Here is a 57,671-nt window from a genome sequence, read left to right on the forward strand (position 1 = left end):
AAATATAAAAACTTCCACCCAGAGCACTGGCGGGTACCTTATTGCCTATTGACTGGTTAATGGCTCATATGTGTTAGAGCAGGGCCAGCTCAAGAGTTGACCATGTTAAAATAACTACATAAAGAGCAATGAAGATTCTCGGTATATTAAGCTCTATATGCGTAAGCGGTTTATACACATTGTCATTTTCACCGCTCTCAAGATGAACCCACTCTGCATCGAATGGCTTTAGTTCAAGCTCAGCTTCCATGTCATGGATTACTTTAAATTTGGCCGTATTTAAACCTTTATATGAAAGGATAAGTCTATACCAGAAGTAACACATGGCGATGCCTGCAGCGCACACAAAAAGTGACCAGGGCTTAGCCAAATGCTCAAGACTTATTGCTTTTAACAAACCTGCCAAGGCTATAAGGAAAGAATTGATTGATAGAAAAAATGTATTTGCCTTTAGCCTTCTTTCACTCACTCTATCTGCAAGCTCAACATACAGTTTATAAAGCTCTATACCCCGTGAATCCATTATCTCCCGCCACCGATAAGTATTTTTAAATTATCCCATGTCCAGTTATAGAGCTTATCATTGGACGTTGCGGCCTTCGGTCTTGTGCAAGTTTTACTGGCCCTTCCTTTTAATAAGTAGTATGGCACGCCGACTTCTTTCGCTATATTTATTTCAGCGGATACGCCTGTAGCCGTATGTGTTTTTTCACCACAAATTACGGCGACTTGATCCACTCGTTTCATCTTGCTCTTAACCTTGGCTTTCCAGTCACCAGTCATGTGCTCCTTTACAGACCAGTCTTCAATTTCGAATGGTGAATCGCTATTTTTTGCTTGGCCCGCAAGTAAGGTTTTTAGATCAGAATCATTATCATAATCGAAACTAACAAACACTTTGGTTTTTGCCATTTTCTCTTCCTTAACTTCACTTCCTATTAATGCCCCAGCCAACGCTGAGACTGCTCCTACTACCGGCCCACCAATGGCAAGGCCTGTTAAGCCTGCTGAAATAGCTCCGGGAATCCCCTTATGCTCGTGTTCTGCTTGGTCAAAGTGCGTACCACAGTAATTGCTTTTGTCTGCAGCTCGTTTTTTGCACCTATCTCCGCTTCTATTTCTACCCCTACAACGCCTCATGTTTGCTTAATATTCCTTTATTACTCCGTAAGGGCTCTAACGCCTCAATAACCGGTAGACAAACTGTAGCGAAGCGAAGGTTTGGCTGTCCGGCGCCGCAGGCGCGTAGTTAATTGACTTGTTAAAAGTTGGCTTAATCAACACTCCAAAATATTTCAACAAACGTACACCCACCGTTTTTTAGTTTAAACTTTAGTACCATAGTTGAGAAGCAGTCATCATCGTCTACTGAATAGTAAATAGGCTGCCCTTCGTAGCATGTAGCTTCAGAAACATCTGATAATGCCACTTGGTAATTATTTAAGCCGCTATCGCATTCGAACTCCCCAATAGCCTTATTAAAGAATGCTGATACTTCAGCCTTACTTGCAGGTTCTTTTATCTCGAAGGAATCAATGATCCAGTACCTAGCACCACCTTGATCCCAATAGGAATTTGATACTCTGCAAAACTCTTCTAAAAGATCAATAGTAGTTTGGCTCAACATGTACTTTTAACGCCGCGCTTTGCGGCTGTTTTGGAGCGCAGCGGAAAAAAGACCGACAACAGCGCCTTGTTATGTCTAGAACTCAAATTCAGACTCTGTAGTTTGATTTACGCTATTTTCTACTAAGTGGACAAGTTCACTGGCTTTAAAGGCTAGATCTCTTATGGAATCTTCAGAAAGATCAACTCTATTACCGTCTTTATCAAGACCTGCTCTGTGAACACAATGATGCCTGATATTGACAGCCTCAAAAAGCCAAGCAATATCTCCGAAGTCAGAATTTAGCACTTCTTTAAACATTGGCTTCACTTTTCCTAAATCATGAAATATCAAATCCCTTAGGTAGTTAGCTACAGTGAGCTGAAGGTTTTCATGCTTTTCATATATTTCTTTCAGGGTGAACTTCATTTTTGAAAAAACAGGGTCGGTTTCGACTAGTTTTCTTATTAGCTCATCAGAGTTGGTCACTTTATGGATAAACGTCGAGGCTAAATATGATTCAACAGCCGAAACAATATGCCCATGAAGCATAACTAGCAGGCTAAACTTGGCCTCGTTGCTTGCCCTAACATCCAGAAGTTCTCTAACACTTTGAATTTGTGTATCAAATTTTCCTACTTGAGATTGAGTATATATATACCATTCAAGTTCATCCTGCATGCGCCACTCTTCTTCTCGGCGACTTTCTTCCTCGCAGTAGCTTTCATAAGCCTGTACCGCTTCTTCCCATTCTTCAGATCCTTCTTCACCCGCATCATCACCGTAGTTTTCTTCTATCCACTCATACATCGGCTCCAGAGCTTCCTGCTCCATCATCCATGCTTTTGCTCTACCCATTATTCATTCCTGATTTGATGCTAGATGCGATTAAGACATAACGCCTTTATAAACGGCGCGCGCTTTTTGCGCGTCCAGTGGAGGCCGTTTTTTGGCCGTAACGATGTTTGATAAACTTGTTATGTTTTTTCACTGTGTTTGATAACTAATTCCAAAAAAGCAGTTGGCTTCACTATATTTAGGCCATACTTCTGCTTTATTGCCTTCGAATGCTTATATAATCCAACATCGGATGTCACGAAGCAGCCACCATATTTCTGTGCTTCGAACACATGAAAGCAGTCTGCCTCTCGTTTTTTGAGGCTACCATTACCAACAATAATTTCTTCAATTTCTTTGAGTGTCTCTTTTTCCTCATTGGTGAGATTCAACTGCACCGTTTGGTGTGACTTTGGCTCTATTTCCTGAATCCAATCAGGTGTCTTTGGGTTGCGAATCTCACGAACTACGGAATGCATCAACATAACTTTCTTCTTGTTCTTTCCAAGGATTTCCCTAGCCCTTTTGGATGCTTTCTGTTCATCAATGCTCCCGCCGTCAAAAGCGCATGAGTCAAAGAATATGAAATCATCATATGGATTGAAATTCATTATCTACGCCTGAAACATAACAGCTAAATAAACAGACCGGTAGAATTACAACCAAAAAGCGGACGCGTCTTATTAATTTGGGGATTTCAGAAATAATAGGATGGTGTCCGTTTTAATACCTGTCTGCATTCCTTTGTTTGTTGCCCTAATTTATTGTTTTATCAGTACTTTTACAAGTATTAGAAAAATCATACCGAATTAACGAGACCTGGCGCTTAAGTCATTATTTATTGGCTATAAAATTGCTTTTTCTCTTGTGTGGCGAATTAAGAGAATGCGGCTAATTCTCGTATGTAGTTGATTCACTTAGAGCTTTGTAGGTGTTAATTGTTAATTCCCCAATTAATAGGAAGCTTGGCCTATAGCGATCGTAAAATTAAACTGTATAAATATACAGTATTATCAACTTAAAGCGTGAAATAATTATGCGTCGGTCTAAGTTTATTGAAGAAGTAAGAAGCGTAATGCGCTTGAGGCAGTTAGCGCTTGCTACCGAAAAGAACTATATCTATTGGATTCGCTCATTTATTCGACATCAGGGGTATCGTGATGCTGGGCAAATTCACCCTCATGGGGTTGATCAATTTCTTAGCCATTTAGCAACGCATAAGGAGGTTTCTCCGAATACCCAAAATCAGGCCTTGTGTGCGCTAGCCTTTCTTTTTCAACATGTATTGAAACGCGAGCTTAAAGGTATTAATGCTGTAAGAGCCCGGCAACAGCAGCGGATACCTGTCGTGCTTACTATGCGTGAGGCTCAAACAATACTTAATCATTTAAGCTTCCCTTTTTGCACAATGATAAAACTCGCTTGGGGCGCGGGCTTGCGTAAGGCAGAGTTTTTAAATCTGCGTATTAAAGATGTTGATTTTGACAATCACTGTTTAACTATTCGCCAGGGCAAAGGCGGGAAAGATAGAGTTACCGTTTTGCCAAATGGCGCTGTTGAGGAAATACTACAGTTAATTGAACTGGCTGAAACCTTTTACCAAGACGATATCAAACAAGGCTTCGGTGAGGTAAGCATGCCCTACGCCTTAGCCAAGAAGTTTCCCAATGAGGCTAACGCTTTGCATTGGCGCTATTTGTTTTCGGCCAGTAAACGAGGTATCGATCCAATTAGTGGGCGGGAAAAACGTCATCATATTCACCCTTCCGGGCTCGAGAAAAAGCTCAGGCAAGCGGTGCGTAATAGTGGCATTCGCAAAAAGGTTACCGTGCACACTTTTCGGCATACCTTCGCTACGCAGCTATTGCAAAATGGTTATGATATAAGAACGGTACAGGAGTTATTGGGCCATACAGATTTGAAAACCACACAGATTTATACCCATGTTTTACAGCGCGGTGGGAACGCGGTAATAAGCCCTTTAGATGCGGCCACTTTAAATTAGTAATTGTCTTAGCAGCTTGTATTTTACTTTGTGTTTAGTCACCTGCACTTTACTGGGCAATAAAGTGCAGGCTAGTTGCTATTCTACGTTTAGTGCTTTGCTGCGTAGTCTTCTACTTGCTGCCACACACGTAGCATATTACCGCCTAAGATCTTGCGGATATCTTCTTCGCTATAGCCACGGTTTATTAAGCCTTGCACCAAGGCCGGGTAGCTGGCCACATCTTTTAGGTTTTCTGGTAATGAATCGCCAACACCATCGTAATCAGAGCCAACGCCTAGGTAATCTATACCCACCAATTTAACCGCGTAATCAAAATGATCTAACACTTGATCCAGGCTTGCATAAGGGTATGGGTTTTCTTTCTTAAATTGCTTTTTAAAGGCTTCAATATCGGCTTCGCTTGCCTTTGGGTTGGCAGCTTTATATTTGGCTAGGGCATCTTTTTGCTTGCCGCCGTATTTAGTGGCTTCTTCGTGAATAAAAGCCGAGCCGAAGTTAATTTGAATAACGCCGCCGTTCTTTTTCAATGCCAGCAGCATTTTGTCATCCATATTGCGCTCCCAGCCTGGGGTAAAATGACGCAATGAGGAGTGCGAGGCAATCACAGGGGCTTTTGTTACCGCCATCACATCATAAAAAGCCTGATCAGATACATGGGAGATATCCACAATCATGCCGATATTGTTCATTTCGGTAATCAGCTTTTTACCAAAGTTGCTCAAGCCTTGGTGAGGCTTTTCTTCTGAATAGGATGAGTCGCTAATATGGTTGCTCTTAGCGTGGGCCAGGGTTATATAGCGGATACCGCGTTTGAAGAAGTAATTTAGGTTCTCTATTCTCCCTTCGAGAGGCGTGCCATTTTCCATACCCAAAGGCAGTGAGATTTTCCCGCTCTTTTGGTTATCCAGCATTTCTTGGCTGCTATACGCCAAGGCAAATTTAGTAGGCGCGCGCCCTACCATGGCCTCTACTCGATCGATTAAACGGTCTGCCAAGGCAATACTGCCACCTTTTTGCTCGTATTCGGCTGGAATATAGATCGACATAAAGGCAGCATCTAAGCCGCCCATCACAGCACGAGGATAATCGAAATCACCATCTTCGGTAGCCTTGGTCACATCGGCGTAGCTATCTTCTATGCGGTATGGCACATCGATGTGAGTATCAACAATAAGAGCCTCTTTGGCGAGCTGCTTAGCTCGATCACTAATATCAATGCCGGCCTGCGCAGTAAGATGCAAGCCCAAGCTGGCGCTAAAAAACAATGCAAGTGCGGTTTTTTTAAGCTTTGGGTAATTCACCATGAATAGCTCTCTTAATTGATGATTAATCTATTTTATTGAAATCAAAGGCGATATTACGAAGTTCGGGGCAAATAAGCAAAACCGCCTAGGTCGCCTAAATTAACCATTACTAAGTGTTATGGTAAATAAACCGGATCGACTTACACTTAAGCAGGGTGTTTTATACGACAAGCACCATAAACGGCGACACACAAGCTATAACCACCAACATCTCGACAAGCATATGGAATGCCGGTTGTTCCACACAAAAGCTAAGGCCTACTCAATTATTCGTCCACTGCTGTGGCTTTTGCTTAGCTACAGCCTGGCTTATGCTCCACTGCTAGCCAGCGAAAGCCTCTTCGATATTGCTGATCCGGTAGTATTCCCGGTGGATACACAGAAAAACACCCTGCTTATTACCTCAATGACTCGGTCATCCAGTGGCTTATTATGGGCCGCCTCACATTTTCACGGCTTACACCAATACGACGGTTATGAATTTCGGGATGTTAGCTATCAAGACAATGAAGGCAATGCGCTCGCCAAACAAGCCTTCAGCTCTGTAGTCGCCGCGGCTAATGGCATTGTGTGGGCGGCTTCGGCCAGTAATGGTTTGTACCGCCTTTGTGAATCAGAGCAGAGTTTTCAACACTTTAGCCATAACCCCAATGACACAAACAGCATTCCAGGCAATTCGATTTACACATTACTGCTAGATGGCGAGCAAGGCCTTTGGATTTCGAGCGATAGAGGCTTAGAATATTTAAGTTTCCATAACAAGAAATTCCAAACCGTAATACTGGCCAATTTAAGCGGCTCTATTCGCAGTTTAAGCTATGATTTTAAAGGCCACTTGTTACTTGGTTCTGATCAAGGCCTGTTTCGTATTTCGCCACCTAACAATCGAATCTTTCTAAAGCCTTTGCAAGGGGAAAAGCTGCTTGATGGTGTTCAAGTCAGCACCGTCAAAGCCGATCAACAATCCCAACTCTGGGTAGGCAGTACTACATCGGGTTTGTATTTAATTAACGCCAAAGGCCAGGCCAAAAACATCGCCGCAATTGGCCGGGTTACCTCAGTAGAGCTGGTTGATAACGAAGTATGGGTGCTAAGCTTAAAAAATCACCGCAACATTCAAATATTCGATAGAGAAACCGCTAAATTAAAAAGAATTTTAGCACACGATCCGTTTCGCCCTGGCGGATTATCTGACGGAACCTTGTGGAGCTTATACCACGATAAAGAGGGTATTGTTTGGCTTGGCGGCTTAAGCCTTCAACTGATCCCCCCTGCCCGCCGCTATTCTCGCAACATACTTTATTCGCCAATAAAACCAGAACCTGGATTTAAAGCCGATCTATCGGGAATTGTAGAGTTGGACAATGGAAACTTTTGGGTAAGCAGTCGTAGCGAGGGAGTTGATGTTTTTAGCCCAAAATCCGGCTTTGTTCAAAGCCTTGCACTAAATAATAACGAACCCAGTTTACCCAGTAAGCATATTGTCGAACTTGGTAAAGAGCCCAATGGTGATATTTGGCTGCTGAGCGCGGGCTCCGGAACATGGCGTTATCGGCAAGTGTTAAACGATAATGGCAGTGCCACATGGAAAAAAGAGCGCTGCCTTCTCGAGGGGCATGCGAATTCATTAAGCTCTGCTACCAATATCCACCCCTTAAATAAAGAGTTAACATTTTTAGTCGTTCGTCACGGCGCCGAGCGCGGCACTTATCGCTACAACAAAAAGAGTACTAATAGCTGTGAATTCAACAAAATCGCAGCCCTTGAAGGCATCAGTCCACGGTCCATCGTCAGCTATGACGATCAAAATAGCCTCTTACTGTTTGGAAACAAAATTTATATATTTGATAGCAACAATAGTAAACTCAGCGTGCTTAATTTAGAAATTGAAGCACATAAAAACGCTATCCTTCCTACCTTGGTTAAGGGTTACCGCACATCATCCGGCAAACTGTTTTTCAGTACCGCCGATACCACCTACCAACTAAAAGCCATTAAACAGACTTCGCTCATTATCAGCGAAGTGCTTACTGGCCGTAATGAAAACTGGTTATTCGATGAGGATATCGCTGGCAATCTTTGGGGCTTTGGTGCCTATTGGTTAAAAGATGCTAAGCAGGCGCAGCTGTTCGATAAGGGCAACGGCAATATAACCGGCGCAGGCGCTTCGATTAAGTTCTGGCACAGCCCTAATGACGATTTTATTTTTCTAACCCAGCAAGGCATGCAACTGCTAAGGCCAAGCGCATTTAGCTTGGATCAATCAGAGCTCGCTCTTATCGTTAATAAAGTACGTATTGATGGCAAAGCTGTGCAAGGACAAACTCAAAACATTGCTTTACAAGCCGATCAGCACAGTTTTAGTGTCAGTTTTTCAGCGTTGGAATACGTTCGCCCCCTGCAGATAAAATATCGCTATCGCCTAGATGGCTACAACAATAACTGGATAGAGACCGACGCCAAAGCTCGTCATGCAAGCTACACCAATTTGTCGCCAGGCCAATATACTTTTCGCCTACAAGCTAGCCAGCCGGCGGCCGCTTGGCCCAACAAAGAGCTTACAGTGCAAGTTAATATCTTGCCCGCCTGGTATGAAACCGACTGGTTTCGCCTAATCGCTGTATTACTGGTAAGCGCTCTACTTTATATTATTTATCTTTGCCGCCTGCGGTATTACCGCCATAAAAAGATCGAGCTAGAAAAATTGGTGAACGCCCGCACAGCCGACCTTGCTCAATCAATGCAGCAGTTAAAAGATACCCAAGAGCAACTGCTTAATAGCGAAAAACAAGCAGCCCTGGGTCGTCTTGTCGCTGGGGTAGCCCACCAAATAAACACACCTCTGGGCGTCGTAAAAATGGCTGCATCTATGGTCGCTGATCTGGCCAGGCAAAGTTTTAAACGTGTAGATGCCGCAACTATCGACCAGCAGAGTTTGGATCACGAGCACCGGCGGCTACGCAGTAGCACTACTTTATTAGACAGTAACTTGCAGCGCTTATCTGCCTTGGTTGAAAGCTTTAAAAAGATCTCGGTAGATGAAGCCGACTGGAAACTGACCGAGTTTAATGTGGCCGAAACCATTGCCGGCATACCGGCTTCACTGCATGATCAGATAGAAGAAAACCATATTCAGCTCTATGTATCCATCGACCCAAATCTTGATATCTACAGCTACCCTGAGCTATTACATTATATTGTTTGCGAGCTACTTAAAAATGCCGTCACCCATGCTTATGATGGCGTCGATCATGGTCAGGCCATCGTCAGTTTAAAAATAAAGCTTTGTGAACGCCATGCTAAGCAGCAAGCTGAGCAACTATTGCTTATCCAGGTCGATGATAATGGCCAGGGCATAGGCGAAGCACTTAGGGATAAGTTATTTGACCCATTCACCGCCGCCAAGCCAACAAACCTAGGTCTAGGGCTACACATTTTGGTCAATTTGATTAACAAGGTGTTACATGGTGAGCTAAGTGTTTATCACAACCCCCATGGAGGCTGCAGTTTTAAGGTTAGCTATCCCTTATCCACTAAGTAATAAGCGGCTTAACAATAAGCTACGGGGAAAAAATAAAGCAAAAAAATGGGGGCAAAAAGCCCCCCTAAGATCTCTAGCCGAGTGATAAACCGGTTTCGAGCGTGTCGAATTCTCTTGTCGTTAGTAACGCCTTAGTTAAGCGCCATTACATCCATTTCTAATTGAGTTAATACTCGCTCAGAGGTATTACCTCGCATGGCAGCCAATAAGCCCTTACGAGCCAAGGTACCAATTAATACAATATCGGCGTCCAATTCTTTGGCGGCCTCAGAAATCACATCTTCTGGAGCACCTTGTCGAATATGAACGTGATCCGAATCCATTCCCAACTTACGTAGCAAGCTACCGCGATCTGGAATATTCATCGTATCGGTATAGGCGTTTACTACATGTAAATCGGCACCATACAATTCAGCGGACCATTTACCGCGTGAAACAATCTTATCGTTCAGCTCTTGGTAACGCTCGTCTTTGGCTTGCGCATTGATCGCGGCCAAAACCGTCTTACGGTGGTACTCAGCGCCTGGGCGCACGATCAAAACCGGGCACTTGGCGTTACGCAATAAAGCCCATTTCGAATCACTGAAGCGAATACCTTTTTCGCTATCACCGTAATCTGGAATCACGATCATGTCGGTCTGGAAGTGTTTACCAGAAGACAACAAGGCTTTTTGCCAATCGTGTGCCCAACAAATCTCTGCGGTGTACTCTAAACCTTCTTTTTCCATACGCTTAGCTAGCGCAGAAAAGTTAGCAACATCGCTGTACATATCTGGGTTGCGATGACTGGTGTCTACCGAATGACCATCCACACCAATAAAAATGTGAATTTCAGGTGCGCTGTCACGCATCTTTGCCGTAATGATGGCACGCTCTAATGCAGGGTGCTCATCACGCGTTGGATCAATAACAACCAGTAAGTTTTCTTTTGTACTCATAATGTAAGTGCCTTCTTTTATATACTCGACTAAAGTGGTTACTAATATAGTCCAGAATCTAAAACTTACTTATGATTTAACTCAACTGTTTGCTCTATCCTTGGCAAGCAACTCATTCATCGCAATCCGTTCGAAACATGCTACTGAAATCGCACCAATAGAACTTGATCTCTATCAATTACGATCCCCTTATATAAAGCGTCAAATACCTACAAACACTATGGCATTGATCCACATCAACATCTGCTGCATAAGGCATGGATAAACTGCAACTATCGTAAACTTGGGATACTTGCCACCGTGAACAATCCAAATACCCAGGCCCATCAATGCTTTGATTTAGCGGCCCAGCAGCATCCGCATTTATTGCGCAGCGCCAGCTATAACTACCCCCACCGCATGGCCTATGAGCCGCTTGAGGATCAAAACTTGCTGCAACAAGGGCAGCGCCTAAGCATTTCTCCTCTGGCCCTTTGGATTAACCTGCCCGCTAGGCAGTTCGATACACCGCTAGGGCGGCCTTTCTTCGATGCACTGATCAATGAGATCAATGTACGCAAGGAGCTTTTTGGCCGGCGCCCCGTTACTCAGCTGTTATTGCGCCACCCCTTTATGCATTATCAGGGTGCTGATATCACTGAGCTAATGCATATATTGGCCAGCAGTTTTCGCTTGAGCCACCGCGATAACTCACCGATAGAATATTGCGCGGAGCTTAGCCTTGCAGAAGCCAACCCAGCCAATATGGCGCTACTTAAAGGACTGGGCTTCAATGAATTTATCCTGAGCTTACCGCCATCACTAAGTAAAGATGAGCAGCAAGTACTGGCTGATATTTGGCAGCAGGCCAAAGAGTTCGGCCCCGACAGCTTAGCGATAAGACTGCCTTACGGTTATCCAAGCCAAGATCTGCACAGCATGCGTGCGCTGCTCGACAAGGTGCTGGAGCTGAGAGCTGATCGAGTTTTGTTAACGCCCTCAAGCGAATTAGACCGTTGGGACCTGGCCGACCAAATAAGCGAGCACGGCAGCCACAGTGCCAGCCAATTTACACTGATATATAACGCCATGCGCCACGCCGGCTACCGGGCAATTGGCAACGATTGTTTTGTAAATGGCAAAGATTCATTGGCCATTGCCCAGAACCAGAACCGCCTGCGCCGCACGGCCATTGCCTACAATTCAGTTAATTCCTCGGATCTACTTGGCTTTGGCCCCGCAGCTAGCAGCCAACTAGGCAGCCGTTACGAATGCAATAGCAGCCAACTGGCTCAATACAGCAAGAAGCTAGAGCAAAGCCAGCTCGCCATCGATAAGGTGCTGCAGCTCAGCCCTAAAGCCAAAGCCTGCAGAGTCGTGGCCGATCAACTATTGTGCTACCACCGCCTTGATATCCACTATATTGAAAACCGCTATGACTTAGCCCTGTCATCTTTGGCAGACAATATCAGTTGGGAGCTCAATGCAGAGGCCAATATGGAGCTGATGCGAATACATAATGGATTGTTACAGTTAACAGACGATGGCGTTTTAAGATTGCTCTTTATCGCCGATACCTTCTTGTCTGGACTGCTAAAATCAGAGTTTAGGGAATAAACTAAAATCAAATTGGAATAAAAAACCCAAAAGCGCTCAAATATTAAACACATAGACTATAGAAGCCCTAGTAATACCAGAGATAAGTAGTAAAATTAAGGGCTCACTAATATGCTTTTTGAGCGATAATCTAGCCAGCAGTGAATGTAATGACATCAAATATCATCAGCAAAACAACACGTTGCCACCATAACCCCCAGGTTTCCTGTGGTGACTGTCGTCTGAATAGTATCTGCCTGCCGATTAGCGTGCATGTAGACGAGCTAGATAGATTAGACGAAATCATCCAGCGTGGGCGCCCGCTGCATAAAGGTGATTATCTATATCACGCCAATGACCCGTTTACCTCGGTATATGCGGTACGCTCGGGCACCATTAAATCGATTCGTATTACCAATGACGGTGAAGAACAGGTTACCGGCTTCCATCTACCTGGAGAAATTCTAGGGATGGACGGCATTGCACAAAACGTGCACACCAATTCTGCCATTGCCTTAGAAACCACAGCCGTCTGTGAAATTCCCTTTGCTCGCATGGAAGAGCTAAGCATCAAAATCCCAAGCTTGCAGCGTCATTTCTTCCAGTTAATGAGCCAAGAGATTACCGCGGATCAGCAGCTGATTACCTTGTTGAGTAAAAACAGTGCCGAAGAACGTGTAGCCTCCATGCTATTAAGCATCTCAACTCGTAATCACCGCCGCCAGCTTTCGGCGACGCTTTTCCGTTTGGCTATGTCACGTGCGGATATGGGCAACTACTTAGGCCTGACGGTTGAAACTGTCAGCCGTGTTTTAAGTCGCTTCCAGAAGCAAGATATCTTAGCGGTTGATAAAAAAGAGATCGAAATTTTAGATATGAATGCGCTGAAGCGAGCCGCTAAAACAGAAACCTGTTAAACGTATTTTTAATTTTTAACAGTCAAAAAAAAGCCCGCCATTTGGCGGGCTTTTTGTGTTCTTAGAACTTATAACCAATCATTACAGAGTAAACCATTGGATCGATATCTACATCAGTAGTAATTCGAGTACCAGCTGGCAGGCTTAACGCATTGTCAGAGTTCTTAACCGTCAAAGTAGCTTCGGTGTCGATATCAATATAACGAACTGAGGCGTTCAACAATAGGTTATCGCCTAGGTCTAGATCGAAACCTACTTGAGCAGCCAAACCCCAAGAGTCATCAAGATCAACATCAAGATCGCCAGTCACCGCTTCCAAGTTAGAGCCGCCCTCTTCATCAAAGAAGATGGTGTAGTTCAAACCAAGACCAACATATGGCTTGAAAGCACTGTCAGAGTTGAAGTAGTAAACCGCAGATACAGTTGGTGGTAGTTGTTTGGTATCCGCTACAGAGCCAATGCCTGCGCCATTCAAGAAAGAGCCTTCACCAGACGCATCATGAGAGAATGGAGTTGCCGCTAGAACTTCAACACCCCATGCTTTATCTAGCATGTAAGTGAAAGTTAAACCCAACTGAGTGTCGTTATCTACATCAACACCAGAATCGGCGCCCAAAGAGTTGCCACCCGCATAAACCTGAGTGCTATCGCCATCTGGAGCAACAGTGGTTACACCAGCGCGAACAATAAAGTCACCCGCTTCATAAGCGTGTGCTTGAGTGCCAACAACACAGGCTGCGATTGCAGCAGCTAAAGTCAATGGTTTTAGGGTAGCTTTCATAATTACTCTCTCTTCCTCGACAAGGGCGCTTTGTTTGTGCACCCGTTTACTTGTTGAGGCTATTGAACAATATTGAGCTTCCCAAAGACTTGATCCAGATTAACAAAAAACTGCTTTTGACAGTTTTTTGAAAAAAAGCCTACTTTTGTAGGCTTTTGATTCATCGCTAACTGTAAAAAACTTGTTCTAGATCAAGTCGAGAATTTTGAAAGTGCTGTTTTTATTCAGCTTTTAGGCTGCTGCTTGTTGGCGCCGCAATGGCAGGAGAGCTGTTTTTCACCTCGTCAGGGACAAAGCGTAAGGCCAAAGAATTAATACAATAACGCTTACCGGTTGGTGCCGGGCCATCATTAAAGACATGCCCAAGGTGCTCACCACATTTGCTGAGAATTTCGGTGCGCTTCATGCCCCAGCTGTAATCGGTCTTCAGTACGATATTGTCTTTATTGGCTTCCCAAAAGCTTGGCCAGCCGGTGCCAGAATCGTATTTGTGTTCAGATCGGAAAACCGGGATTTGGCATGCCGCACTGACAAAAGTACCTGTTTTACCTTTGCCCATCTCTTCATTAGTGAAGCGTCTTTCAGTATCGGCTTCCCAAAGAATTTTATATTGCTCACGCGGCAAAATCTTTTTCCATACCGATTTAGGTACTTGGGTCAAATCCTCACCCTTATCAATAAGCTGTTGCAGGGCGGGCGCTTGTTCAGCGCTTTTAACAGCCATCGGCGCTTGATCGCCATTAGCCTCATTGCAAGCAATAAGTGCGCTGGCCATCAAGGGCAGTAGTAAAGCAAAAGAAGTATGTTTCATGGTATAGCCTCCCTATTTCTATAGGCTTAGCCTACCAAAGGGCAAGCGCTGCTGTTTTTCAAAAGCTGGACAATATCTTCACAAATGTATCGCAGGGCTTAAATACCTAAGCGGCGATTTGCTAGTGCTGGCAATGCGGCGCGAACCTCTACGAGCTGCTGGCGCTGCAACTCTATTAGCAATGCACCCTCTCCGCGATCTAAGCTGGCTAAAGGCTCTCCCCAAGGATTAATAGCGCAACTATGCCCCCAGGTAGAACGTCGCTTACTGTGCTCACCGCCTTGCGCTGCGCCAGCGACAAAGCACTGATTTTCTACGGCGCGGGCTTTTAGCAATAAATCCCAATGTGCCCGCCCGGTGGCATAGGTAAATGCCGCCGGGACCAAGACCAACTCACAGCCTTGCTCCGCCAGGCAACGAAAATACTCTGGAAAGCGTAAGTCGTAACAAATCGCTAAGCCGATTTTGCCCCAAGGGCTATCAAAACACTGCGGCTTTAACCCAGGAGCAAAGGTATCAGATTCTCGATATTGGCCTTGGGCATCGTTAACATTGGCATCAAATAAATGCACTTTATCGTAGCGTGCAATCTCTTGGCCTGTTGAATCGTAAACGAAGCAAGCGGCGTAAACCCTCGCTTGTTCAGCACTTAAAGCCGGCGCATTAGCGTATTCATTAGCCGCTGTACATGGAATAGAACCGCCTACCAAATAGACACTGTAACGAGCCGCCATCTCAGCTAGAAAGCTACGTAATGGCCCCCCGCTATTTGCCTCAGCCTGCCCCGCTGCCAACTGATCGCCGCCGCCAAAGATGGCAAACATTTCTGGCAGTACCACAAGCTCTGCACCCTGCTCAGCACAAGCGCAAATTTGTCGCTCTGCCGCTGCCAGGTTTTGCTCTAGGGGTTTGACCGAGACCATTTGTACCAAACCAAGCTTGAGGCTTTGCCAGTTGCTATTAGGCATAATTATTTTGGCTCTTCTGTAGCGGGTATTTGTTCTTGCGCTTCTTGCTGAGGTTTTTGTTGAGGCTCTTTCTGAGATGAGCGCTGAGGCTCTTGTTGAGGTGAGCGCTGTGGCTCTTGTTGAGGTAATAGCTGAGCTTCAATTTGCGCTTCCTTGTGCCCCACCTCTTCGGCAACCTTCTCCCCGGCATCTTTAGCCGCTTTTGAATCAAATAAGCGTTCAAACTCCATCTTTGGGTCATCCCAGCTACCGGTCATGGAATAACTGACGCTGGCCACTTTATCCACTTGATTAGAGAACAACTTGCTGGCCACATAAACTCCTACCGCAGCCGGCCAGTTTACTAGCAGGCCGGTAGCAAGTGCGACATTGTTCCCCACCGGCAAGGTAGCCACCAAGCTGGTGTCGAGGCTCTCTTCTTCCCAGTCAATTTTGCCAGCAAACTGTAAGCGACTTGTTGGCCCTTTAACGATAATCGGCTCTTGAATCAGCAGCTCTTGCTGCTGGAAATCGATATGACCATTAACCGAATCAAACACCATGCCTTCTTTGTATAAGTCAGCAAAATCAAGGCGTAAGCGGCGCACCCAGGTATCGAAATTCAAAACACTTAACAAGCGCAATACTGCATTACCACCGGCCCCGGCCGATTGGAAGAAACGGCCATTTTGAATACCAAGATCTAAGCTGCCGGCGATAAGGCGTGAATCGAAATCCATTGGGCTACCGGGCCAATTCATGGCCAATCGAAACTCTGCCGACTCGGATTCTAAAATGCTTGGCATTTGCCATTGCTGGCTTAGGGTATTAATGTCTTTAAATTGAATTCTGGCCAGCAATTCACTATTGGAAATATAACCACCCGACCAGTTTAAGCTCGCACCAGGGTCTGCAGCCGCCATGGCATCGGCCCCCTCTACTTGCTCTATATCACCAGAGACTTTGATATCCCCTAGCTCACCAAAAATACGATCAACGAGTAAACCGCGCTCTTCGCCGGCTTGAATTTGAAAACGCCAACCACCTAGCGCCCTAGCGCCATAACGTAAATTTTCAATGTGCACCTGAGTGTGGGGAAAACCGCTGAAATCCCAATTATTGGAATCATCCGCTATTAATTGCAGAGGCTCCTCTTGGGCTGTTGAGTCTGCCGATTCTTCACTGTCAGCAAGCTCAGGCAAATTTAGGTGAGCGATGCGGACATCCAATGGACGCTGACTATCGAAGTATTCGATACTACCGGTCAACATCTCACTTTTGGCGTTCAGTAAAAGTCCCTGTTGGGTTTGGCCAGCCTGTAACTCAATATTAGGAATGTTAAAGCCGGCTAAATTTAGCGCTTTAACTTTGATCTCTAAATCAACAGGAATGGCTTCTTGTTCTGGTAATTGATTGCCGGCTTGGTTTGGCACTCGCAGCTCTGCATAGCGAGTTTGCGCCGCGCGATAATCATCAACAATGCTCAGCCAGGGCTCGATATCTAGCGTTTGCAATTCACCGCTGATCAAACCCTGTCCGGCACGGGTCTGTGGTAGCACTCCATTTAAGCCCAGGGCCAAACTTTCGCCATCAAGGTGTTTACGTATCGATAAAACCAGCGAGTCGGAATTTACCGAAGTGGAATTCTCTTCGCCATCAGTAACATCCCTAGCCAATGCGTACTGTAAATGAAGCTGCTCATGTACCTTATTAGCTATCAGCTCTTCTTTGCCTTGTATAGGAATAGTGATGTTAGTTTGGCGCGCTTGCTCTGCGGCTTTACCATAAGGCGCAGGCAAGTTTATCGCGATGCCTTGCAGTGATGTCGCCAGCTCCAATTGATTAGGGCTTTGCTGCTCTGCCCCCCTCACAAAGGTACTCGGCAAGCTAAGCTTACCTTTTACTGCCGTTTTGCCCTCGGCCATTAGCAAGCCGGGAATATTCATCCATTGTGCTAACGGCTCGATCGCGAGCTGACTGTCAAAACTTAGAGCAGTATTTTGTGCAGTGCTTTCTAATTTGGCCTCAATGCTTTGTCCCCATAAGCTTGCCTGCAAATTATTACCGTGCAGTCCGCGTTTTAAATCGTATTTAAGTTTGGCATTGAGCTTTTCAAAATGCAGAGCCAGCTCGGGGATATACAGCTCGGCATTGTTTAAATTGGCATTAATATCATATTTAGCGCCGCGGTTTTCACTCAGAGACAAAGGGATCTGCAAATCAACATCGCCCGTTAAAGGGCCATGCAGCTCCCAGAATTGAAAGTCCTCAGCTTGGCTACTGGCAATTGGGCTATTTAACAGAAAATCGAAACCCTGCTGACCTTGGCCTTTAAAGCGGGCCTTCACATTAATACGATCGCCCTGCGCCTCAGGGTTATCTTCCAAATCAACCTGGATACCACTTAAAGTCAAGCCCATACTTTGCCCAGAATCGGCAGTAGCATGTAAAAAACGCCCGTCGACTTCTAGCCTCGTATCAACCTCACTCAAACGTGGCCAACCTTCCATATAGTTTAGCGACACATCTGCCAAATCGAGAGCCAACTGTGTGGTATAGGTTTTATCGAGCGATGCCTTTAAACCACCGCGATAGATAAAGGCGCCATTACGCAACTCACCCTCACCTTTTGCATCCACTAAAAATTTTTTGAGAGAATCGGCAACAACGGTTGGAAGGTATTTAGGGTAGTTACTGACTTTGTCATTACGCAAACCAATAAATAGGGTTAGATCACTGGGAACAGTATCAGCGAACCAAGGCGTAAACAGCTGCATGGCACCAAGAACCTGGGTTTCCCCTTGTTGCATACTGAGCTGGCCGCTATTTACGTAGATGCTATTTGCATCGCGATCCAGCACCCACTGCACCTGCCCCTTCATGGTTTCAAAGCGCTGAGCATCGTCATAGACGGTTGTGTAGTGCATAGAAAAGCCATTTTGCGAATCAATATCGACAAAGCCGCGCTTAGCGCTGGTTTCTACATAGCCATCCACGCCACTTACCGCAGGCGCCCCCTGCCAGGCACCAGCCGATATTTGCTCGATGTTCGCCTGTAGCAGGAAATCCTTGGCGATGTCTTTACCCAAGCGCAAATAAACATTGTTGAGATGGCCTGCTGGATTAAGGCTCGCTAAGACATCCTGTAGTTCGCCTTCAGGAATCCAATTATGCTTTACCGCTAGGCGATACCAATAACCGATATCAATTCTGGAGCTGCGCAATGCAAGCGGAGTAGAGTCGCCGAATTCCAAACCAATATTTAAAGGCTCAGGCAATTCAAAATCCGAAAACTTGCCATGCACATTTTGCAAAGATAGCTGCCATTGACCAGTGCTATTCATTAGGCCAGAGATATCCATTTTGGCCACTTCAGGTAATGGCGATCGGCCACCATCGGACTGCAAGCTACCGCGCATTTCCATAAAGCTGCCCGGCAATTTCACGGTCCAAAGTTTGCCGGTAAGCGCAACGTCTTGCAGCTGTTCACGCTGTGGAAATTGCTCCCAAGCTGCACCGCTAAACTGCTCAGCAAGCTCAGATATTTTTACGTGGTTTAATTCTAAATAAGAGCTGGCTAAAAATGTCTCTCGGTCTCGTGGGTCACCTTCACCTTCAAAAACAAATTTCATCAGTGGGCGGCCAGCGCTATTAAGCTGCGCCTTTAAGCGGTGAAAGCTCTGGGTATTCTCCATTACCGCTTCCGGCAGCTGCCAGGTGCTGCTTTCACCCTGCAGGGGATGAAACTCAATTTTAACCGCCGATAGCTCAACACGCCCGCGCAGCAGCAGTAATTCCAGTGGGCTTAAAGTTTCAGCTTCAGGGGCGTCTTTTTCGCTCGGTACCACACCTCGCAAATAGATTTGGCCATCATTAAATTGCTGAAGCGCCACGGTCACATCATCGACGCGAAAATCTGACCAGGCCAAGCGCCAATTAAAAAGAGAACGTAACAAATCAAATTGGGTATAGACCGAATCTACCGCTAACACTTGTTCGTTGCGTTTATTGCGCAACGTTAAGCCTTCCACGGTAATCTCAGGGCGCATGCCTAACCAGCGCCCTTCGATATTGGCAATACTGACTTGCACGCCTAGCTGCTCACCCAGTACATCGGCTATATCATCGCGATGATCGTTGATCATGGGCAATAGGAAGCGCCCAGCTTGGACTAGTAAAGCCAAGCTGATCACGATTGCCGCACATAAACCCCAAAAGCGGCGGGCGAAACTACGGGTCCAGGATGTTTTCAAACGTTAAACCAAAATAATATCGTACTGTTCCTGGTGATAAATGGCCTCTACCTTGAACTTAATCGTTCGACCAATAAATTCTTCCAGGTCCGCTACATTGGACGACTCTTCATCAAGAAGTCGATCAATCACCAGCTGCGAAGCCAAGACCACAATCTCTTCGGTATTGTAGGCTCGCACTTCACGTAAGATTTCACGGAAAATTTCATAGCAGACCGTCTCTGGTGACTTTAAGGTGCCACGCCCCTCACAAACCGGGCAAGGCACACATAAGCTTTGGCCGAGAGATTCACGGGTGCGCTTGCGGGTCATTTCCACAAGTCCAAGCTCTGACACACCAGTTAAGCTGGTTTTGGTGTTATCACGCTCTAACATTTTTTCTAGGGTACGCAAAACTTGGCGCTGATGCTCCGAATCATGCATATCGATAAAGTCGATTATGATGATGCCACCAAGATTTCGCAGGCGCAGTTGGCGAGCAATTGCTGTTGCTGCTTCAAGATTGGTTTTAAAGATGGTTTCTTCTAAATTTCGATGACCAACAAAAGCTCCGGTATTCACATCGATAGTCACCATGGCTTCGGTCTGCTCGATGATTAAATAACCACCCGACTTTAGCGGAACCTTTTCACCCAGCGCACGCTGAATCTCTTCTTCGACACTGTAAAGATCAAACAGTGGACGTTCGCCGGGATAGTGTTCGATTTTTTCAAATATCTCGGGCGCATAGTCTTCGGCAAATTCGCGCATCTTGCCGTAGACTTCACGGGAATCAATTCTTAGTTTTTCCAGATCGGGTTTAACCAAATCTCGTAAGGTGCGCATAAATAGCGGTAAATCTTCATGTACAACCGCCGGTGCCTTTTGTTCTTTAATTTTTTTGCTAAGATCTTTCCAAAGACGATAAAGGAAAATAATATCGGCAGCGATTTCTTCTTTGTTCACACCTTCTGCAACGGTGCGAACAATAAAGCCACCCTCTTCTTCCTTGCGAATATCGGCGTCGACTTCCTGCACTAAGTTCTTTAGGCGATCACGCTCAGCATCATCTTCAATTCGAGTAGATATTCCAGTGTGGCGGGTGAACGGCATATAGACCAAGAAGCGCGCCGATACAGAAAGGTGAGTCGTTAAGCGCGCACCTTTGCTACTAATGGGATCTTTGGTTACTTGCACGATAAGCTCTTGGCCTTCACGCACAAGCGAGCGAATATCGGCCACTTCCGCACCGCGCTCTTCCATTCCATCTTCATCTAATGGCGCAATATCGGCCGCGTGGATAAAGCCTGCTCGCTCTAATCCAATCTCTACAAAGGCGGCCTGCATGCCAGGTAAAACTCGCACGACCTTGCCTTTATAAATATTACCGACATAACCTTTTGCCTGGGTACGTTCGATATGCACTTCTTGCACAAAGCCGTTTTCAACCAAGGCTACTCGGGTTTCTGTGGGTGATACATTGACCAGTAATTCTTCGCTCACAGCGCTTCCTTATACTTTAAATTCCGGGGTAATTTTTAATAATCGCAGTTAGGCTACCCGGACCCTCTTCTTGATACTGCTTACTTTATTACAGCCTAAGTTTTATTCGCTAGCAGCTTGCCAGATATGCACACCCGCTTGCTGTAATAAATTGGCGGTTTCGCTCAGTGGCAAACCCACCACATTGCTGTAACTGCCTTGAATGCTTTCTACAAAGACTGCCCCTAGACCCTGTATGGCATAGCTGCCGGCTTTGTCTTGGGGCTCACCACTTTCCCAGTAGCGTAAAATTTCAGCCTCGCTTAATTGGCGAAAGCTCACTTGGGTTTTGACCTCAACATAGTCACATTTATCCCCCCAGAGCACGCAAACACCGGTTACTACCGTATGACTACGCCCGGACATGCGCTTTAACATGGCTAGGGAGTCTGCGCGATCTTTCGGTTTGACCAATATTTCGCCATCTAGGTCGCCAATCGTATCAGCGGCTAAAATCACGCTGCTGGCATTTTCCTCTCGGCCGAGTCCAGCTTGCACCGCTCGCGCTTTGGCAATGGCCATGCGGCGCAAATAATCTAAGCTTGCCTCTTTTGCCAAGGGGGTTTCATCAATATCGGCACTTTGGCGGCGAAATGGCACGCCAATTTGCTGCAGTAACTCTGCGCGCCTGGGCGATTGAGATGCCAAAATGAGAGAATTCCCAGCCATTATCCGTAGGCCCTTAAAATGCCGCTAAATAGAGCTGAAGTATAACAGCCAGGGGGCTAAAACGCTTAGCCTTAACAATTCTGAAAACTCTTTATTTATTAGGGAGGTACGGGGCTAATTATCTGGGTTTCAGTTATTGTTTAAGGTAGTGCAGGTCTGACCGTTTTTAGCCCTGATAGCTCTTGTCCTGGAACACGCTCAAACCATCCAAGGGCGCTCGACTTCGCAGCGTCCATGCTGCTCTACGGTTCCTGGCCAAGAGCTATCAGGGCTAAAACCTGCAATAGTGGTTTCATTTAGATCAGCAATCTCTGTAAAAACGACCATAAAGCAAGCTCAAACAATGGTTTCGCACGGCCCGAACATTCAACTTACAGCCCAACCCACAAACTATCCTTAGGGTTTAACAACTAATGCCCGAATAGCAATATCCATATCACTTTACTGAAATAGGCTGGCCTTAGTAGAGAGCAACCCACGACTTACTCTTTGCTCACACTAGCCTCACCAAAGCGCTGTTAAAAGTCTTGATTTCAAAAGATTTAGAACCACGTTGTAGATTTTAGCCCTTGCTATGACTGGCCAGGAACCGTGGAGCAGCATGGACGCTGCGAAGTCGAGCGCCCTCGGATGGTTTAAGCGTGTTCCAGGACAGTCATAGCAAGGGCTGAAATCGGCCCGACTTAACAGCTACCCAATGGAACAAATACACTGTTCAACATTGGCCAAAAAGATCTTGAGAGGCGAGCAAAGAAAAACCAACTCAAACCCCAAGCCGCATCACCCAACATAGGCGATCCAAGCCATGGCTTAACAAAGGCCAGATAAACGCAGAGATTAAAGCAGGCGCCCAGAAGTAGGCGAATAGCGCTTCGCGCCCTAACAACATCGAAACCCAGTACAAAAATAATTCATGCATCGCCACCAGCGCAAAGATCCACATCATCTGCTGAATGGTGCCATAGGTCCGCAAACGGTGAATACTTAACTGGGTGATATAAATAGTGACCACCAAAGCCAACGCATGCTGCCCCAGCAAACTGCCCTGCACCACATCTTGCACCAAGCCCAACACAAAGGCCATGCCCACCCCCAGTAATTGAGGAAAGCGCAATACCCAATAAATCACCAGCAAGCACATCAACTCTGGACGCAACCAGCGCCAATCAAGAGGCAATGGATACACCATCAATACTAGAGCAACAAGAAAACTAAAACCAATTAGCCAACTATTATTGAGCTTGCCACCCTCCATTAAGGGCGATCCTCATTACGCTGGCCGCTAAAGGCTAACAAGACATGACGACTGCGATTAAGCTGGGCTTTTGGTCGCGCAATCACTGTCGCGAAAGATTTACCAGGGTCATGCAGAATGGAAACAACATCAGCAACGGGGTAGCCCACCGGGAAACGTTGCCCCAAACCAGAACTCACCAAAAGGTCGCCCACTTTGACATCAACCGTGTTGGATACATGGCGAAGCTTAAGCTCGTAAAGATCACCAGTGCCTTCCGCAACAGCACGAACACCGTTGCGATTAATTTGCACAGAAAGCGCATGGCTAGCATCAGTGATCAAAAGCACACGGCTAAAATAGGGGTTTACCTCAATCACCTGCCCCATTAAACCGTAAGCATCCAATAAAGGCTGGCCAACGAAAACGCCCTGCTCACTCCCCTTATTGACCACCACAACCTGCTCAGTAGGGTCTGGCGATACACCGATTAGCTCAGCGATTAATACACGGTCTTGCACCAACTCTGCAGAGTTCATCAATTGACGCAGGCGAGCATTATCGGCGGCCAAGGTAGCGTACTGCTGTAATTTACGCTGTAAAATTAAACGCTCGCCCTTTAGAGAACGATTCTCTTCCAACAACTCTTCACGGGATACCAGCGAATCATCCAGCCAATTACTGAAGCGATTCGGTAAATCGGTAATCCAATAAAAACCCAAAGCAAAGCCATCAAGCTTTTCTTTGACAGGTTCAATAGAGGGGCTAAAAAAGCGACTGGCAATAATGAGAGCGACGGCGATTAGCGCCAGCACAAATGCACGCAATGCCTTGGATGGGCCTTTGTTAAATAGTGGTTTTATGGCCGTGGTCCTATCCTAAACGCCCAACAATGAAATCTTTCGGGCAACGATCAAACAGGGCGCAGCGGCCCTAAACCAAAAAGCCCGACACCTTAGCGTCGGGCTACTGTTACCGCTAGCTTAGCTAGACAGCAAATCAATATTGCGGCTATCCATCAGCTCCATGGCTTTACCGCCACCGCGAGCAACGCAAGTAAGAGGATCTTCAGCCACAATCACCGGTAGGCCAGTTTCCTCGGCCAACAAGCGATCCAAATCACGCAACAATGCACCACCACCGGTGAGTACAATACCGCTTTCAGCAATATCAGAAGCCAATTCAGGCGGCGATTGCTCAAGAGCCGATTTCACCGACTGCACAATACCCGCAAGGGTCTCTTGCAGGGCCTCTAAAATCTCATCGCTATTCAAAGTGAAGCTACGCGGCACACCTTCGGCCAAGTTACGACCACGAACGTCGATTTCGCGCACTTCGCTACCGGCGTAAGCACAACCCACTTCTTGTTTGATACGCTCAGCAGTCGCATCACCAATAACGCTGCCGTAGTTGCGACGCACATAATTGACGATAGCCTCATCGAAGCGGTCACCACCAACACGCACAGAATCAGAGTAAACCACACCGTTCAAAGAGATAATGGCAATCTCAGTGGTACCACCACCGATATCCACAACCATTGAACCGCTGGCTTCTTCTACCTTTAAGCCCGCACCTATGGCCGCAGCCATTGGCTCTTCTATTAGGCGAACTTCACGGGCACCAGCACCGAGCGCCGATTCACGAATGGCTCGTTTCTCAACCTCGGTAGATAAACAAGGCACGCAAACCAAAACGCGCGGGCTTGGTTGAAACCAGTTATTCTCATGGACCTTCTTAATAAAGTGCTGAAGCATTTTCTCAGTCACTTGGAAGTCGGCGATAACACCGTCTTTTAATGGGCGGATAGCGGTAATATTGCCAGGTGTACGACCCAACATACGCTTTGCTTCAACCCCAACAGCCTCTACGATCTTTTGTCCATTGTGCTGACGGATGGCCACTACTGAAGGCTCATCCAATACTATTCCCCGCTCTCGCACATAGATGAGGGTATTCGCTGTTCCCAAATCGATGGATAAATCGTTGGAAAACATTCCGCGAAGGCCTTTTAACATGGGCTGTCTACACCTTTTATAGTCTTTAATTTTTTACATTATTAGCAGATTGAGTCTGCTTGCAGCCAGTAGTTCCCAGTCTTACGCTAAGACTGCCAAACGGCTCACAAAGCGCTGGGCTTTTGTGGGTCACTAGCCACTCAAATATTCTGTTTCACGCACTAACTTCAGATATTTCAAATACCGTAATGCGGGCTAAAAAAGAGCCTTATCTAGGCGCTCCCCAGAGTGATTTTGAACTTGCTCAAAGCCTGCAAATAAACCACCCAGCCAAGCACTTAATTTAGCCGTCATTTTCGTGCCAATCTTAGGCGAAGATAGACGACGCCCACGATTGCCGCACTCTATCAATGGTCGCAGTCCAGAGCAAGGAACAATTGGCCTATAGCGCCTTTTTCTCTGCAAGAAGACAGAAATTGAGCATTTTTTCGCCCCGAATTCCAGGATATTCCACTCAATGTATTAGTCCCCTAACGCCACCTTATATCAGGACTTAGAAATTCACCGGAGAAATTAACAAGCAAGGCTCGGTATATCGACGCTAATCTGGCACAATAGGGGGTTTTGCGGGGTCAGCCTTGGCATTCCCAAAGCCAACCCCATATAGCGTATTCATTGCCCAATATTTGGAGTCCTTACGTGGATCAATCAGATATCGCCAAACTGGCCAACTTGGCCCGTTTGGACATTAACGAAACGACGGCCAGCGAAGTCGCCGAAAGCATCAACGGCATCCTAGGCTTGGTCGATCAGCTGCAAAATGCCAACACCGACGGCATTGCTCCGATGGCTCACCCCCAGGACGCCATGCAGCGCCTGCGCAAAGACGAAGTGAGCGAAGAGAATGTGCGCGAGCAATTCCAAGCCATCGCGCCCGAAGCCGAAGAAGGCTTATACCTAGTACCTAAGGTAATCGATTAATTAGCAGCCGCTTTCAGATTAGGATTCACTATGCATCAACTGACCATTCGCGAGCTGGCTCGGGGCCTACGCGACAAATCATTCAGCAGTGTCGAGCTTACCCAGCATTATTTGGATCGTATCCAAAAACTCGACCCCGCCTATAACAGCTATATCACCGTTACCGCAGACCAAGCTCTGGCTCAGGCCAAAGACGCCGACGCGCGCATTGCCCAAGGTGATGATTCGCTATTGTGCGGCGTGCCAATGGCCCACAAAGATATATTTTGCACCGACGGCATTAAGACCTCTTGTGGCTCAAAAATGTTGGATAACTTTGTGCCGCCTTATAACGCCACCGTGGTTGAAAACTTCAACCGCTTGGGCGCGGTAAGCCTAGGCAAAACCAATATGGATGAGTTCGCCATGGGCTCAACCAATGAATCCAGCTTTTATGGCGCGGTTAAAAACCCATGGGATACCAGCCGTGTACCGGGTGGCTCCTCTGGTGGTTCGGCAGCAGCGGTCGCCGCTTTATTAACTCCAGCGGCTACTGCAACAGATACCGGCGGCTCAATTCGCCAGCCTGCGTCTCTATGCGGTGTAACCGGCCTTAAGCCAACTTACGGTCGCGTATCACGCTGGGGCATGATCGCCTTTGCTTCAAGTCTTGATCAAGGCGGCCCAATCGCTCGTAATGCTGAAGACTGCGCCATCATGATGCAGGCCATGGCCAGCTTCGACAGCAAAGATTCCACCAGCATGGATCACCCTATCGAAGACTACAGTGCACTATTGGACAAACCACTCGCAGGCTTGCGTATTGGTGTACCCAAAGAATATTTCGGCGAAGGCTTAAACCCACAAGTCGCCGAGAAAATTCAGGCCGCTATCAAACAGTTTGAAGCTATGGGCGCCACCATTAAAGATATCACCCTGCCCCATAATTCCTTAGCAGTACCGGCCTACTACGTGATTGCACCGGCTGAGTGTTCAGCTAACCTTTCACGTTTTGATGGCGTACGTTATGGCCACCGCTGTGAAAACCCAGCCGATTTAATGGATCTGTATAAGCGCTCACGCAGCGAAGGTTTTGGTGAAGAAGTTAAGCGCCGTATTTTGGTGGGTACCTATGCCCTATCGGCCGGCTACTACGATGCTTACTACAGCAAGGCGCAAAAAGTTCGTCGCTTAATTAAGCAAGACTTTATGAACGCCTTTGAAGAAGTGGATGTAATCATGGGCCCAACGGCGACTTCTACCGCCTATGAACTGGGCAGCTTAAACAAAGACCCAGTGTCCATGTACCTAGAAGATATTTACACCACGGCAACCAACCTCGCGGGCTTGCCGGGCATTTCAATTCCATGTGGTTTTGTCGACGGCTTACCCGTTGGTTTACAGGTAACCGCCAACTACTGGCGCGAAGGTCAATTGCTGAACTTGGCCCACCAGTACCAGCAAGAAACCGACCACCACCGCCAAACCGCCCCGAACGTGGCTTAAGGAGTTGACATAATGCAATGGGAAACAGTGATTGGCCTAGAAGTGCATGTGCAGCTGGCCACTAAAACCAAAATCTTTTCTGGTGCCAGCACCGCCTTTGGTGCCGAGCCTAACACCCAGGCCTGTGCCATTGATTTGGCCATGCCAGGTACTTTACCAGTCGTTAACGAGCAGGCTTATCGCTACGCCATTATGTTTGGCTTGGCGATTGATGCTGAAATTGGCAAGCGTTCTTTTTTCGAGCGTAAAAACTATTTTTACCCTGATTTGCCCAAAGGCTATCAAACCACTCAGTTAGAGCAGCCGATCGTTGGTGCTGGTCAGGTGGAATTAAATTTAAGCGAAGATCGCACTAAAACCGTTCGTATTCACCACGCGCACTTAGAGGAAGATGCGGGTAAATCTTTGCATGAAGATTTCCATGGTATGAGTGGTATCGACTTGAACCGCGCCGGCACTCCTTTGATTGAAATTGTATCCGAGCCGGATATGAGCAACGCCGAAGAGGCCGTGGCCTTTGCCAAGAAGCTGCACTCTATTGTGACTTCATTGGGCATTTGTGATGGTGAAATGTCGCAAGGTTCTATGCGCTTTGACGTCAACGTTTCGGTACGCCCGAAAGGTCAGGAAGAACTTGGCACCCGCACCGAAACCAAAAACCTCAACTCTTTCAAATTTATGGAAGAAGCCATTTTGCTGGAAGTTGAACGTCAAATTGATGTGCTGGAAAACGGCGGTGAAATCGTTCAGGAAACTCGTTTATATAACGGCGACACCAAAGTGGCTCGCTCTATGCGCAGCAAAGAAGAAGCTAACGATTACCGCTACTTCCCATGCCCAGATTTGCTACCGGTTGAATTGGATGACGACTACATTGATGCCATTCGCAATGATATGCCAGAGCTACCAGAAGCTCGCTGCGAACGTTTTAAAGCCGAATACCAGCTATCCGATTACGACGCCGATATTTTGAGTGGCGATATGGCTATGGCGGCCTACTTTGAAGCGGCCACCAAAGCCTGCGGCGATGCTAAGCTTGTCGCCAACTGGGTCATGGGCGACTTGGCCGGCAAGCTGAATACTGAAGAGCTGAGCATTGGCCAAAGTAAAGTGAATGCCGAGCAGCTAGCCGGTGTAATCAGCCGTATTAAAGACGATACGATCTCCAGCAAAATTGCTAAAGATGTCTTCGAAGCAATTTGGAATGGCGAAGGCGATAGCGCCGATGCGGTGATTGAAGCGAAAGGCTTAAAGCAGGTTTCTGATACCGGTGCACTTGAGCAAATGGCAGACGAAGTCATTGCCAATAGCCCAAAGCAGGTGGATAACTACCGTAATGCCGATGCTGACAAGCGCCCGAAAATGCTGGGTTATTTTGTTGGGCAAATCATGAAAGCTTCCAAAGGCCAAGCCAACCCGAAAGCGATTAATGAAATTTTATTAAAGAAACTGGACGAGCTACTTTAAGCCCGTCCTAATTACGGGGCTACCACGGCCTCGTAATCACCGCCGTGTCGATAATTGAAATTGAGAGCAATAGCCATGAGCTTAAAAAAAGACAAACAAAAAGTACTGGGCGAAGTCTTTGATGATGCCCGCATTCGTACCTTCCTAGACTTTGAGGCCCCTGCTGGCATCAATGCCGATTTTCATTTGCTAGAGAAAGCCTATCGCGGCATGAAAGCCGAGAATTTCTCTACATTTTTAGATATGTTTATTGCCGATGGTCGCGATATCAATGCCGCCAATAACGATGGCGAGAGTCTATTACAGCTCATTGCTGATCATAAGCAAGCCGCTCAGTACGCTAGCAGCCTCAAGGCACACGGCGCGCAATAAACACCTCTGTTTGCCGGCTTTCATCGTCTAAGTTGAACTAGTGAATTAAGGATTTGAGCCCTATGAACTCACCCGTAGCTGCTACAGCCGGTATCAACAATGTACAAAGCGGCGCCAATTACCTATTAAATGGCGCCCGCTTAATGCTGCACCCCAAACTCAGAATCTTTGTACTGATTCCTATATTGGTCAATATTGTCATCTTTATGCTGACCACCGCGGCACTGTTTGCGCAGTTTACTGCTGCCACTCAATGGCTGACGGACTTTCTGCCCGATTGGTTAAGCTTTTTAGCCAATATATTAGTGGGTATTGCCGTTGTTATGGTCTTATTGATTTACGGTTACAGCTTTAGCCTACTCACCAATATTATCGCCGCGCCGTTTTATGGTGTCCTAGCTGAGAAAGTGGAAGAGTTGGTAACCGGCGAATCCATTGAAGGTGAGCCACTATCACAAATGATTCCCCGTACCATCTGGCGGGAAATGGGCAAGCTCTGGTATTTCATCACCCGCGGCCTTGCGGTCATGCTATGTCTGCTAGCCTTATCCTTTATTCCACTGCTGAATTTATTGGTGCCAATACTGAGCTTCGCTTGGGCCATCTGGACCATTTCAGTTCAGTATGTGGATTACCCTGCTGATAACCACAAGGTAAGCTTTAAGGATTTACGCGCAAGGCTTTGGAAAAATAAATACAGCACTTATGGCTTGGGCGGCCTAGGAACACTAGGCGCAATGATCCCACTATTAAATATTATCGTACTGCCTGCGGCGGTATGCGGTGGCACCTTATACTGGCTAAAAGAACTACGTGAAAACCCAATGGCTGAGCTACCAGATTTAAGCAAGCTTTAAAAATAGACCCTAGTTATACAGTGACTAAGCTTGCTGTATAACTAAAATAATTACATCGGGTAACTTGTCACCCCTCAGCTTTGACTATACTGAGCTTAATATCCTTACTATTAAGCTCTTATGTTAAAGCGCATCTTCCTTTTACTTGTAGCCCTTTCCAACTACGTTTTTGCCGAGAGCAATAAGGTAAAACCTGAGATCCTTTGGCTACAATTCGACTTCCCGCCCTATGAAATCGCCTCCGGCAACGATAAAAACCAAGGGCAGATCGACCGTATACGTAGCCTAATCATCGATAGACTACCGCAGTACAGGCACCAAAAACCAACGCTGGTTAATCAAGCAAGAATGGACAGACTAATGCTCCAGAACAACAGCTGTCATATGGGCATGCTAAAACCCAAAAACCCAAAGCCCCACCTCATCTACTCAAAGCCACATATGACAGGAACACCGCATCACATTATTGCCAGCGAAAAGTCCAAAGACCGCTTTTACCGCAACAATGAAGCCATTTCGTTACGCGAATTGCTTAAGGAAGGTGAATTATTGCTCAGCGTCCCTTCTCGCTCAATGGGAAACGTGCTCAACGGCATTTTCAGTGAATACCAACAAGCAATCTCTATCCGCGAAAGCTCGAATGTCGGTGTCGACTTTTTTACCCTTATCGATAAAGGGCGCATTGATTACACCATTGAATACCCGCCCTCTATTACTCGCTGGAATCAAAACCACCCAGACAACAAGCTGATTGCCATTCCTATCCAAGAGCTTAGCGCATACTATCCCATCGGATACGCCGCCTGCAGCAACTCGGCACTGGGAAAAAAAGTAATCCGTGATATCAACCATAGCTTTGAAAACTTACTGCAAAGCACAGACTACATAAAAAATTACTTACTGTACTTATACCCTAAAAACCTACACCCCCAATTGCAGCAGCAATATGAAAACAGTGTTTTCATACACTATGATTTCACTCGTACTCCAGCTACGAATCAACCGAGACATTCTCTTGCAAAGTGAGCGAGTGCTGAACTAAGCCATACTTTTGTAAATACCGCTCAATACTGCCAAAGGTCGCCATTTTAGGGCGCCCTTTATGATCCTTTGTCACAATCTCCTTACGTAACATCGCAGCTAAAGATATTTTTAAGCTGCTCATGCGCAACTTTTGGGGCTCAAAGTAGGCCCTTGTATTGGCCTTTAACTGATCAAGGTCCGTCGTTTGATAAATGGCTGCATTGAGCAAATCCAAGGTGTACTCGGTGCAATTTTGATATTGCTGAGTTAGCGGATTAGAAATCAGGGAATATTTAGGATTGTGTAAGCGTTTATTTGCACCGCTATCGATTAAATCAATAAGGCGAGACTGCACTTCTTCGCGAGGAATCACTATACCGGCCTTTAATTCTTGTGCCCCCCAAAAGAAATCCACCGGATAATCTGTCAGCAAGTAACTACGCTCTGGCTGAGCCGGCACTTGATACAAATTATGAATCGCATAACCCTTCGCCTCCTCACCATTGGCAAGCTTTATATTTGAGTAGATCGCCACTGCGGTATGGGTGTAACGCACGCCTTTAGGCAGCTCGCCTTCTGGGCGCCCAAGCCTTGCAATAATGAAAGCTCGTGCGCCTCGAGCCGCGGCATATTTTTCTACCTGCTTAGCAAATTGAGCAATTCTCTTAGGCTCATATTTAGCAACCACATCCGCCTGGCTCCCGGCCACAGTATAAGAAGAGCAAAACACGATAAATAACAGCGGCAAAAACATACGATAAAACGCCATACACCACCTCTTTACTTCACTAAAACCGATTTTTATTAATTGGATCGCTGAACAGCTTGATTCGGAGCCGGCCCAACTGTGACGGTGGTTTCGCTCACTTCAAGCGCGGCTTTGCTTTTGATCTTTTTAGACTTAGGACTATGGGGTTTATAAGAAAGAGATTTCGCCGATTCAGTTAATACGCTACCAGCGGCCACGCTAGCACTCCCAACAATTGCCACTGGTGCTGCAACAGCTGTAGAGGCCACCTTTACACCAGCATGCAAGCCATGCCCTAGCGCCATTACGCTATGCTTACTGGCCTGCCCGCTATGATTCACAGACTCACTCGCACAAGCGGCAACAGGTGAAGCGATTAAAGCAACCATTAAAAGAGTATTGATCAGTTTCATATTTACCTCGTTTTTTGCAACAGATAACGAGGCAGAAACTAACGATTGAAGTAATCTTTGTAAATTCGAAAAGCCAGTGTATCAGCTGACGACACAGATGGTGGCAATAAGCGATACTTTTACGCAATAGTTACAGCCTGCTATAAATATCAGCCCGGTAGCGCTCCATAAAGGTATCTGGCTTAGACAAAGGCGTAAAACCCAATTTTTTATACAGACCGTGGGCATTTGATGTGGCCAAGGTAAACCGACGAACTTGCTTTAAAGATGGATGCTCGATGACCCTCTCAAGTAAAGCCGCCGCCAAGCCTTGCCCTCGATAATCTGGCCAGACAATCACATCAACCAAATTTGCGAAGGTCGCCATATCGCTAATTACTCGGCAAAAAGCAATCTGCTCGCCGTTTTCAAAAGCGGCAAAGCACAAAGAGTTATCAATGGCGGTATGAACCGTTTCTAGGGGAATCCCTTTTGCCCAACTACTTTCCATACATAAAAAGCTATGGATCTTACTTACGTCTAAACGCGATTTATCTTGGCTAAATTCAATGTCCATAAACGGGAGGCTTAGAGCACCGGCATGCTACCAATGCTCTATTTTTGATTAGGAATTAAATATCTTTCCAGGGTTCATAATGTTATCCGGGTCAAACACGGTCTTAATGCCCTGCATCAGCGCAACATCAGCCTCACTGCGGGTATATTGAATGTAGTCGCGCTTCACCAAGCCAACACCGTGCTCTGCCGAAATAGAACCTTGGTACTTCTCAACAATTTCAAAAACTTGCTTATTAACGGCTTGGCACTTTTCAAAAAACTCTTCTTTTGCCATATTTTCTGGCTTAAGAATATTGAGGTGCAAGTTACCATCACCAATATGACCCCACCATACCAAGGTGAAATCCGGATAAGCCTGACTGACCACCGCATCTATATCTTCTAAGAAGCCTGGCACTTGCGAGGTGGTGACCGAGATATCATTTTTATAAGGTGTAAACGGCGCACAGCACTCGCCCAGGTTTTCTCGCAAGGCCCATAGATTTTCTGCCTGACTTTCGCTCTGAGAAATAACACCATCGAGTACCCAGCCCTGCTCCATACAGTATTCAAATACTTCCATGGCGGTCTCGGCATCTTGCTCGGATTGATTTTCGTATTCAATCAGCACATAAAAGGGCGTTTGTGATTCAAATGGGCGCTGCAAGCCGTGGGCTGTGGTGAGCTTGCAACCAGATTCAGAAAAGAACTCAAAAGCGGTTAAAGGCATGCGATTTTGAAACGCGCGCAAGATCTCCATAATGGCGGACATCTCAGATACGCCCAGCACTAGGACCGAAAGATCTTTCGGTGGCTGAGTTAGACGCATGGTGGCTTCTACAATAAGACCAAGGGTGCCTTCAGAGCCTGCGAACAAATGGCGCAGATCATAGCCGGTATTGTTTTTTAGCAAGTTTTTATTCAGATCGATCAGCTCACCAGTACCGGTAACAACCTTCATACCGGCAACCCAATCACGAGTCATACCGTATTTAATCACCTTAATACCACCGGCGTTGGTGGCAATATTACCAGCGATTTGACTAGAGCCCGCTGAGGCAAAATCCACCGGATAATACAAACCCTGCTCTTCAGCAAAATCTTGTAACTGTTGAGTAATAACACCTGGCTGACAAACCACAGTGCGGTCAACGGCATTAAAATCTGACATTTGATTCATATAATCAAAAGACACAACAATTTCACCCCGGCTCGCAACGGCACCGCCGCTTAGTCCGGTACGACCACCAGAAGGCACCAAGGCGATTTTTTCATCGCGTGCGAAACGCACCAATTGCTGGACCTGCTCGATAGACTTAGGAAACACGATCGCTAGAGGATTCACCCGGTAAAGCTTCGTCCAATCACAGCCATGCCCCTGTAAAGACTCTTCATCAATACGAACCTTATCGGCATCGATAAATACCTGTAATTGCTCGGCCACCTGCTGACGACGCTGATCACTGGGTTCAGTTACAAATTCTGAATTTGGCGTGCTGGACATAAAAAACTCGCTGCTATGGTTTTTGGCTCTGCCCTATGTTGCTAATGATTACTTCAGGCAGTGTATTGCTTGCTATTTAACTTGGGTCTTGCTGCCCAAGGGGGCGATATTCTCCCTTTACCAGCGACACATGGCAAGCTTTCTTAGCGCCCTCAAGACACACACATAACTCAGCGTTATTGGCACAATAATAACCATGTGTCACCTTAGATAACATAACACTTACCTGCGAGCCTAGCTTGGTGCTATGGTGCAGCTAAGGCTCATTCATAGAGCTATTTCTGCAGAAAGTTTAGGCAAATGATAAAAAAATCAACCACTTAAAAAGCCTAACAACAAGCTGTGTTCGACCATTCGATCACAACAAACAAATGGATTTTTAGAGCCTAATGCTAAAAATCTTAGGGTGAAATATAAAACCTCTCGGGCTTCAAGAATTGAGCCTGTGCACCCTAGGGCGCTTATTTTAATAAGCCGCTGGCTCTCCTGCTCGTAGAAGATATGGATACTTAGGGTGAAAATACTGTTATTAGTGGTCTTGCTTGGCGGTCTCAAGTCAGCTGAGGCCCGGCATGATCAAGCAACACACGTCACGGCTTTGTGGCTGAACTCTATGCACAGTCTAAAGTGCTCTGCATTCAATGGCCTGGCGCCTATCAAGCAAGAAGAGCAAGCGGTCTCGGATATTCAAATCCACGCCTCATTTAGCATGTTAATGCTATCGGCCATAGTACTGGCCATTGCCTTGATTCGTGAACGTCGTCATAAGCATCGCTTGCAAGAGCTGGCCCATATCGATCATTTGACCTCGCTGTATAATCGGCGCTACCTCTACCGTTTAGGCAAACGCTTGCTCAACAGAAGTAATAAGGGAGCCAATAGCTTTGCCGCCATCATGCTGGATGTGGATCACTTCAAACAAATAAATGATGAGTATGGCCACAGCACGGGCGACCAAGTGCTGACGCAAATAGCTAGAGCCTGTATTGACGAGTGTCGCCCCAGTGACATTGTAGGGCGCTTTGGCGGTGAAGAGTTTCTGTTACTGCTGCCAAATACCCAGCTAAGTGAGGCTCTTATTGTTGCAGAGCGGATTCGCGTCAAAATTACCGATATCAATATCGACAGCAACAACCCGAGCCCGCAAGGCGCTATAATCTCGGCCAGTTTAGGGGTATGCTGCAGCAACCAAGAGACCTATTTAGACTTTGACGAGCTGATCAAACGCGCCGATGAAGCCATGTACCGGGCCAAAGCCGCAGGACGAAACCGAGTACAGTCGCTGTCACATTAAGCTAGCAATTAAAAACATGCGATATTTCCTTGAATACCTAGAAAAAACCAGTACAGTCTGTCGTCTAAAGCAAAGTCGTTATTTAATGATGAGCACCCCATAAATTACAGCGGGTTTAAGGCCCTATCGACCGATAAGACAAGCCGCTGTATTGAATAATAAAATGGATACTACAGTGACCAAGCTTCTGCCCCCTCGCCCGCAACGCCGCCTCAAAGTGTATGCGCTAAGCTCACTTTTGTGTTTGGGGATAAGCGTTAACAGCTCAGCCGATCAACTTTTGAACGGTATTGCCAGCTATAACAAGTTAGGCAAAGAACGTTTTCTTGCAGGTTTATATCTAGGCTCAACAGGCAATGATCCGGCGGCGATCTTGAACTCCACTGAGCCACAAAAGATGGAAATGCGAGTTACCGCCAAACGCCTCTCTTCACGCAGCCTAGCAAAGCTATGGATTGAGAGTATGGCAATCAACAATCCGCCCTCAGTGCTAACTGAGCAAGCCAACGCCATGGTGGCCTTTTCAAAGCTGATTAAGCGGACTTTACGCACCGGCGATCACCTTATCATCCACCGCAAAAGCAGCGGTACCACCGAAATTAGCCTGAACGGCATTAAATTGGGTGAAATTGAACAGCAAGGCTTCTTTAAAACCCTGCTTAACAGCTGGTTAGGCTCGGTACCTTTTTCAAGCAGCTTTAAATCGCAGCTACTGGTGAGCGGCAATGTTAACGAAGATCTCAATGCCCGCTTCGTTTCACTGAATCCTGATCCGGAGCGCACGGTTCAGTTGGCACAATCTGTTCAGGCCAATAACACTGCAGCATCTACGCCTGCCGCCGCAGTTAGCACTCAGCAAACCAGTGCTAACATTGCTCAAAGCAGCAACACGCCAGAGCCCGAAACACCCGAGCCAAGAGCCGCACAAGATAGCGCTCCGAGCCTTACTCCAGCAGCCGAAGCCGTTATTGCCCAACCGCAAATTGAAAAACCTAATATTCAGCTTGGCACTGGCAGCCCAGAAGAAGAGCAACCCGAGCCAGAGCCTGCACCAGCCGCTCAAGAGCAAGCCATTATTAGCGCCGATGACCTAGATGAAGAAGAGCTAGACGGTGAGGAAGATATTGCCGCAGAGCTAACCGCCGAAGCGCTACTCAATCGTCAGCTGTATCATTCAAAGCTCGTTAAGTGGGCCTACCAACACGTTAAATACCCCAAACGCGCCATCGTTCGTGAGCAGCAAGGTAGCGTACAAGTTGAGCTGGTGATTGATCGCAACGGCGATGTGCGAGACCTTCAGCTGATTGAGCCTTCTAAATACGCTACCTTAAACCGCGCGTCACAAAAGGCTATTGAAGCGGCATCCCCCTTCCCACCGATGCCAGAAACAATGAGCCAAGAAGAATTCCGCTTCACTTTACCCATAGTTTATCGTCTACCGGATTAAACTAGCGGCACGCGCTTAAGCGCTATGATTTAATAGGGCCTGTAGTGAACCTCCAGGCCCTTTTTTATGCTCGACCAACTAAAACAAGATTTCGCCAGCTTAGGCCATGACTTTGCCCGCCCTGTGAAAGCAACACCGCTGGCGGGAAGCGAAGTTCGACACATCAATTGGGCATTGGTAGAGCAGCTAGGCCTGCGCGATTGGATAAAAACACCCGCCAAGCTTCAGCTCATCGCCTCGGCTAACTGCCAAGGCCTAGCGATGAAATATTCGGGCCATCAATTTGGCGTCTTTAATCCGCAACTGGGCGATGGGCGCGGATTGCTATTAGGCGAGTGGCAAGACCCCGAGGGCGAACTTTGGGACTGGCACCTGAAAGGGGCTGGCCAAACACCCTTCTCTCGCTTTGGCGATGGTCGCGCCGTATGGCGCTCCAGTCTAAGAGAACATTTTATTGGTGAAAGCCTTAGTGCACTGGGAATATCCAGCACCCGCAGCTTGTGTCTTGCCAGTAGCCAAGACACGGTAATGCGTGAAGCCCCAGAGCAGGCAGCCACGGTAATTCGCGTGGCTAAAAGTCATATTCGCTTTGGCTCCTTCGAAGAATTCTTCTACCAACGTAAATATCCGCAACTGCAAGAACTGGCCGACTACTGCCTGCATCGCTATCTGCCCAACGCTGCAGCTGGGGATTACCAAGCTTTACTGGATATGGCTGTTACCAATACCGCTAGAATGATCGCACTTTGGCAATCCTTTGGTTTTAATCACGGCGTTATGAATACCGATAATATGTCGATTATTGGAGAAACCTTCGATTTTGGTCCCTATGCCTTTCTCGATGATTACGACCCCCAATTTATTTGTAATCATTCAGATCACCACGGTCGCTACAGCTTTGAACAGCAACCCAATATCGGGCTTTGGAATCTTAACGCGCTGGCACATGCGCTCTCGATCCTAATGGATCAAGGTCAACTCAAAGAGAGCCTCATGGCTTACCAAAAACAGTTGGCCAATCATTATCAAGAGAGTTTGAATCGGCGCCTGGGTTTGAATTCTGTGCAAGAAGCCGATGTTGCTCTCGCTCAGCATTGGTTGCAGCTATTGCGTGAGCACAAACTGGATTACAACTTAAGCTTTCGCGCACTCGCCTCGTGGCTGAGAGATGGACAGTGGCCGGGGCAATTTGATGTACTAAGAAGTAACAACACAGCAGAGCAATGGCTAAGTAGCTATCAAGAACGAATTAGGCAGCAGTGCCCCAGCGAAACCGCTCAAAAAATGGACAGCTACAATCCATTGTATTTACCCAGAACTCACCACTTGCAAGCCGTCATTGAAGCATCTCAAAATGGCAACGACGGCCCAATGGAAAAGCTGTTTCAATGCATCCAGCAACCCTTCAAGCGACATAAAGACGATCTTGGATTTGACCGTTCACCTCAAGAGGCCGACAAAGGCCTATGTTTGAGTTGTTCCAGCTGAACGGTATTTCCTAGCCAAAGCAGCAACTCAAGCGCTTTCTAAGCAAAATTATTCCTCATTTTCTCTTAAGTAGCGGATGAAATGGCCGATACCAAGGCTATACGCTGCAATCCTTTTGAAAAGAGCCCGCTTTTGCACCTGCCTTTTCTGAGGACTGGACTACACTTAAACACGAGCTACCGTTTATGCCCAGCAAAGCCAATACTATGTCACAGGTTATAAAAATGGATGTAAAAACTCAGATTTTGACGCCCCTGCTCGAAACTCTGATCAAAGAGGAAAACATTGAAGTGCCGATGTTGCCAGAGGTGGCAAATAAGGCCGTGACCCTTGCCCAAGACCCAGAGTCTGATGCCAATCAAATGGCCCAGCTAATCACTGGTGATCAATCTTTGGCTGGCCACGTAATGCGCATTGCGAATTCGGCAGCGTATACTCCTAATGCCTCTCTCGTGTCATTGCAGCAAGCCATCGCCCGTTTAGGTATGGGCTTGATCGGTGAAATTGCCGTCGCCGCTTCTATCGGCACTAAAATGTTTCACACTCCAGGTTTCGAACAACACATCGCCTATATTTGGCAACACGCACTCGCATCAGCACTGTGGGCCAAAGAGATCTCACGCACCTGCCGTCGCAATGTAGAAACCAGCTTTCTATGTGCCTTACTGCACTCGATTGGTCGCCCTGTTGCCGTGCAAACCATTTTGGATTTAAGCCAAAAGAAAGGTTTGCAAATGCAAGAAGACGAAGTGCTCAAGGTCGAAGAAGCTTACCATCAAAAGATTGCTATTCAGGTCTTGGATACTTGGGGTATGCCCGGCTTAATCAAAGAAGTGGTCGAATATTTCTATGATTATCAGGCAGCACCAAGCGCGACAGGTCAAATCGCCAACGTCAAAGCCGCTGCGGCATTCGCCACACATATGCTTAAACCCGACGATATGAGCCGGGGCCAACTCTTCGAACTCGAAGTGCTGGGTGATCTGAATCTATACAACGATGAGATTGAAGAGCTGCTGGATAAAACAGATCTTGTTAAATCCAGTATGGAGGAGATGTCAAAATGAGTAATGCCTACGACTATGACATGCTGGTCGTGGGTAGCGGCCCAGCAGGACAGAAAGCCGCCATTCAAGCTGCCAAGGCAGGCAAACGTGTTGCTCTGATCGAGCGAGACAATCTTTTCGGCGGTGCCTGTGTGCACCGCGGTACCATTCCTTCAAAAACTCTACGCGAAAACGCCCTGCGGGTAAGCCACATGCGACAAAATGCAGCCCTGGCTGATTTTGAGCTTACCGAAGATATCGAAATGTCCACTTTGATCACGCGATTAAACGATGTCTTAGTGGCACATGATATGTATATGTCACGCCAGATTGATCGCAATGGTATTGATCGCATTAAAGGCCGTGCCAGTTTCATCAATAATGAAACTATGCGCATTGATCGGGTCCAAGCTGAGCCCTTAACCGTGACTTGTAAAACGGTGGTCTTAGCCACGGGTTCCTACCCAAGAAACCCGCCCAATATGCCAATCGACCATGAAAATGTGCTCGATAGCGATTCGATTTTATCTCTACTTTATTTGCCGAAAAGCTTAACCGTATTAGGCGGCGGTGTTATCGCAAGTGAATACGCATCCATCTTTCAAGCGCTGGGCGTAAAAGTCACCATGATCGATAAATATCCAAAACCATTGGGATTTCTTGATCATGATCTTTGCGATACCTTTGTAAAAGTATTCGAAGAAATGGGCGGCACCTGGATCGGCGACTGCGAAGTTGAACATGTCAGCTGGGACGGTATTTCAGAGGTCACCACTGAGTGCAGTGACGGCACCATCGTACGCAGCCAAAAGCTACTTTGTGCTGCCGGCCGTATCGCCAATGTTAAGAATTTGAATATCGACAAGGCAGGCTTGAGTTTAAATGAGCGCGGTCTAATCACCGTCGATGAAGATATGCGCACATCTGTGCCCAATATTTTTGCAGCCGGCGATATTATCGGCCCACCTTCTCTAGCCTCTTCTTCTATGGAACAAGGCCGTCGAGCAGCAAGCCGTGCTATGGATATCGACGTTAGCAATATGAACGATATGATCCCTTCAGGTATCTATGCAATCCCTGAATTATCAGCTGTTGGCCTTAATGAAGCCCAGGCCATTAAAAAATACGGCGGATCGGTTGTTGGCAAGGCGAATTTCGATGAAATCGCACGTGGACAAATCTCTGGCAACACCCATGGTATGCTCAAGCTAATCTGCGACGATAAAGGCGAGAAAATTGTCGGCACTATGATTGTTGGTGAGGGCGCAACCGAGCTTGTTCACATTGGCATGATGGCCATCATGAATGAGATGGAAGTTGATGCGATGGTAGACAGTATTTTTAACTTCCCGACACTGGCCGAGGCCTATCGAGTCGCTGCACTGGATGCCATATCACAACGGCCTTAGTTGTAAGTTCACAGTGATCTAAAAATAATGACTTAGATCGCTGTGCAACCTTCTCCCTCTTTCTCTCCCCTTTTTCTCCCCTCTTCACAAGGCATTTCCTTACTCCCTGTTTACCCCATCAAAGCAGTATTAAAATTCAGCTTGATCAAAAACACCCAGAATTAAAGCCCGATTTTAAGAAGAAATTTAGCTTGGCCTGCTACTGGCGCCACCGGCAAGAAGATCTACACTGAAAATATAACGTATAATTTAGGTGTGGAATATGTCTGAGTGGGACACAAAAAACTTTAAAGCTATGTTATTCATTGCGGTTTTCGCCGTTTGCTTTTTGCCTTTCTTGGCGTCCACCCTAGGGGTTGATTTCGCAACCCCTGGCATTCAATCTCAGGACAGTGATTTGGCCGACATTGAAAAAAGCTTCCTCGCCTTACGAGGTGGGCTAGTTCACGCTCTATTAGAGTGGAGCGCCGTCACTATTGCCTTGCTGGTGATGATCATTAGCTTATTGCATTACTACTTTCACAGGGATATCACGATTCCTATCATCGGCACAGCACTACTTTGCGCAGGCTTTACCGATGCATTTCATACGCTGGCTGCCATGAGAATTATTGAAGCCAAAGCCGAAAATAGCGACTTTATTCCGTTCACCTGGGCTCTATCTCGCATGTTCAACGGTGCGATCATTTTGGTAGGCAGTATTTTATGTATTTGGTTACTCAGCCTGAAAAGTCCTAAGGAAGATCAACATTGGAAGCACGGGGCATTTCTCAGCCTAATCATTTTGATTTTTATATTGATCGCTTACTTTGTGGTGAACTCGGCAGCAATGAGCTCCGATTTGCCCAAAACCACCTTTAGCGAGGGGCTTATCAGCCGCCCATTTGATGTGCTGCCACTTCTACTATTCTCTATCAGCGGTATTTTGTTCTGGAGTTGGCATAATGCCAAGGAGACCGTATTTCGATACGCCTTAATTCTCAGCGTCATTCCCAATATTGCCACACAACTGCATATGGCTTTTGGCTCAGAGCAACTTTTTGATAATCACTTTAATATTGCCCATAGCTTAAAGGTTCTAAGCTATTTCATTGTACTCATCGGTATCGCCATAGATGCTATTGTAATCTTCAAGGATTCCAAATAGCCGTTAACATCCTTAAACTAAGCGACTAAAAACAAGAAAACTAGCTAGCTTCTGCTAGCTCTTGGTTCTCCACCTCGAAGTGAAAAGACGTTCCAACGCCCACTGTACTTTGGCAACTAATATCGCCATTCATTTTAGAAACCGTATTATAAACAATGGAAAGGCCAAGTCCGGTACCGCCAGAATTTTGAGCGGTTGTGTAAAACGGTGTAAATATCTGTGACAGCTCATCCTCTCCCATGCCGCGACCATCATCACTGAAAGTAAACTTAACTTTATCCCGATCAGCCGTTTCAACATCCAAAACAACCGTGCCCGACTCTTTATCTTTAAAGGCATGATTTATGGTGTTCAACAGTAGATTGGTAATAATAGAGTACAAGCCCCCTAAATCACTTTTCAAAGTAATGTCTTCAGGGCAGTTTAAGGTAATATCGACATGATTTTCTTTCAGCTGGTGATTAAAAGAGGTGATGATATCCCAAAGCGCCGCATGCAAATCAAATTCTCTAACCTCATTTCTATTTTGCTCTACAGCCACCTCCTTAAAGCTTGCTACTAAATTAGCGCTACGCTCTAAGTTTCGCCTTAATAAGCTGCTTAAATTATCACAGCGAGCAATGTATTTTTGCAGATCATCAAGAGACAAACTTTCTTGCTCTAACTTATCTTTAACCTTGTCGGTGTTTTCTTTTAAGGTTGAATTAGCGGTTATGCACACACCTATAGGAGTGTTGAGCTCATGTGCCACACCTGCCACCAGCTGCCCTAAAGCAGCCATTTTGGCCGACTCAACAAGCTCCCCTTGAATAGAACGCAGCTCTTCAAAAAGATCATTAAAGGCCCTTGCCATTTTATTCAACTCTTGATGCCGGCAATCCTTGTCGATCCTATGGGAAAGGTCGAAATTCTCTCTTATCTCCTCAATTCTTCGACATAGATAATCAATAGGATTAGTAAGGTGTGAAGCAAAAAGATAGGCGACTAGACTTGCAATAATAGTAGAAAAGATCAGCGATATTGGAATAAAGGACATGATAAAGACATTGTCGGACTTGGCTGCTGCTGTCGAAACATCCACTCGATCCACAACCGAGAAATACATATCATCAATTTGAAGATTAAGCTGTTCTGAGACTTCAAATGCTTGCCTTACACGGCTGTTGCCCAGCAATAGTAAATCCTGAATATAAAAGTCAGTCGCCTCCACCATATAACTGTAATAGTCATCGATATTCGCCTTCGTTTCTCTAGCGAAATCTGGGTAGCGATCCTGCAAACCAATTAGGCTCTGTTCAATAGCTTGTCGACGTAGCTCAGATTCATCCTTTGATTCGGAAAGATAAGTTCTGGAATAGTTGCTTAGCCAAAATTTTAATTCTTCTACCTGAAAACGAAACTCAGATATTTCTCTGATTTCCTCATTAGATACCAGCAAACTGTCAAGCTGACCAGAACTCGACATTATTCGAAAATAAATTAAGCTTACCGTAGTCACCATTATCAAGATAAGTAGTGACACCAAGGCGTAAACTTTACTTTTTAAACTTACACCACCTTCTAGACCTGTCATATCTGCCACTCATCTCCAATATTCCCGCAATGTTATCTGCGGCTTTCAATCGCTCATCCCTGTCTTATACTCTAGTTAACAGCAGAGCTTTTCGCTGCATTAAAAACGAAAACTGGCACGACTATGAACATTATAAAAACTGTCTCGACAACCATCCTTGTTCTGTTATTAAGTGGCAGTAATATCAGCCATGCGAATGAATACAATTCCGAGCAAAAGGCGGCCATGGCCAAGGAATTTGCTGATTTATTTATGGCATTTAAGGTAAGCATTTTTAAGCTGCAGGGACATATCAACAATCCTGACATTGGCGACAAAGGCTTGACCGGCGCAAAGATGGTTGAGTATGCCAAAAGAGAATACAAAGAACTAACCGGTAAAGAGTTTGTTCTATCTAGCAACCCAGATTTACTGTCAGCGCAATTAGATTTGTTTCAAGCAAGCAATAGCATCATGCAAAAAATGGCGCCGGTGATAAACCGTAAAGGTCTAGGTTTTAAAGGCTTTATCACAGCTATTTTTGTTCGCATGGTGGCTAAAGAGTTCTCCAGTCGGTCGTCACGCTGGAATTTCAAATTCACCGCACCAAATGATTTGTTACGAAGCCAGGCTAATGCCGCCGACAATTGGGAAAGCCTGGTATTCAGTGATAAGTTCCGACAAGCGAGCTGGAAAGCAGAAGATAATTACAGCGAGCATACCGCTGCAGGCTACCGCTGGATGATGCCTATTTACCATACTTCGGTATGTTTAAGCTGTCATGGTGGGCCCAAAGGCAGTCGTGATATTACTGGCGCCATAAAAGAAGGCGCCAAGCTAGGGGATTTGGCTGGAGCATTTAGCATTGTATTTTCGGATATAAAAACGCCCTAAATGGTTCCTCACAACACATTCATGTTTTGCTGTTAGCATCTAACCAGCTCAAAATCTTAGGCCACAAGGCATCTCGACTTTGCTTTTGAAACAAGCCATTGTGGCCGAGCCTTTTAAGGCCATGGGCCTCTGGCTTTAACATATCAACAGTACTATTACTGTTGCTGAAAAAATCTACCAGGTAACGAATATTATTTTCTGGCGCCAATTCATCATCGCTGAAACCTATGCTCCATAATGGGCACTCTATTGCCTCATAGCCACTACGCTCTAAGCCGTAAGCGGCGCTTAGTAAATAATCTTCACCTCGCATCCACTGTGCCCAGCGGGCGATACAGCGGCTTGGTATACGTATATTGCCAAGCCCTAAAGCGGCTATCGGAAAAGGCTCATTCAGCCGTGCCAAAACAGGAACCAGGACAAAGCTCAACAACCATATTTTAAAACGCGCTGTCCCCTGCCAGCGTTTCCAATAAGGTGCGGATGCCGCCACCAATGTGATCGAGCTCAGCTTCGTCGCTGAAGGTGCTAAGCCAAGCAGCTGACCACCAATACTGTGACCAATAAAATGTACCGGTCGTCCGCTCGCTAAGGCTTCTTGTATAACAGCCTCAATATCCAAAATACCCCAATGCTCAGTGCTAACATTGGCGCTTAGCGATTCGCTTTGCTCACCGGTTCCACGATAATCAAAGCTCAAACATTCATAGCCATGCTCACAAAGATATTCGGCAAAGCGTCGATAAAAATTATGGGACACCCCCAGCGCACTGCCGATTATTACCACTGCTTTCGCAGCGTCAGAACCCCTTGACGGATAGTGACGATAAGCTAACGGGTAGCCATCATTACAGTGCAAAATCTTGCCAACATATAGTGAAGTGCTTTGCTCGGCCATTGTGTTTATCTCTTTTGTTGGTTTTGCTTTGATTTTGTTTTTTGTTTTTTGTTTTTTGTTGCGACAAATTTCAGCCACAAAAAAGGCGACACATTTGTCGCCTTTTTTTATCGCCTTGCAATCTACTCTTACAAACGCTCAATCGCAATCGCAGTTGCTTCACCACCACCGATACACAAGCTGGCAACGCCTTTGCTCTTACCGTAGGTTTCCAAAGCTGCCAATAGCGTAACTACGATACGAGCACCCGAAGTACCTAATGGGTGACCCAGTGCTGTAGCACCACCGTGAACATTCACTTTGCCGTGATCCAAGTCCAGCTCTTTCATGGCCGCCATGGCAACAACCGCAAAGGCTTCGTTAATTTCAAACAAATCAACATCGTCTTTCGACCAGCCGGCTTTTTCTAGCAACTTCTTCATGGCGCCAACAGGAGCCGTGGTGAACCACTCTGGCTCATGGGCATTTTGAGTGTGCGCGCGAATAGCGGCTAGTGGCTTTAAGCCACGCTTTTCGGCTTCTGATTGACGCATAAGAACCAAAGCAGCTGCACCATCAGAAATAGAGCTGGCATTTGCCGCGGTTACGGTGCCGTCTTTTGCGAAAGCTGGGCGCAGAGTTGGGATCTTCTCTGGCTTGGCATTACCTGGCTGTTCATCGATCTCAACAACACTTTCGCTGCGACGAGTTTTCACAGTAACCGGGGTAATCTCACGGCTAAACTTACCTTCGGCAATCGCGGCATTAGCGCGACGCAAAGATTCGATCGCGTAAGCGTCTTGTTCTTCACGACTGAAGGTGTATTTACCCGCACAGGCTTCAGCGAATTCACCCATCAAGTTACCCTGATAAGCATCACGCAAACCATCAAGGAACATATGATCCTTAACTTCGCCATCACCTAAGCGATAACCAGAACGTGCCTGGGGCAGAATATATGGCGCATTACTCATGCTTTCCATACCACCGGCTACCACGATATCGGCATCACCTAATGCGATTGCATCGTGGGCCATCATTAGGGTTTTCATACCCGAACCACATACCTTGTTAACGGTAGTACACGGCACGTGATTAGGAACACCAGCACCTAAAGAGGCTTGACGCGCAGGCGCCTGGCCCAAACCGGCGGGTAGTACACAGCCCATTAATACTTCACTAACATCGCCCGCTTCAACTTTAGCGTCTGCTAAAGCACCGGCAATGGCTTTGGCACCTAGTTCTGGAGCACTCATAGCGCTGAGAGAACCCTGCATGCCACCCATTGGGGTGCGTGACATACCTACAATTACAACTGGATCTGACATTATTGACTCCAACTCTGTTAAGCATTGCCCTGAGTATCTATGTTTCAGGCAATGTCGATGCATCCTAGGTGCAGGCTATGATTTCTGATTGTTAATGCCGGCTACCTAGGCTGACAGAATGGCCGCATAAGGGCCCCTAATCCGTACTAGGGTTGGCAAGGCAGCTACGTTTTCTCAAAAAAGACTAATACGAAGCTCGCCAAACCTGCTTTACGTTAACGTAAAGGAGCTGGGATTATAGCGAAGCCTTGGCTCGTGCACTACCGCCCAAGAGGACATCTAGGCCAACAAAACACCCATAATGGCTAATATTCAGTCAAATTCAGTAGTAATAAAGCTGTAATTTCACCTACCTAGAGAGCAGTGCTAGACTCTAGCCCAAAGCACTGCCTTTGGCCTAAATTGCCCCCTTATACGACTTAGCTCGTCTAATAAGCATACGGCAAGCCCATAGGCGCCATAAGATTTACTAGCCATTTATTTATAAAGGGACCCAATATGGATATCTCAACCATCATCTTTTTAGTTGTTATTGCCGGCCTAATTTTTTATGTAATTGGCATCTATAACAATCTTGTCAGCTATAAGAATCGCTATGAAAACGGCTTTTCTCAGATTGAGGTTCAACTCAAGCGCCGCTATGACCTAATCCCTAACCTAGTGGAAACCGCCAAGGCTTATATGAAGCACGAAAGCGAAACCCTAGAAGCGGTCATCAAAGCCCGTAACGAAGCCATGGGTGGCTTGCAAGCGGCATCGGCCAACCCAGGTGATCTTGCTGCCATGGGTAACCTAGCAGGTGCCGAAGGCGCACTAAGTGGCGCACTGGGCAAATTAAGCGTCGTGATGGAAGCCTACCCAGACCTAAAAGCTAACGAAAACATGATGCAGGTTTCTGAAGAGTTAACCAGCACCGAAAACAAAGTAGCCTTTGCTCGCCAAGCCTTTAACGATGCAGTAACCACTTACAATACCTACAAGCAAACTTTTCCACCGGTATTGTTGGCGGCCACTTTTGGCCACGGCCCAGATGCCAGCTTATTAGAATTTGAAGACAGTGCTGAAATTCAAGCAGCTCCGAAGGTTTCTTTTTAAGGATTTCTTTCTAAGCACTTCTTTTTTCTAGGCCGCTATCGCGGCCTAAACTTAGCCCCTCTTTCTTTCACCAGAGAAAAGCAAACGAGCAATGAACTTTTTTGAACATCAAGATCGCGCCCGTCGCAACACCAAAAAGCTGGTGTTTTTACTGCTATTGGCCGTATTCAGCCTAATAGCCATTACCATAGTGATGGTGCTATTTCTGCTCAACTACGGTCATTTACAAGGTGAAGAAAGCATAGTTCAACATATGCTAAATACCGCCGATGTCGAGCTAATGATTAGCATTGCACTTGGCGTCCTAGCGGTAGTGAGCTTAGGTAGCCTTTATAAGCTGAGCCAATTAAGTTCCGGCGGCAAGGTAGTCGCCGAAGCAATGGGTGGGCGCTTACTTAACATTCAAACTCGCGATGCGGATGAACGCCGAATCCTCAACGTGGTGGAAGAAATGGCGCTCGCCGGTGGCACCGCTGTACCACCGGTTTATCTAATTGAAGATAACAGCATCAATGCCTTCGCCGCTGGCTATAAAGGGCAAGATGCGGTTATTGGTATTACTCGCGGCTGCATAAAATTATTAAACCGTGAAGAGCTACAAGGCGTAATCGCCCACGAGTTCAGCCATATTTTACACGGTGATATGCGTTTAAATATTCGCCTAGTCGGTATACTGCATGGCATTTTATTGCTTGGCATTGCAGGCTACTATCTTATGCGCAGCGCCGCCTTTAGCGGTGGCGATCGACGCAATAACGGCATGCCTTTGTTAGCCCTTGGCTTGGGCTTAATGGTCATTGGCTACTCGGGTACTTTTTTCGGCAATTTAATTAAATCAGCGGTTAGCCGCCAACGTGAATACCTCGCTGATTCCTCTGCAGTGCAGTACACCCGTAACCCTTTTGGTATTTCGGGCGCGCTGAAAAAAATTGCCGCACATAGCCAGGGCTCTATGCTTCAGAATGAACACGCACCTGAGTTTAGCCATATGTTTTTTGGCCAGGGCGTAAAGATGGCCTTTGGCAGCATGATGGCGACTCACCCACCACTGGAAGAGCGCATCCGCCGTATTGAGCCCAATTGGGATGGCAGCTTACCCACGTTAAATTACGGCTATAGTAGCCAGCAAGAAGACACAGCCAGCAGTGAGCGCGAAGATAAGCGCAAGGCCATGCTTGGCGCCGCCGTAGCAGTTGGCGCGGTGATTAACGAACAAGGACGCCCAAGCGCTCAGGCTGCTCAAAGTAAAGCGCAAGACAATAGCATTCAACAAGCCAGCGCCATGGATTGCATCGGCGTACTTTCAGAAGAACATGTAGAAGCGGCACAAACTACGTTAGCGGAAATTCCAGATTCTATTCGCGAAGCGGCCCATGAGCCTTTTTCGGCGCGCGCTTTGGTTTACGGTTTATTGTTAGATGCCAATGAGCAGGTACAAGCAACCCAATTAAAGCAGCTAAAAGAAAAAGCTCATCCGGCAAGCTTTAAAGCCTTAGAGAAAATTCTAGCGGAATTACCAAGACTCGATCGTAAATTACACCTGCCTATTCTTGATCTGTGTTTACCTGCACTCAAGCAGCAATCGCCTCAACAATATCAAATCTTTAAGCGCAATATGATTATTTTGATTCGCGCCGATAAGCATGTGGATATTTTTGAGTGGGCCCTGTATCGCATTGTTTGCCATGGCTTAGAGCCCCAGCGCGATATTTTAAGCCGCTATAAACTCAAGCAAACTCAGGCCGCCGGCCAATTACTATTAAGCGTTATGGCACGCGCTGGCCATGAAGATGAAAACGAAGCGCTGCGCGCCTATGCTGCTGCCGCTAAAGAGCTGGATATTGCAGCCGTTGGACTATTGCCTGAAAGCCAGATTAACCTACAAATGCTGGATAAAGCGCTTGAGCAGTTAAATCTTTTGCGCCCACTGGATAAACCACGCCTATTAAAGGCCATGGCCGCCAGTATTAATCATGACGGCGAAGTCACCGCCACCGAGGCAGAACTGTTCCGAGCCATTGCTGACAGTTTAGATTGCCCAATTCCGCCACTCTTACACGGCCAGAAACTGGTTTAAGGCTATTAACTAGGGGCGCTAAGCAAGGGCCGCAGTAAAGGCTAGCAGCAAAAACAATAATAAGGATCAGCGTGTGAAGAACTATATTTTATCGATAGACCAAGGCACGACATCGTCTCGTGCCATTGTCTTTAGCAGCCAGGGCGAAGCTATCGCCACCGGTCAAGAAGAGTTCACCCAGCACTACCCCAATAATGGCTGGGTGGAGCACAATGCCGATGATATTTGGCAAAGCACCTTACGTAGCTGCCATGCAGCCATTCTAAATGCGGGCATCAGCAGCGATGAGATTTTAGGTATCGGCATTACCAATCAACGCGAGACAACGATTATTTGGGATCGCGCTACTGGCGAGCCTATTGCCAATGCCATCGTCTGGCAAGATCGCCGCACTAGTGATTATTGCCAGCAGCTTCGCAGCCAAGGCCATGAGCAAAGCATCCAAGAAAAAACCGGCTTATTGCTAGATCCTTATTTCTCGGCCAGTAAAATTCGCTGGCTGCTAGACAGTATTCCTGGTGCACGTGCTAAAGCCGAAGCCGGCGAGCTAGCCTTTGGTACCGTCGATAGCTTTTTATTGTGGAAGCTCAGTAATGGCCAAGAGCATGCCACCGATGCGACTAATGCCTCACGCACCATGCTGTTTAATATTCACCAACAATGCTGGGATGAAGAGCTGTTAAAGCTGTTTGATATCCCCCCTAGCCTGTTACCCGAAGTAAAAGATTGCGCCGCCAATTATGGCCACAGCGCCAGCGAACTGTTCGGGCAAGCGCTACCGATATTGGGCATTGCTGGCGACCAACAAGCCGCCTTAATTGGCCAAGCTTGTTTTAAAGCTGGCATGGCAAAAAGCACCTACGGCACCGGCTGCTTTTTCATGCTCAATACTGGCGAGCAAGCTTTAAATTCCAGTAACCGCCTTTTGACCACCGTCGCCTACCGCTTACAAGGCAAAACCCATTACGCTTTGGAAGGCAGCATTTTTATTGCCGGTGCGGCCATTCAGTGGCTACGTGATGGCTTGCATTTGATTAGCGATGCCGCCGAAACCGAGGCACTGGCCAAGCAAACCGACAGCGATCACGGCGTATATTTAGTGCCCGCTTTTACCGGCCTAGGTGCGCCCTACTGGGACCCAGAAGCACGCGGTGCCTTATTTGGCTTGACCCGCGACACTGGCATTAAAGAGCTGGTAACCGCCGGCTTAGAATCGGTGTGCTACCAAACCAAAGATTTACAAAAAGCCATGGAAGCCGATGGCCAAAGGCCGGTTAATATTCGCGTCGATGGTGGCATGACCAAAAATAATTGGGTGCTGCAAAAGCTGGCAGATATCTTGGGCGCAACCATCGATCGCCCAAGCTGTGTTGAAACCACTGCCTTAGGTGCTGCCTACCTTGTCGCCCTGCAAGCTGGTGTTTTAGAATCTACCGAAAACATCGCTAACTTATGGCAATTGGATAAGCGCTTTGAAGCCCAGCAGAGCAAACATGAGCGCGACCGCCGCTATCAAGGCTGGCAAGATGCCGTAAGCCGCGTTCGCAGCCAGTAATTTCTTACATCAATTCAAAAGTGCGCTCTCAATATAGAGAGCGCATATCTTTTTTGATCACCCCCGCCACAACAACTTCCGTCAGCTTAGCTTTTAAACCAGTACCACTGATATGTTCATTAAAGGCTTTTGCAAAACTTCGTAGCTGTGGTTTAGGAATGCCCTCGCGGTATAATTTTGCTTTTAGCGCTTCGAGGTCTGCACTATAAACCCATTCAAATGTACAGTATCTGAGCAGTAAACCAAGCTTCGCGGGCTTAGAATTCACACTGCTGTTTTGCAACAAGCTAGGTGCTGTAGAAATTTCAGCGGCTGCACTAACCCTCAGCAAGCGATCGCTACCTGGAATGATAATCAGCAGCTGGATATAGGGGTTACTTAATACATTACGCAAACTGACCGCCACCTTATTGCCCGGCCGCTCGGGTATAAACAAGGTACTATCATCCAAACGTTGAATAAAACCGGGCTTATCACCACGAGGCGACAACTCAAGCTTAGCTTGGGCGCAAGATGTTTTTAAAAGCGCATAACTGGCGCGATCTAAGCATTCACCCATCGAAAGCTCCTGCCTTTTCTTTACAGAAACTGGGTCAACCGTCGCTAGCTGCGGCCAAAGCTCGGCCCTTACCGCCGCCCTTGCGCAATGTAAATAGAGATAATCGACATCCAACACATAGCGGCCACCGTGTCTATGGGCATCCCCATTGATGCGTAAGCCATGGCCCATACCAGCGATTAAAAAATAAAGGCTCAACCGTAGTGGCTCACCACAAAGCCCATAACTTTCATCTACACTAATCGCTATTTGCTTATTGCTCAGCAGCTCAAGTTTATTGGCTGCGATAATATTGATCCCGTTATCACCACCCCCAAGAATATTGTCATCCTGCGAAATATATTTGGGCGAATAAGCCAGCACCAACAAACTGCTGTGCTCAATAATTTCTAAGCTCACGGCATCCAACTCGGTTTTTATTCGCTTATCCATCACAGATGGATAGTTTGGAATAATTTTTCTAAGCTGGGTTTCGCTATTTATGACATATTGTTCAAACACGAGCTACCTCCACAAACAGACATTGTTAACACTAATGTTTTGCTTATCGCAGATTAAACCCCGAGCCCTCAAGCCGCTATTGCGATTGGTTGCAGGACAGTGGCATTTGGTGTCACCATTACTGTTCAAGCTTTATGATGAATATTTATGACCTCAGCCAAACATGATCCAAGCCCCTGCATCACAGCATCAGCCATTGCTGTGATTGATTTGGCCAATCAGTTAATACAGCGAGCAAGCCTAAAACCAGAGCAGTTAAGCGAGCTTGGGTCAGACTTTATGGCGGTATATAAACAGTGGCAGCAGCAAGAGAATATTCAAGAAAAGCGCCTAGACGAGCGCATAATCAAACAGCTATGGCAATGGGCCGAGCAAAATAGCGAGCAGGCCAATCTTGGCCTTGCTATTGGTAGTAAGGTTAACCCAGCGGCTAAAGGCATTCTTGCTAATTGGCTGGCCCAGTGTGAAAACCTGGCCGATGCCTTCGAGGTTTTTAGTCAGCATATTTATTTACTCAACCCCAACGAACTGTGGCAAAAAGAAAACACCAAATATGGCATTAAACTTAGCTGCAAGTTTTTAGATACCGGCTACCCCTCAATAGCCATCGACCGAAGCCTTGCCGCGATGATGGCTTGGGGCAGCTATTACACAGGCTCAGCGTTGAAGTTACAAAAGCTCACCCTGCAACGGCCAAAACCTACAAGCCAATCCAGCTGCGATGCTTATCTCCGCTTATTTGGGCCCAATATCGTTTTTTCCCAAACTGAAAACGCACTGTATCTTGATGAATCCACTTTTCAGCAGAAGATCCACAGCGCCAATCCTTATCTTAAAACACTGATTGCTAAGCAGGCCGAACAGCTGGCCATCACAAAAACCGAGCACAGCTGGAAACAAGCACTGCAAATATTATTGCAAGGGGATCTTCAAGAGCTCAGTCATATCGAGCGAGTCTGCCAAAAACTGCAACTAAGTCGCTCTTCCCTTTATCGCCGTTTAAAAGAAGAATCTTGCAGTTTTAGTGAGTTACTAGAAGAAGAACGTATAAATCGCCTTAAGCAATTAAGCCAAACTGAACTTAGCCCAAGCGATATTAGCGCCCTACTGGGTTTTAGCGATATCACTTCTTACTATCGTTTTAGGCGAAAACATGTACTGAAGTAACGCCAGGTCGGCGCAATAAGAAGCCAAAGACTTGCGCCAAAAACCTTGTAGGCACAAAAAAGGGCGGTGTTAGCCGCCCTCTAAATAACCATTTATCACTGAAATCAGTCAGCGTATACCGGGCCTACACCCATACTCCACAAGATTACCGAGCCAACACGTACCATTACCAGCATCACCAAGCCCACTGTGACCACCGAGGAGGCGTACATAAAGGCACGATCCTTATCGATATTCATCAAGATCGGGATACCTTCATAGACTAGGTAAACCGCATAGGCGCCTGCCAGAATGTGAACCACCGAGTAGATCACCGGATCAGGGTATAAGCCCACGATGCCCGCTAAAAATACCGGGGTGGTAATGTAAACCGCTAGAGCGGTGCCTTCGTAGTGACGGCGATCAGCATCATCTGATACACCATAGGTTTTCGACATCCAATTAATAAACTCGCCCAACACTAGAACCCCAGCGAGCATAGCGACGTAGGTTAGAACACATAACCAGAGGGCGCTCTCGGTGGTAAGCTTAACGGCACTCCCATCACCGATGCTCCAACCAACCTGAGTGACACCATAAAACATGGATACACATGGAATAAGTGCCAAAATAGGCACGTGACTGAGAAATACCTGTGCAAATGAGTGACGTTCATTACGAATGGCTTTCCATTCGCTATCCGGGTGAAGCAGAATACCAAGAGTATGTTCCAAGATGGCCATACAGCACTCCTTAATGTTTCTATTATTCTTGTAGGGCTCGATTAAGAGTATTAAAGACTTCTGGCTCAGACACAAATAGGGAATTGAAATTAAAAACCCCCCCAATATTATCTTTAATTATTATGGGAATAGATTGCATGAATGCGCTATGGTTAATTAATGGGGGTTTTCGCTTGCACCCCACCATGAAATTGGATTGAATAAAACTATAGAAATTAACCGTTAAGTTTGAGTGCTTCTACTCTACAGAAGTCAAAAACTTGGGTCTAGCAAAGGGCATAACCATGCAAGATATCTTCAGCGATAACTCCAAAACCATCGGCAATACCCCCTTGGTTCGCTTAAATCGCATTACTGATAAAGAAGTGTACGTAAAACTCGAATCTCGTAACCCAGCCGCTTCTGTTAAGTGCCGTATAGGCTCCAGCATGATCTGGGCGGCCGAAGAAGCCGGTATTTTAAAGCCCAATACCATGGTGGTAGAACCAACCAGCGGTAATACTGGTATTGCGCTGGCCTTTGTTTGCGCAGCGAGAGGCTATTCTCTAACGCTTACCATGCCAGATACTATGAGCCTAGAGCGCCGCAAGCTCATCAAAGCCCTGGGCGCCAATCTTGTGCTTACCCCAGGTGCTGAAGGTATGAAAGGTGCTATCGCCAAGGCCGAAGAGATCTGCCGGAACGATCCAGACAACACCTGGATGCCCCAGCAGTTTGAAAACCCAGCCAACCCCTTAATCCATGAGAAGACCACCGGCCCTGAGATCTGGAAAGATACCTACGGCAAAGTGGATATTCTCTGTGCTGGCGTAGGTACTGGTGGCACCATCAGCGGCATTAGTCGCTACATCAAAAAGACAGCGGGCAAAGCCATTACCACTGTCGCCGTTGAACCTGAAAGCTCACCGGTGATTAGCCAAACCATGGCGGGCCAAGATCCAACCCCTTCCCCCCATAAAATTCAGGGAATCGGAGCGGGCTTTATTCCTGGTAATTTGGATATCTCTTTAATTGATGAAGTGGAAACCGTTAGCAATGAAGAAGCTATGGCTAACGCCCATCGACTGATGAAAGAAGAAGGGATATTGGCGGGCATTTCTTGTGGTGCGGCATTGACTGCGGCCCTTCGCCAAGCCGAAAAACCAGAAAATATCGGCAAAGTTATTGTGGCTATTTTGCCTGATTCTGGAGAACGTTATTTATCCAGCCCGCTGTTTGATGGCGAGTTTGCCGAACAAGAATTAGAACAGTAATTTTTTGGCGCCCGAGTCCATGCTTGGGCGCTGTTTGCCTCATCTATAGTAGCCCCTGCCTTATTTAGACCTCACATAAAAAAGGGGCATTCTCTTCGCAATTCTGGCTACGCAATTATTTCTCTTCAACTATACTGAAAACATCATTTAGCGCTATAGAAATCGTTAACTAGGCCGACTAAATTGTTAACGCATTATTGCGTGATCAACCAACGGAAGGTGGTCACTTGGGGTTTAATTAGCAAGGAAGGGTGTAGCAGCAGAGAATAACAATGAAGAAAATTCTAATTATCGAAGATAGCCACACCGTTATGAAAGTGTTGCGCTACTTCGTCAATTTAGAATCCGATTTTATTGGCCTTTATGCGAAAAGTTATAGCGAGGCCAAAGATATTGTCGAGCGTGAGGGCGATCAAATTTTCGCTGCATTAGTAGACCTGCACCTACCCGATGCTGAAGACGGTGAGGTAGTTGACTACACACTCGAAAACAAAATTCCCACTATAGTGCTAACCTCCAGCTTTGATGAAGAACGAAGAAAACACCTATTTAGTAAGGGTATTATCGACTATGTTACTAAAGAAGGGCGTTTCTCCTACCGCTATGCCATTGGTTTATTAAACCGCATTTGGCGAAATCAACAAGTTAAAGTTCTGGTAGCAGAAGATTCATCAACTTCTCGCCGCTACATCAGCGACTTACTAAAACTCTATTTATTTGAAGTCTATACTGCGGTCGATGGCCAAGATGCTATCGATATTTTAATGCAGCAGACCGACATAAAAATGTTAATCACCGATTATCATATGCCCAATATGGATGGCGTGCAGCTGGTCCGCAATCTACGCAATAAGTATGAGAAGTCCGATTTGGTCATTATTGGCTTATCGGGTGAAGGTGAAGAAGCCCTATCGGCTAAATTTATTAAAAACGGCGCGAACGATTTCTTGCATAAGCCTTTTAATCGTGAAGAGTTTCAGTGCCGAGTCATGCACAATATCGAAGCCATGGAGCACTTAGAGCAAGCCCGCAATATTGCCAACCGCGACTTCCTGACTGGTGCCTATAACCGACGTTACTTTTTTACCAATGCCAGTTGCGTACACAAGCAAGCTAAGGCCGAAAATACCCCCCTTGCCGTTGCTGTATTAGACATTGATTTTTTCAAAAAAATTAACGACAGCTACGGCCATGATGTGGGCGATGGTGTTTTAAAATTTTTCTCTAAAGCGCTTAATGAAGCCCTTGAACGTTTTATTGTAGCCCGCGCCGGTGGCGAAGAATTTTTCGTGTTAATGCCTGGCTTAAACAACCAACAAGCTTGCACCTTGATGGATAAAGTACGGGAAATTATTTCCCATAGCCCTATCGAAATTGACAACAATACCCTCACCATCAGCTTCAGTACGGGCATCTCCAATATCTATATGGATAGCATCGATGCCCAGCTAAAAGTGGCCGATGAAGCGCTTTATAAAGCCAAAGAATCGGGGCGTAACTGCGTGATAGGCGACAGTATCGAGCAACAAGCTATAGCTGCAGACGGTTAGCCGCCGCCCTACTGCGCAGATGCATTCCATCCGAGCTTCTGCGCGCGTCACCTAACGGCATTCACCAACACCTTTTAAGCACTGTGACCGCTACTGACAGAGCTTGTCAGCACCCCCAGCTTATTATCCCCACTCGGGCGCAGCCCATTGTTCTACCCTCAAAAAACTGGAGATAACATGCAAAATTCTGTGATTGAATTAGTGACCTTTCGTTGCAAAGAAGGTGTTGGCGCCGATGCCATGAGCAGCACCGCCAATGCCATGGAGGCTTTTTTACACGCCCAGGCAGGTTTTATTTATCGCTCCTTAAGCTGCGATGAAGACGGGCTTTGGCACGATATTGTGTATTGGCAAAACCTTGAAGCAGCCCAACAAGCCGGTGAAAACTTTATGCAAAATGCACTCTGCCAAGATATGATGGCC

Annotated in this window: 50 protein-coding genes (1 of these 50 running past the window's edge); 24 read left to right on the plus strand and 26 right to left on the minus strand. The window is 46.5% G+C overall.

The window, feature by feature from the left end; translation table 11 throughout:
- Positions 1-73: 73 nt before the first annotated feature.
- The 5 genes from Q1A41_RS11660 to Q1A41_RS11680 all read right to left on the minus strand — a co-directional run bounded on the left by Q1A41_RS11660 (position 74) and on the right by Q1A41_RS11680 (position 3,054).
- Positions 74-523: a hypothetical protein gene (locus tag Q1A41_RS11660; protein ID WP_299978928.1), complete on the minus strand. Its 450-nt coding sequence runs from the start codon at positions 521-523 to the stop codon at positions 74-76.
- Positions 523-1,140 (minus strand): TIR domain-containing protein, encoded by a 618-nt coding sequence (locus Q1A41_RS11665; protein WP_299978931.1) that lies wholly within the window; start codon positions 1,138-1,140, stop codon positions 523-525. Before Q1A41_RS11665 ends, Q1A41_RS11660 begins: the two co-directional genes overlap by 1 nt.
- Positions 1,141-1,273: 133 nt before the next feature.
- Complete coding sequence (locus tag Q1A41_RS11670; protein WP_299978934.1) at positions 1,274-1,627, minus strand: hypothetical protein; 354 nt, start codon at positions 1,625-1,627, stop codon at positions 1,274-1,276.
- A gap of 75 nt (positions 1,628-1,702) precedes the next feature.
- The gene (locus Q1A41_RS11675) at positions 1,703-2,464 is read right to left on the minus strand and encodes a hypothetical protein (RefSeq protein ID WP_299978938.1); all 762 of its coding nucleotides are present in this window, start codon (positions 2,462-2,464) and stop codon (positions 1,703-1,705) included.
- Between the two features lie 119 nt (positions 2,465-2,583).
- A complete protein-coding gene (locus Q1A41_RS11680) occupies positions 2,584-3,054 on the minus strand; it encodes a hypothetical protein (protein ID WP_299978940.1) in 471 nt (156 codons plus the stop codon).
- 425 nt (positions 3,055-3,479) lie between these two features.
- Between Q1A41_RS11680 and Q1A41_RS11685 the strand changes: the two genes are divergently transcribed.
- The gene (locus Q1A41_RS11685) at positions 3,480-4,448 is read left to right on the plus strand and encodes an integron integrase (protein ID WP_299978943.1); all 969 of its coding nucleotides are present in this window, start codon (positions 3,480-3,482) and stop codon (positions 4,446-4,448) included.
- 89 nt (positions 4,449-4,537) lie between these two features.
- Here the strand turns inward: Q1A41_RS11685 and Q1A41_RS11690 are convergent, their stop codons facing one another.
- On the minus strand, positions 4,538-5,755 hold the full coding sequence (locus Q1A41_RS11690) for a dipeptidase (protein WP_299978946.1): 1,218 nt from the start codon (positions 5,753-5,755) through the stop codon (positions 4,538-4,540).
- Between the two features lie 235 nt (positions 5,756-5,990).
- Here Q1A41_RS11690 and Q1A41_RS11695 point away from each other — a divergent pair, with 235 nt between their 5' ends.
- Positions 5,991-9,296: a sensor histidine kinase gene (locus Q1A41_RS11695; RefSeq protein WP_299978949.1), complete on the plus strand. Its 3,306-nt coding sequence runs from the start codon at positions 5,991-5,993 to the stop codon at positions 9,294-9,296.
- 131 nt (positions 9,297-9,427) lie between these two features.
- Here the strand turns inward: Q1A41_RS11695 and Q1A41_RS11700 are convergent, their stop codons facing one another.
- Positions 9,428-10,234: a universal stress protein gene (locus Q1A41_RS11700; RefSeq protein WP_299978952.1), complete on the minus strand. Its 807-nt coding sequence runs from the start codon at positions 10,232-10,234 to the stop codon at positions 9,428-9,430.
- A 300-nt stretch (positions 10,235-10,534) separates the two neighbouring features.
- Here Q1A41_RS11700 and Q1A41_RS11705 point away from each other — a divergent pair, with 300 nt between their 5' ends.
- Positions 10,535-11,830, plus strand: coding sequence for a hypothetical protein (locus Q1A41_RS11705; RefSeq protein WP_299978955.1), 1,296 nt, complete (start codon positions 10,535-10,537; stop codon positions 11,828-11,830).
- 149 nt (positions 11,831-11,979) lie between these two features.
- Entirely contained in the window at positions 11,980-12,726 is a 747-nt protein-coding gene (gene fnr, locus Q1A41_RS11710) for a fumarate/nitrate reduction transcriptional regulator Fnr (RefSeq protein WP_299978957.1), read from the plus strand.
- 61 nt (positions 12,727-12,787) lie between these two features.
- On the opposite strand, the gene Q1A41_RS11715 is transcribed toward fnr, so the two are convergent.
- From Q1A41_RS11715 to Q1A41_RS11760, 10 genes are all read right to left on the minus strand, one after another.
- On the minus strand, positions 12,788-13,507 hold the full coding sequence (locus tag Q1A41_RS11715; protein WP_299978959.1) for an OmpW family outer membrane protein: 720 nt from the start codon (positions 13,505-13,507) through the stop codon (positions 12,788-12,790).
- 220 nt (positions 13,508-13,727) lie between these two features.
- The gene (msrB, locus tag Q1A41_RS11720) at positions 13,728-14,318 is read right to left on the minus strand and encodes a peptide-methionine (R)-S-oxide reductase MsrB (RefSeq protein ID WP_299978962.1); all 591 of its coding nucleotides are present in this window, start codon (positions 14,316-14,318) and stop codon (positions 13,728-13,730) included.
- A gap of 98 nt (positions 14,319-14,416) precedes the next feature.
- Positions 14,417-15,286, minus strand: coding sequence for a carbon-nitrogen hydrolase family protein (locus tag Q1A41_RS11725; protein ID WP_299978965.1), 870 nt, complete (start codon positions 15,284-15,286; stop codon positions 14,417-14,419).
- A 2-nt stretch (positions 15,287-15,288) separates the two neighbouring features.
- On the minus strand, positions 15,289-19,518 hold the full coding sequence (locus tag Q1A41_RS11730; RefSeq protein WP_299978968.1) for a DUF3971 domain-containing protein: 4,230 nt from the start codon (positions 19,516-19,518) through the stop codon (positions 15,289-15,291).
- A gap of 3 nt (positions 19,519-19,521) precedes the next feature.
- A complete protein-coding gene (gene rng / locus Q1A41_RS11735; protein WP_299978971.1) occupies positions 19,522-21,000 on the minus strand; it encodes a ribonuclease G in 1,479 nt (492 codons plus the stop codon).
- A gap of 102 nt (positions 21,001-21,102) precedes the next feature.
- Entirely contained in the window at positions 21,103-21,708 is a 606-nt protein-coding gene (locus Q1A41_RS11740) for a Maf family protein (RefSeq protein WP_299978974.1), read from the minus strand.
- Between the two features lie 198 nt (positions 21,709-21,906).
- Positions 21,907-22,035: a hypothetical protein gene (locus tag Q1A41_RS11745; RefSeq protein ID WP_299978977.1), complete on the minus strand. Its 129-nt coding sequence runs from the start codon at positions 22,033-22,035 to the stop codon at positions 21,907-21,909.
- Positions 22,036-22,471: 436 nt separating this feature from the next.
- A complete protein-coding gene (gene mreD, locus Q1A41_RS11750; protein ID WP_299978981.1) occupies positions 22,472-22,963 on the minus strand; it encodes a rod shape-determining protein MreD in 492 nt (163 codons plus the stop codon).
- Entirely contained in the window at positions 22,963-23,805 is an 843-nt protein-coding gene (gene mreC, locus Q1A41_RS11755; RefSeq protein WP_299773641.1) for a rod shape-determining protein MreC, read from the minus strand. Before mreC ends, mreD begins: the two co-directional genes overlap by 1 nt.
- 120 nt (positions 23,806-23,925) lie before the next feature.
- Positions 23,926-24,960: a rod shape-determining protein gene (locus tag Q1A41_RS11760; protein ID WP_299773344.1), complete on the minus strand. Its 1,035-nt coding sequence runs from the start codon at positions 24,958-24,960 to the stop codon at positions 23,926-23,928.
- Between the two features lie 639 nt (positions 24,961-25,599).
- On the opposite strand from Q1A41_RS11760, the gene gatC reads away from it, so the two are divergent.
- From gatC to Q1A41_RS11790, 6 genes are all read left to right on the plus strand, one after another.
- Positions 25,600-25,881 carry an Asp-tRNA(Asn)/Glu-tRNA(Gln) amidotransferase subunit GatC gene (gatC, locus tag Q1A41_RS11765; RefSeq protein ID WP_299773346.1) on the plus strand — a complete coding sequence of 94 codons (282 nt, stop codon included), beginning with the start codon at positions 25,600-25,602 and terminating at the stop codon, positions 25,879-25,881.
- Positions 25,882-25,911: 30 nt separating this feature from the next.
- Positions 25,912-27,366, plus strand: coding sequence for an Asp-tRNA(Asn)/Glu-tRNA(Gln) amidotransferase subunit GatA (gene gatA, locus Q1A41_RS11770; protein WP_299978984.1), 1,455 nt, complete (start codon positions 25,912-25,914; stop codon positions 27,364-27,366).
- Between the two features lie 12 nt (positions 27,367-27,378).
- Positions 27,379-28,833 carry an Asp-tRNA(Asn)/Glu-tRNA(Gln) amidotransferase subunit GatB gene (gene gatB / locus Q1A41_RS11775; RefSeq protein ID WP_299978987.1) on the plus strand — a complete coding sequence of 485 codons (1,455 nt, stop codon included), beginning with the start codon at positions 27,379-27,381 and terminating at the stop codon, positions 28,831-28,833.
- Between the two features lie 75 nt (positions 28,834-28,908).
- Positions 28,909-29,205 carry a PA4642 family protein gene (locus tag Q1A41_RS11780; protein ID WP_299978991.1) on the plus strand — a complete coding sequence of 99 codons (297 nt, stop codon included), beginning with the start codon at positions 28,909-28,911 and terminating at the stop codon, positions 29,203-29,205.
- A gap of 62 nt (positions 29,206-29,267) precedes the next feature.
- Positions 29,268-30,062 carry a sulfate transporter CysZ gene (gene cysZ / locus Q1A41_RS11785; protein ID WP_299978994.1) on the plus strand — a complete coding sequence of 265 codons (795 nt, stop codon included), beginning with the start codon at positions 29,268-29,270 and terminating at the stop codon, positions 30,060-30,062.
- A 120-nt stretch (positions 30,063-30,182) separates the two neighbouring features.
- On the plus strand, positions 30,183-31,088 hold the full coding sequence (locus Q1A41_RS11790; RefSeq protein ID WP_299978997.1) for a hypothetical protein: 906 nt from the start codon (positions 30,183-30,185) through the stop codon (positions 31,086-31,088).
- Here Q1A41_RS11790 and Q1A41_RS11795 read toward each other — a convergent pair.
- The 4 genes from Q1A41_RS11795 to Q1A41_RS11810 form a co-directional block, all read right to left on the minus strand.
- Entirely contained in the window at positions 31,054-31,854 is an 801-nt protein-coding gene (locus tag Q1A41_RS11795) for a DUF2145 domain-containing protein (RefSeq protein WP_299979000.1), read from the minus strand. The two genes, Q1A41_RS11790 and Q1A41_RS11795, sit on opposite strands and share 35 nt — an antisense overlap.
- A gap of 35 nt (positions 31,855-31,889) precedes the next feature.
- Positions 31,890-32,246, minus strand: coding sequence for a hypothetical protein (locus Q1A41_RS11800; RefSeq protein WP_299979003.1), 357 nt, complete (start codon positions 32,244-32,246; stop codon positions 31,890-31,892).
- A 130-nt stretch (positions 32,247-32,376) separates the two neighbouring features.
- Positions 32,377-32,802: a GNAT family N-acetyltransferase gene (locus Q1A41_RS11805; RefSeq protein WP_299979006.1), complete on the minus strand. Its 426-nt coding sequence runs from the start codon at positions 32,800-32,802 to the stop codon at positions 32,377-32,379.
- 48 nt (positions 32,803-32,850) lie between these two features.
- On the minus strand, positions 32,851-34,287 hold the full coding sequence (locus Q1A41_RS11810; protein ID WP_299979009.1) for an FAD-binding oxidoreductase: 1,437 nt from the start codon (positions 34,285-34,287) through the stop codon (positions 32,851-32,853).
- Between the two features lie 613 nt (positions 34,288-34,900).
- On the opposite strand from Q1A41_RS11810, the gene Q1A41_RS11815 reads away from it, so the two are divergent.
- The 6 genes from Q1A41_RS11815 (at position 34,901) to Q1A41_RS11840 (ending at position 42,118) form a co-directional block, all read left to right on the plus strand.
- Positions 34,901-35,581: a GGDEF domain-containing protein gene (locus Q1A41_RS11815; protein WP_299979012.1), complete on the plus strand. Its 681-nt coding sequence runs from the start codon at positions 34,901-34,903 to the stop codon at positions 35,579-35,581.
- Positions 35,582-35,756: 175 nt separating this feature from the next.
- Positions 35,757-37,028, plus strand: coding sequence for a TonB family protein (locus tag Q1A41_RS11820; protein WP_299979015.1), 1,272 nt, complete (start codon positions 35,757-35,759; stop codon positions 37,026-37,028).
- Between the two features lie 66 nt (positions 37,029-37,094).
- Positions 37,095-38,516 carry a protein adenylyltransferase SelO family protein gene (locus Q1A41_RS11825; protein WP_299979018.1) on the plus strand — a complete coding sequence of 474 codons (1,422 nt, stop codon included), beginning with the start codon at positions 37,095-37,097 and terminating at the stop codon, positions 38,514-38,516.
- A 206-nt stretch (positions 38,517-38,722) separates the two neighbouring features.
- On the plus strand, positions 38,723-39,583 hold the full coding sequence (locus Q1A41_RS11830) for an HDOD domain-containing protein (protein ID WP_299979021.1): 861 nt from the start codon (positions 38,723-38,725) through the stop codon (positions 39,581-39,583).
- On the plus strand, positions 39,580-40,971 hold the full coding sequence (gene sthA, locus Q1A41_RS11835; protein ID WP_299979024.1) for a Si-specific NAD(P)(+) transhydrogenase: 1,392 nt from the start codon (positions 39,580-39,582) through the stop codon (positions 40,969-40,971). The genes Q1A41_RS11830 and sthA overlap by 4 nt, the downstream gene beginning before the upstream one ends.
- Positions 40,972-41,233: 262 nt before the next feature.
- Positions 41,234-42,118 (plus strand): MASE3 domain-containing protein, encoded by an 885-nt coding sequence (locus Q1A41_RS11840; RefSeq protein WP_299979028.1) that lies wholly within the window; start codon positions 41,234-41,236, stop codon positions 42,116-42,118.
- A 40-nt stretch (positions 42,119-42,158) separates the two neighbouring features.
- On the opposite strand, the gene Q1A41_RS11845 is transcribed toward Q1A41_RS11840, so the two are convergent.
- Entirely contained in the window at positions 42,159-43,691 is a 1,533-nt protein-coding gene (locus tag Q1A41_RS11845; protein ID WP_299979898.1) for a HAMP domain-containing sensor histidine kinase, read from the minus strand.
- A gap of 123 nt (positions 43,692-43,814) precedes the next feature.
- Between Q1A41_RS11845 and Q1A41_RS11850 the strand changes: the two genes are divergently transcribed.
- Positions 43,815-44,564, plus strand: coding sequence for a DUF3365 domain-containing protein (locus tag Q1A41_RS11850; protein ID WP_299979031.1), 750 nt, complete (start codon positions 43,815-43,817; stop codon positions 44,562-44,564).
- A gap of 19 nt (positions 44,565-44,583) precedes the next feature.
- On the opposite strand, the gene Q1A41_RS11855 is transcribed toward Q1A41_RS11850, so the two are convergent.
- Positions 44,584-45,462, minus strand: coding sequence for an alpha/beta fold hydrolase (locus Q1A41_RS11855; RefSeq protein WP_299979034.1), 879 nt, complete (start codon positions 45,460-45,462; stop codon positions 44,584-44,586).
- A gap of 128 nt (positions 45,463-45,590) precedes the next feature.
- A complete protein-coding gene (locus Q1A41_RS11860; RefSeq protein WP_299773383.1) occupies positions 45,591-46,769 on the minus strand; it encodes an acetyl-CoA C-acyltransferase in 1,179 nt (392 codons plus the stop codon).
- 498 nt (positions 46,770-47,267) lie between these two features.
- On the opposite strand from Q1A41_RS11860, the gene Q1A41_RS11865 reads away from it, so the two are divergent.
- The 3 genes from Q1A41_RS11865 (at position 47,268) to glpK (ending at position 51,496) form a co-directional block, all read left to right on the plus strand.
- Positions 47,268-47,864 (plus strand): LemA family protein, encoded by a 597-nt coding sequence (locus Q1A41_RS11865; protein ID WP_299979037.1) that lies wholly within the window; start codon positions 47,268-47,270, stop codon positions 47,862-47,864.
- Between the two features lie 91 nt (positions 47,865-47,955).
- Positions 47,956-49,941 (plus strand): M48 family metallopeptidase, encoded by a 1,986-nt coding sequence (locus Q1A41_RS11870; protein WP_299979040.1) that lies wholly within the window; start codon positions 47,956-47,958, stop codon positions 49,939-49,941.
- Positions 49,942-50,014: 73 nt separating this feature from the next.
- Positions 50,015-51,496, plus strand: coding sequence for a glycerol kinase GlpK (glpK, locus tag Q1A41_RS11875; RefSeq protein WP_299979043.1), 1,482 nt, complete (start codon positions 50,015-50,017; stop codon positions 51,494-51,496).
- A 28-nt stretch (positions 51,497-51,524) separates the two neighbouring features.
- Here the strand turns inward: glpK and Q1A41_RS11880 are convergent, their stop codons facing one another.
- Positions 51,525-52,556 carry a pyridoxamine 5'-phosphate oxidase family protein gene (locus tag Q1A41_RS11880; RefSeq protein ID WP_299979059.1) on the minus strand — a complete coding sequence of 344 codons (1,032 nt, stop codon included), beginning with the start codon at positions 52,554-52,556 and terminating at the stop codon, positions 51,525-51,527.
- Positions 52,557-52,703: 147 nt separating this feature from the next.
- On the opposite strand from Q1A41_RS11880, the gene Q1A41_RS11885 reads away from it, so the two are divergent.
- A complete protein-coding gene (locus Q1A41_RS11885) occupies positions 52,704-53,723 on the plus strand; it encodes an AraC family transcriptional regulator ligand-binding domain-containing protein (protein WP_299979062.1) in 1,020 nt (339 codons plus the stop codon).
- A 104-nt stretch (positions 53,724-53,827) separates the two neighbouring features.
- On the opposite strand, the gene Q1A41_RS11890 is transcribed toward Q1A41_RS11885, so the two are convergent.
- The gene (locus Q1A41_RS11890) at positions 53,828-54,445 is read right to left on the minus strand and encodes a Yip1 family protein (RefSeq protein ID WP_299773395.1); all 618 of its coding nucleotides are present in this window, start codon (positions 54,443-54,445) and stop codon (positions 53,828-53,830) included.
- A 284-nt stretch (positions 54,446-54,729) separates the two neighbouring features.
- On the opposite strand from Q1A41_RS11890, the gene cysK reads away from it, so the two are divergent.
- From cysK to Q1A41_RS11905, 3 genes are all read left to right on the plus strand, one after another.
- Positions 54,730-55,698, plus strand: a complete 969-nt coding sequence (gene cysK / locus Q1A41_RS11895) for a cysteine synthase A (RefSeq protein WP_299979064.1) — start codon at positions 54,730-54,732, stop codon at positions 55,696-55,698.
- Between the two features lie 272 nt (positions 55,699-55,970).
- The gene (locus tag Q1A41_RS11900) at positions 55,971-57,248 is read left to right on the plus strand and encodes a diguanylate cyclase (protein WP_299979066.1); all 1,278 of its coding nucleotides are present in this window, start codon (positions 55,971-55,973) and stop codon (positions 57,246-57,248) included.
- A 177-nt stretch (positions 57,249-57,425) separates the two neighbouring features.
- Positions 57,426-57,671 carry the 5' portion of a hypothetical protein gene (locus Q1A41_RS11905; RefSeq protein WP_299979068.1) on the plus strand. 78 nt of this gene lie beyond the right edge of the window, so only the first 246 of its 324 coding nucleotides appear in the window; it begins with the start codon at positions 57,426-57,428; its stop codon lies beyond the right edge, outside the window.

Origin of the sequence: uncultured Pseudoteredinibacter sp., assembly GCF_947502065.1 — a bacterium.
GTDB lineage: Bacteria > Pseudomonadota > Gammaproteobacteria > Pseudomonadales > Cellvibrionaceae > Pseudoteredinibacter.

Coding starts and splice junctions, on each gene's coding strand:
- Q1A41_RS11740 (WP_299978974.1), bottom strand. CDS start 21,708: ATGGCTGGGAATTCTCTCATTTTGGCATCTCAATCGCCCAGGCGCGCA.
- Q1A41_RS11885 (WP_299979062.1), top strand. CDS start 52,704: ATGACCTCAGCCAAACATGATCCAAGCCCCTGCATCACAGCATCAGCC.
- fnr (WP_299978957.1), top strand. CDS start 11,980: ATGACATCAAATATCATCAGCAAAACAACACGTTGCCACCATAACCCC.
- Q1A41_RS11790 (WP_299978997.1), top strand. CDS start 30,183: ATGTTAAAGCGCATCTTCCTTTTACTTGTAGCCCTTTCCAACTACGTT.
- Q1A41_RS11680 (WP_299978940.1), bottom strand. CDS start 3,054: ATGAATTTCAATCCATATGATGATTTCATATTCTTTGACTCATGCGCT.
- Q1A41_RS11795 (WP_299979000.1), bottom strand. CDS start 31,854: ATGGCGTTTTATCGTATGTTTTTGCCGCTGTTATTTATCGTGTTTTGC.
- Q1A41_RS11900 (WP_299979066.1), top strand. CDS start 55,971: ATGAAGAAAATTCTAATTATCGAAGATAGCCACACCGTTATGAAAGTG.
- gatA (WP_299978984.1), top strand. CDS start 25,912: ATGCATCAACTGACCATTCGCGAGCTGGCTCGGGGCCTACGCGACAAA.
- Q1A41_RS11815 (WP_299979012.1), top strand. CDS start 34,901: ATGCACAGTCTAAAGTGCTCTGCATTCAATGGCCTGGCGCCTATCAAG.
- Q1A41_RS11725 (WP_299978965.1), bottom strand. CDS start 15,286: ATGCCTAATAGCAACTGGCAAAGCCTCAAGCTTGGTTTGGTACAAATG.
- Q1A41_RS11845 (WP_299979898.1), bottom strand. CDS start 43,691: ATGACAGGTCTAGAAGGTGGTGTAAGTTTAAAAAGTAAAGTTTACGCC.
- Q1A41_RS11810 (WP_299979009.1), bottom strand. CDS start 34,287: ATGTCCAGCACGCCAAATTCAGAATTTGTAACTGAACCCAGTGATCAG.
- sthA (WP_299979024.1), top strand. CDS start 39,580: ATGAGTAATGCCTACGACTATGACATGCTGGTCGTGGGTAGCGGCCCA.
- Q1A41_RS11685 (WP_299978943.1), top strand. CDS start 3,480: ATGCGTCGGTCTAAGTTTATTGAAGAAGTAAGAAGCGTAATGCGCTTG.
- Q1A41_RS11760 (WP_299773344.1), bottom strand. CDS start 24,960: ATGTTAAAAGGCCTTCGCGGAATGTTTTCCAACGATTTATCCATCGAT.
- msrB (WP_299978962.1), bottom strand. CDS start 14,318: ATGAAACATACTTCTTTTGCTTTACTACTGCCCTTGATGGCCAGCGCA.
- cysZ (WP_299978994.1), top strand. CDS start 29,268: ATGAACTCACCCGTAGCTGCTACAGCCGGTATCAACAATGTACAAAGC.
- Q1A41_RS11805 (WP_299979006.1), bottom strand. CDS start 32,802: ATGGACATTGAATTTAGCCAAGATAAATCGCGTTTAGACGTAAGTAAG.
- Q1A41_RS11860 (WP_299773383.1), bottom strand. CDS start 46,769: ATGTCAGATCCAGTTGTAATTGTAGGTATGTCACGCACCCCAATGGGT.
- Q1A41_RS11665 (WP_299978931.1), bottom strand. CDS start 1,140: ATGAGGCGTTGTAGGGGTAGAAATAGAAGCGGAGATAGGTGCAAAAAA.
- Q1A41_RS11660 (WP_299978928.1), bottom strand. CDS start 523: ATGGATTCACGGGGTATAGAGCTTTATAAACTGTATGTTGAGCTTGCA.
- Q1A41_RS11670 (WP_299978934.1), bottom strand. CDS start 1,627: ATGTTGAGCCAAACTACTATTGATCTTTTAGAAGAGTTTTGCAGAGTA.
- Q1A41_RS11865 (WP_299979037.1), top strand. CDS start 47,268: ATGGATATCTCAACCATCATCTTTTTAGTTGTTATTGCCGGCCTAATT.
- Q1A41_RS11715 (WP_299978959.1), bottom strand. CDS start 13,507: ATGAAAGCTACCCTAAAACCATTGACTTTAGCTGCTGCAATCGCAGCC.
- Q1A41_RS11675 (WP_299978938.1), bottom strand. CDS start 2,464: ATGGGTAGAGCAAAAGCATGGATGATGGAGCAGGAAGCTCTGGAGCCG.
- Q1A41_RS11780 (WP_299978991.1), top strand. CDS start 28,909: ATGAGCTTAAAAAAAGACAAACAAAAAGTACTGGGCGAAGTCTTTGAT.
- Q1A41_RS11825 (WP_299979018.1), top strand. CDS start 37,095: ATGCTCGACCAACTAAAACAAGATTTCGCCAGCTTAGGCCATGACTTT.
- Q1A41_RS11870 (WP_299979040.1), top strand. CDS start 47,956: ATGAACTTTTTTGAACATCAAGATCGCGCCCGTCGCAACACCAAAAAG.
- Q1A41_RS11830 (WP_299979021.1), top strand. CDS start 38,723: ATGTCACAGGTTATAAAAATGGATGTAAAAACTCAGATTTTGACGCCC.
- gatB (WP_299978987.1), top strand. CDS start 27,379: ATGCAATGGGAAACAGTGATTGGCCTAGAAGTGCATGTGCAGCTGGCC.
- Q1A41_RS11840 (WP_299979028.1), top strand. CDS start 41,234: ATGTCTGAGTGGGACACAAAAAACTTTAAAGCTATGTTATTCATTGCG.
- Q1A41_RS11890 (WP_299773395.1), bottom strand. CDS start 54,445: ATGGCCATCTTGGAACATACTCTTGGTATTCTGCTTCACCCGGATAGC.
- Q1A41_RS11700 (WP_299978952.1), bottom strand. CDS start 10,234: ATGAGTACAAAAGAAAACTTACTGGTTGTTATTGATCCAACGCGTGAT.
- Q1A41_RS11690 (WP_299978946.1), bottom strand. CDS start 5,755: ATGGTGAATTACCCAAAGCTTAAAAAAACCGCACTTGCATTGTTTTTT.
- cysK (WP_299979064.1), top strand. CDS start 54,730: ATGCAAGATATCTTCAGCGATAACTCCAAAACCATCGGCAATACCCCC.
- Q1A41_RS11850 (WP_299979031.1), top strand. CDS start 43,815: ATGAACATTATAAAAACTGTCTCGACAACCATCCTTGTTCTGTTATTA.
- Q1A41_RS11800 (WP_299979003.1), bottom strand. CDS start 32,246: ATGAAACTGATCAATACTCTTTTAATGGTTGCTTTAATCGCTTCACCT.
- Q1A41_RS11745 (WP_299978977.1), bottom strand. CDS start 22,035: ATGGTCGTTTTTACAGAGATTGCTGATCTAAATGAAACCACTATTGCA.
- Q1A41_RS11855 (WP_299979034.1), bottom strand. CDS start 45,462: ATGGCCGAGCAAAGCACTTCACTATATGTTGGCAAGATTTTGCACTGT.
- mreD (WP_299978981.1), bottom strand. CDS start 22,963: ATGGAGGGTGGCAAGCTCAATAATAGTTGGCTAATTGGTTTTAGTTTT.